The sequence below is a fragment of the Rhodococcus sp. ACS1 genome (assembly GCF_002300155.1).
Classification (GTDB): Bacteria; Actinomycetota; Actinomycetes; order Mycobacteriales; family Mycobacteriaceae; genus Rhodococcus_F; species Rhodococcus_F koreensis.
Genome location: NZ_NSDZ01000013.1, coordinates 230,686 through 288,356 on the forward strand (window position 1 = coordinate 230,686; position 57,671 = coordinate 288,356).

The 57,671-nt window shown below is 64.3% G+C and carries 51 protein-coding genes and 4 pseudogenes; 18 read left to right on the top strand and 37 right to left on the bottom strand.

The window, feature by feature from the left end; genetic code table 11:
* Nucleotides 1-241 precede the first annotated feature (241 nt).
* Nucleotides 242-751 (top strand): annotated as a pseudogene (locus CJ179_RS54330) (TetR/AcrR family transcriptional regulator); the annotation flags it as partial.
* 70 nt (nt 752-821) lie between these two features.
* Nucleotides 822-1,385, top strand: a complete 564-nt coding sequence (locus CJ179_RS53560) for a TetR/AcrR family transcriptional regulator (protein WP_257016272.1) — start codon at nt 822-824, stop codon at nt 1,383-1,385.
* A gap of 428 nt (nt 1,386-1,813) precedes the next feature.
* Here CJ179_RS53560 and CJ179_RS53565 read toward each other — a convergent pair whose 3' ends face one another.
* Entirely contained in the window at nt 1,814-2,161 is a 348-nt protein-coding gene (locus tag CJ179_RS53565) for a transposase (protein ID WP_257016296.1), read from the bottom strand.
* Between the two features lie 70 nt (nt 2,162-2,231).
* Nucleotides 2,232-2,948: pseudogene (locus tag CJ179_RS53570) on the bottom strand (IS630 family transposase); the annotation flags it as partial.
* A gap of 110 nt (nt 2,949-3,058) precedes the next feature.
* Here CJ179_RS53570 and CJ179_RS47355 point away from each other — a divergent pair.
* The 3 genes from CJ179_RS47355 to CJ179_RS51945 all read left to right on the top strand — a co-directional run bounded on the left by CJ179_RS47355 (nt 3,059) and on the right by CJ179_RS51945 (nt 7,973).
* Entirely contained in the window at nt 3,059-3,406 is a 348-nt protein-coding gene (locus CJ179_RS47355) for a hypothetical protein (protein WP_005265649.1), read from the top strand.
* 567 nt (nt 3,407-3,973) lie between these two features.
* Nucleotides 3,974-7,288, top strand: coding sequence for a protein kinase (locus CJ179_RS47365; protein WP_095866095.1), 3,315 nt, complete (start codon nt 3,974-3,976; stop codon nt 7,286-7,288).
* 541 nt (nt 7,289-7,829) lie between these two features.
* Complete coding sequence (locus CJ179_RS51945) at nt 7,830-7,973, top strand: hypothetical protein (protein WP_179377934.1); 144 nt, start codon at nt 7,830-7,832, stop codon at nt 7,971-7,973.
* Nucleotides 7,974-8,459: 486 nt separating this feature from the next.
* Here the strand turns inward: CJ179_RS51945 and CJ179_RS47370 are convergent, their stop codons facing one another.
* The 12 genes from CJ179_RS47370 to CJ179_RS47425 form a co-directional block, all read right to left on the bottom strand.
* Nucleotides 8,460-9,272, bottom strand: coding sequence for a mycofactocin-coupled SDR family oxidoreductase (locus CJ179_RS47370; RefSeq protein ID WP_095866096.1), 813 nt, complete (start codon nt 9,270-9,272; stop codon nt 8,460-8,462).
* Nucleotides 9,273-9,367: 95 nt separating this feature from the next.
* On the bottom strand, nt 9,368-10,846 hold the full coding sequence (locus CJ179_RS47375; protein ID WP_179377935.1) for an aldehyde dehydrogenase family protein: 1,479 nt from the start codon (nt 10,844-10,846) through the stop codon (nt 9,368-9,370).
* 278 nt (nt 10,847-11,124) lie between these two features.
* Nucleotides 11,125-12,312: an MFS transporter gene (locus CJ179_RS47380; RefSeq protein ID WP_095866097.1), complete on the bottom strand. Its 1,188-nt coding sequence runs from the start codon at nt 12,310-12,312 to the stop codon at nt 11,125-11,127.
* 98 nt (nt 12,313-12,410) lie between these two features.
* Nucleotides 12,411-13,172 (bottom strand): SDR family NAD(P)-dependent oxidoreductase, encoded by a 762-nt coding sequence (locus tag CJ179_RS47385; RefSeq protein ID WP_095866098.1) that lies wholly within the window; start codon nt 13,170-13,172, stop codon nt 12,411-12,413.
* Between the two features lie 43 nt (nt 13,173-13,215).
* Nucleotides 13,216-13,425 carry a ferredoxin gene (locus CJ179_RS47390; protein WP_095866099.1) on the bottom strand — a complete coding sequence of 70 codons (210 nt, stop codon included), beginning with the start codon at nt 13,423-13,425 and terminating at the stop codon, nt 13,216-13,218.
* A 22-nt stretch (nt 13,426-13,447) separates the two neighbouring features.
* Nucleotides 13,448-14,635, bottom strand: a complete 1,188-nt coding sequence (locus CJ179_RS47395; protein ID WP_179377937.1) for a cytochrome P450 — start codon at nt 14,633-14,635, stop codon at nt 13,448-13,450.
* Nucleotides 14,636-14,772: 137 nt separating this feature from the next.
* Nucleotides 14,773-16,119 (bottom strand): MFS transporter, encoded by a 1,347-nt coding sequence (locus tag CJ179_RS47400; RefSeq protein WP_095866101.1) that lies wholly within the window; start codon nt 16,117-16,119, stop codon nt 14,773-14,775.
* A 509-nt stretch (nt 16,120-16,628) separates the two neighbouring features.
* On the bottom strand, nt 16,629-17,420 hold the full coding sequence (locus tag CJ179_RS47405; protein WP_143549067.1) for a FadR/GntR family transcriptional regulator: 792 nt from the start codon (nt 17,418-17,420) through the stop codon (nt 16,629-16,631).
* Between the two features lie 92 nt (nt 17,421-17,512).
* Nucleotides 17,513-18,757 carry an NAD(P)/FAD-dependent oxidoreductase gene (locus CJ179_RS47410; protein ID WP_095866103.1) on the bottom strand — a complete coding sequence of 415 codons (1,245 nt, stop codon included), beginning with the start codon at nt 18,755-18,757 and terminating at the stop codon, nt 17,513-17,515.
* A gap of 39 nt (nt 18,758-18,796) precedes the next feature.
* The gene (locus CJ179_RS47415) at nt 18,797-20,182 is read right to left on the bottom strand and encodes an MmgE/PrpD family protein (protein WP_095866104.1); all 1,386 of its coding nucleotides are present in this window, start codon (nt 20,180-20,182) and stop codon (nt 18,797-18,799) included.
* Nucleotides 20,179-21,162, bottom strand: a complete 984-nt coding sequence (locus CJ179_RS47420) for a CoA ester lyase (RefSeq protein WP_179377938.1) — start codon at nt 21,160-21,162, stop codon at nt 20,179-20,181. The genes CJ179_RS47415 and CJ179_RS47420 overlap by 4 nt, the downstream gene beginning before the upstream one ends.
* Nucleotides 21,107-21,949 carry an alpha/beta fold hydrolase gene (locus CJ179_RS47425; RefSeq protein WP_095866106.1) on the bottom strand — a complete coding sequence of 281 codons (843 nt, stop codon included), beginning with the start codon at nt 21,947-21,949 and terminating at the stop codon, nt 21,107-21,109. The genes CJ179_RS47420 and CJ179_RS47425 overlap by 56 nt, the downstream gene beginning before the upstream one ends.
* 133 nt (nt 21,950-22,082) lie before the next feature.
* Between CJ179_RS47425 and CJ179_RS47430 the strand changes: the two genes are divergently transcribed.
* The gene (locus CJ179_RS47430; protein ID WP_179377939.1) at nt 22,083-22,853 is read left to right on the top strand and encodes an enoyl-CoA hydratase/isomerase family protein; all 771 of its coding nucleotides are present in this window, start codon (nt 22,083-22,085) and stop codon (nt 22,851-22,853) included.
* A 365-nt stretch (nt 22,854-23,218) separates the two neighbouring features.
* Here CJ179_RS47430 and CJ179_RS47435 read toward each other — a convergent pair whose 3' ends face one another.
* The 7 genes from CJ179_RS47435 to CJ179_RS47465 form a co-directional block, all read right to left on the bottom strand.
* Nucleotides 23,219-24,562 carry an MFS transporter gene (locus CJ179_RS47435; RefSeq protein WP_179377940.1) on the bottom strand — a complete coding sequence of 448 codons (1,344 nt, stop codon included), beginning with the start codon at nt 24,560-24,562 and terminating at the stop codon, nt 23,219-23,221.
* A gap of 291 nt (nt 24,563-24,853) precedes the next feature.
* On the bottom strand, nt 24,854-26,026 hold the full coding sequence (locus tag CJ179_RS47440; RefSeq protein WP_095866109.1) for an acyl-CoA dehydrogenase family protein: 1,173 nt from the start codon (nt 26,024-26,026) through the stop codon (nt 24,854-24,856).
* A gap of 13 nt (nt 26,027-26,039) precedes the next feature.
* Entirely contained in the window at nt 26,040-26,927 is an 888-nt protein-coding gene (locus CJ179_RS47445) for a CoA ester lyase (protein WP_095866110.1), read from the bottom strand.
* Nucleotides 26,927-27,172: a ferredoxin gene (locus CJ179_RS47450; protein WP_095866111.1), complete on the bottom strand. Its 246-nt coding sequence runs from the start codon at nt 27,170-27,172 to the stop codon at nt 26,927-26,929. Before CJ179_RS47450 ends, CJ179_RS47445 begins: the two co-directional genes overlap by 1 nt.
* The gene (locus CJ179_RS47455) at nt 27,169-27,609 is read right to left on the bottom strand and encodes a Rieske 2Fe-2S domain-containing protein (protein WP_179377941.1); all 441 of its coding nucleotides are present in this window, start codon (nt 27,607-27,609) and stop codon (nt 27,169-27,171) included. The genes CJ179_RS47450 and CJ179_RS47455 overlap by 4 nt, the downstream gene beginning before the upstream one ends.
* A gap of 1 nt (nt 27,610) precedes the next feature.
* Entirely contained in the window at nt 27,611-28,393 is a 783-nt protein-coding gene (locus CJ179_RS51950) for an amidohydrolase family protein (RefSeq protein ID WP_179377942.1), read from the bottom strand.
* 286 nt (nt 28,394-28,679) lie between these two features.
* A complete protein-coding gene (locus CJ179_RS47465; RefSeq protein ID WP_179377943.1) occupies nt 28,680-29,780 on the bottom strand; it encodes an amidohydrolase family protein in 1,101 nt (366 codons plus the stop codon).
* Between the two features lie 237 nt (nt 29,781-30,017).
* Between CJ179_RS47465 and CJ179_RS47470 the strand changes: the two genes are divergently transcribed.
* Nucleotides 30,018-31,187, top strand: coding sequence for an acetyl-CoA hydrolase/transferase C-terminal domain-containing protein (locus CJ179_RS47470; protein WP_179377944.1), 1,170 nt, complete (start codon nt 30,018-30,020; stop codon nt 31,185-31,187).
* A gap of 13 nt (nt 31,188-31,200) precedes the next feature.
* Here the strand turns inward: CJ179_RS47470 and CJ179_RS51150 are convergent, their stop codons facing one another.
* The 6 genes from CJ179_RS51150 to CJ179_RS47500 all read right to left on the bottom strand — a co-directional run bounded on the left by CJ179_RS51150 (nt 31,201) and on the right by CJ179_RS47500 (nt 36,498).
* The gene (locus CJ179_RS51150) at nt 31,201-31,488 is read right to left on the bottom strand and encodes a transposase (protein ID WP_143549070.1); all 288 of its coding nucleotides are present in this window, start codon (nt 31,486-31,488) and stop codon (nt 31,201-31,203) included.
* Nucleotides 31,489-31,873: 385 nt separating this feature from the next.
* Complete coding sequence (locus CJ179_RS47480; protein WP_257016281.1) at nt 31,874-32,320, bottom strand: helix-turn-helix domain-containing protein; 447 nt, start codon at nt 32,318-32,320, stop codon at nt 31,874-31,876.
* 207 nt (nt 32,321-32,527) lie between these two features.
* The gene (locus CJ179_RS47485; protein WP_095866116.1) at nt 32,528-33,403 is read right to left on the bottom strand and encodes an SDR family NAD(P)-dependent oxidoreductase; all 876 of its coding nucleotides are present in this window, start codon (nt 33,401-33,403) and stop codon (nt 32,528-32,530) included.
* Between the two features lie 34 nt (nt 33,404-33,437).
* Complete coding sequence (locus tag CJ179_RS47490) at nt 33,438-34,637, bottom strand: CaiB/BaiF CoA-transferase family protein (protein ID WP_218834940.1); 1,200 nt, start codon at nt 34,635-34,637, stop codon at nt 33,438-33,440.
* Between the two features lie 203 nt (nt 34,638-34,840).
* Nucleotides 34,841-35,362, bottom strand: a complete 522-nt coding sequence (locus CJ179_RS47495; RefSeq protein WP_095866118.1) for a MaoC family dehydratase — start codon at nt 35,360-35,362, stop codon at nt 34,841-34,843.
* Between the two features lie 521 nt (nt 35,363-35,883).
* On the bottom strand, nt 35,884-36,498 hold the full coding sequence (locus CJ179_RS47500) for a TetR family transcriptional regulator (RefSeq protein ID WP_095866119.1): 615 nt from the start codon (nt 36,496-36,498) through the stop codon (nt 35,884-35,886).
* Between the two features lie 160 nt (nt 36,499-36,658).
* Between CJ179_RS47500 and CJ179_RS47505 the strand changes: the two genes are divergently transcribed.
* From CJ179_RS47505 to CJ179_RS47530, 7 genes and pseudogenes are all read left to right on the top strand, one after another.
* Nucleotides 36,659-37,405, top strand: a complete 747-nt coding sequence (locus CJ179_RS47505) for an SDR family NAD(P)-dependent oxidoreductase (protein ID WP_095866120.1) — start codon at nt 36,659-36,661, stop codon at nt 37,403-37,405.
* 138 nt (nt 37,406-37,543) lie between these two features.
* A complete protein-coding gene (locus CJ179_RS51955; protein WP_179377945.1) occupies nt 37,544-37,684 on the top strand; it encodes a hypothetical protein in 141 nt (46 codons plus the stop codon).
* A 1,717-nt stretch (nt 37,685-39,401) separates the two neighbouring features.
* Nucleotides 39,402-40,643, top strand: a complete 1,242-nt coding sequence (locus CJ179_RS47515; RefSeq protein ID WP_095866121.1) for a hypothetical protein — start codon at nt 39,402-39,404, stop codon at nt 40,641-40,643.
* 104 nt (nt 40,644-40,747) lie between these two features.
* Nucleotides 40,748-40,981, top strand: coding sequence for a VOC family protein (locus tag CJ179_RS54335; protein WP_373560198.1), 234 nt, complete (start codon nt 40,748-40,750; stop codon nt 40,979-40,981).
* Between the two features lie 33 nt (nt 40,982-41,014).
* Nucleotides 41,015-41,164, top strand: coding sequence for a hypothetical protein (locus tag CJ179_RS53895; RefSeq protein ID WP_306454280.1), 150 nt, complete (start codon nt 41,015-41,017; stop codon nt 41,162-41,164).
* A gap of 266 nt (nt 41,165-41,430) precedes the next feature.
* Entirely contained in the window at nt 41,431-41,922 is a 492-nt protein-coding gene (locus tag CJ179_RS47525; RefSeq protein ID WP_095866154.1) for a helicase associated domain-containing protein, read from the top strand.
* A 497-nt stretch (nt 41,923-42,419) separates the two neighbouring features.
* Nucleotides 42,420-43,363, top strand: a pseudogene (locus tag CJ179_RS47530) (phospholipase D family protein).
* 134 nt (nt 43,364-43,497) lie between these two features.
* Here the strand turns inward: CJ179_RS47530 and CJ179_RS47535 are convergent.
* The 7 genes from CJ179_RS47535 to CJ179_RS47565 all read right to left on the bottom strand — a co-directional run bounded on the left by CJ179_RS47535 (nt 43,498) and on the right by CJ179_RS47565 (nt 49,957).
* Nucleotides 43,498-43,839, bottom strand: coding sequence for a hypothetical protein (locus tag CJ179_RS47535; RefSeq protein WP_257016283.1), 342 nt, complete (start codon nt 43,837-43,839; stop codon nt 43,498-43,500).
* A 5-nt stretch (nt 43,840-43,844) separates the two neighbouring features.
* Entirely contained in the window at nt 43,845-44,096 is a 252-nt protein-coding gene (locus CJ179_RS47540; RefSeq protein ID WP_095866123.1) for a hypothetical protein, read from the bottom strand.
* A 142-nt stretch (nt 44,097-44,238) separates the two neighbouring features.
* Nucleotides 44,239-46,251, bottom strand: coding sequence for a cutinase family protein (locus CJ179_RS47545; protein WP_095866124.1), 2,013 nt, complete (start codon nt 46,249-46,251; stop codon nt 44,239-44,241).
* Nucleotides 46,252-46,456: 205 nt separating this feature from the next.
* Nucleotides 46,457-47,254, bottom strand: coding sequence for a hypothetical protein (locus CJ179_RS47550; protein WP_095866125.1), 798 nt, complete (start codon nt 47,252-47,254; stop codon nt 46,457-46,459).
* Nucleotides 47,254-49,194: a hypothetical protein gene (locus CJ179_RS47555; RefSeq protein WP_095866126.1), complete on the bottom strand. Its 1,941-nt coding sequence runs from the start codon at nt 49,192-49,194 to the stop codon at nt 47,254-47,256. The genes CJ179_RS47550 and CJ179_RS47555 overlap by 1 nt, the downstream gene beginning before the upstream one ends.
* Nucleotides 49,191-49,583, bottom strand: coding sequence for a hypothetical protein (locus tag CJ179_RS47560; RefSeq protein ID WP_095866127.1), 393 nt, complete (start codon nt 49,581-49,583; stop codon nt 49,191-49,193). The genes CJ179_RS47555 and CJ179_RS47560 overlap by 4 nt, the downstream gene beginning before the upstream one ends.
* A gap of 188 nt (nt 49,584-49,771) precedes the next feature.
* Nucleotides 49,772-49,957: a hypothetical protein gene (locus tag CJ179_RS47565; protein WP_005572022.1), complete on the bottom strand. Its 186-nt coding sequence runs from the start codon at nt 49,955-49,957 to the stop codon at nt 49,772-49,774.
* A 296-nt stretch (nt 49,958-50,253) separates the two neighbouring features.
* Here CJ179_RS47565 and CJ179_RS47570 point away from each other — a divergent pair, with 296 nt between their 5' ends.
* Nucleotides 50,254-52,734, top strand: a complete 2,481-nt coding sequence (locus CJ179_RS47570) for an SEC-C domain-containing protein (RefSeq protein ID WP_095866128.1) — start codon at nt 50,254-50,256, stop codon at nt 52,732-52,734.
* Between the two features lie 333 nt (nt 52,735-53,067).
* Here the strand turns inward: CJ179_RS47570 and CJ179_RS47575 are convergent, their stop codons facing one another.
* Together CJ179_RS47575 and CJ179_RS47580 are read right to left on the bottom strand one after the other, a co-directional pair.
* Nucleotides 53,068-53,739 carry an RES family NAD+ phosphorylase gene (locus CJ179_RS47575; protein ID WP_095866129.1) on the bottom strand — a complete coding sequence of 224 codons (672 nt, stop codon included), beginning with the start codon at nt 53,737-53,739 and terminating at the stop codon, nt 53,068-53,070.
* A complete protein-coding gene (locus CJ179_RS47580; protein WP_061043290.1) occupies nt 53,736-54,329 on the bottom strand; it encodes a helix-turn-helix domain-containing protein in 594 nt (197 codons plus the stop codon). The genes CJ179_RS47575 and CJ179_RS47580 overlap by 4 nt, the downstream gene beginning before the upstream one ends.
* An 821-nt stretch (nt 54,330-55,150) precedes the next feature.
* Between CJ179_RS47580 and CJ179_RS47585 the strand changes: the two genes are divergently transcribed.
* The 3 genes from CJ179_RS47585 (at nt 55,151) to CJ179_RS47595 (ending at nt 57,472) form a co-directional block, all read left to right on the top strand.
* A complete protein-coding gene (locus tag CJ179_RS47585; protein ID WP_095866130.1) occupies nt 55,151-55,459 on the top strand; it encodes a calcium-binding protein in 309 nt (102 codons plus the stop codon).
* An 8-nt stretch (nt 55,460-55,467) separates the two neighbouring features.
* Nucleotides 55,468-56,814 (top strand): helicase-associated domain-containing protein, encoded by a 1,347-nt coding sequence (locus CJ179_RS47590; RefSeq protein WP_095866131.1) that lies wholly within the window; start codon nt 55,468-55,470, stop codon nt 56,812-56,814.
* 223 nt (nt 56,815-57,037) lie between these two features.
* Entirely contained in the window at nt 57,038-57,472 is a 435-nt protein-coding gene (locus CJ179_RS47595; RefSeq protein ID WP_143048827.1) for a hypothetical protein, read from the top strand.
* Nucleotides 57,473-57,540: 68 nt separating this feature from the next.
* On the opposite strand, the pseudogene CJ179_RS54340 reads toward CJ179_RS47595, so the two are convergent.
* Nucleotides 57,541-57,621, bottom strand: a pseudogene (locus CJ179_RS54340) (ParA family protein); the annotation flags it as partial.
* Between the last annotated feature and the right edge of the window lie 50 nt (nt 57,622-57,671).

A 57,671-nucleotide genomic window follows, 5' to 3' on the forward strand; every position in this document is an offset into this window, starting at 1 on the left:
GCTAAGCATGGGCTAAGCAGGCACTGCGGTCGAGCTGGCAGGTCGACCTGGCCACGTCGATGACCAACAGTTTCTGGGCGGTGTCAGCGCTCCATTACGGCCCCGATCTCCGGGAGGGTGTCAACGCCTTCTTGGAGAAGCGAGAGCCGCGGTTCAACCAGGCACCCGGCGACACCGGCCCGACCGCTACCGCAAAAGATGATGTCCTTCGAACCGCACATAATTCGATAAGGTAAAAGACATGGACAGGGTGGGGCGAACAGCAGATGCCGCGGCGACGAGGAACACCATCCTCGCGGCAGCGACCACGTTGTTCGGGGAACGGGACTATCCCGCCACCTCGGTACGGGACATCGCCAAGAGCGTCGGGATGTTACCCGGAAGCCTGTATGGCTTCGTCGACAGCAAAGAAGAGATCCTCTATGCGATCGTCCGGGCGGGCGTCGACCAGTTCGTCGCCGCTCTTGACGGCATCGACGACGGCCCCGCGGACGTTCGATTACGACAAGCCATTGCCACCCACATGCGGCTGGTTGCCGAAAACCCTGCGCGGGTGCGGATCGTCTTCCACCAATGGCGATACCTCAACTCGGACAATCGGCTCGAGGTGATCGCCTCCCGTCAACGGTACGAGCGCTTCTACCGTGACTGCCTCCACTCCGGAATGGCATCCGGGATATTCCGACGAGACCTCGACGTCCAGTACGCGGTGTTCTCCATTCTCGGGGCACTGAACTGGGCTCCGGAATGGCTCGGCCAGGACGCCCCGGACGCAACCGACCAAGCAACGCGGGCCGGCACGCGCGGCGAGAAGCGGCCCCGTGACGTTCGCCGAAATCTACGAGGCGGCGCTGACACTATTCAGCGAGCGCACCTTCCCCGTTATCGGGATGCGCGACATCAGCGAGGCAGTCGGGTTGCGTCCCGGCAGCCTCTATGCGCACATCAACAGCAAGGAAGAACTTCTCGAGAAGGTCGTGCACGACGGCATCACCAACTACCTCGACGAACTGCGCCCCATTGCCGAGTCGAATGATCCCGCACCCGAACGCATGCGTGCGGCAATTCGCGCACACGTGAAGGTTCTCGCCAAGACCCTCGCCCAAACCCGCGTCGCCTTCCACCAGTGGCAGTTCCTCGGCGGGGACGCACAGAAGGAGATCGTCGGCCTCCGGAAGCAGTACGAGAACATCTTCCGGCGAATCTATCGAGACGGCGTGCAGGAGGGTAGCTTCCGAGAGGCCCGAAGCGAGCGGATCGCTGCCCTGGCAGTCATCGGCATGCTTACCTCGGCTTCGGAATGGTACGACCCGGAAGGTGCGCTCGGTGCCGACGAGTTCGGTGACGCGTTGGCCGAAGCTGCGGTTGACGGCCTCCTTCCCTGAGTCGTTCAGCTGCTGTTTGCACACCGAGCGCGTGCATTCCTCCTCCGAGCGCGTCGACGTACCCGGCAAGATGACGTCTGGCCGGCGCCTGAGTCAGGGCTGCTCGCATCGGTCGGCACCGTGCTGACCCCACGACTCGATTTCCGCCCACGGAATCAGTCAACCGCGAGTCGAATCCCCCATGCCGAGGAATGCGTTCGGAAACAGTTTCGCGGACAGGCTCCCAAACGTCATCGATTGGTTTCGTAACCACCGCATTCGAAGTGAGGCATGACTAGATGTTCAGATTCGCCCGAATTCTCGTGCTGATGATCAATCCTGCAAACAATTCTCAGAACGAACTACTCGGCCGTCGTCGACGCTAGTTCGAAGCGAATCCTCTTTGAACGCTGCGCACTAAGTGGTCTGATTCGTTAATTCGTCGGGGGTCATGCCGCTTGCAGGGTTCGATCGTGGTGGTCGAGTCGTTCGAGATGCCGGTGCAGGTCGGTGATCGTGTAGCGCCACTTGAACGGCACGGCGGTGGCGTTGTACCGTTCCTCGAAGGTGAGCAGGCGCCGTTCGACAGCATCGAGGTCTTCGAAATCGTTGGGTGAGAGCACTTTGCGTTGGATTATAGAAAAGTAGATCTCGACCTGATTGAGCCACGACGCGTGCACCGGGGTGTGCACCATCACCGCGTTCGGATACCTCGCGGACAGCCGATCGATCGCGGCCCGGCCCCGGTGCGAGGATCCGTTGTCGACGACCGAAGAACACGCGTTGCGCCGACGCATAGGGCTCGCAGGTCATGACCTGATCGACCAGGGCGGTGAACGGCACTATGCCGGTGGACTGTTCGCATCGACCGAACACCCGGGCGTGGTGGACGTCGTAGGCCGCGAGATACGCCAACGCCCCACCGCGGCGGTAGTCGTGATTGACTCGCATCGGACGGCCTTTGCCGGCCGGCTGGGTGTCATGGCAACGGCGACGGGCCTGGATGGAGGGTTTTTCGTCCGCGGAGATCACGTACTCGTCCGCGCCCAGCTCGATGCCGTCGTACCTGCGGGCATACAGATCGAGGACGACAGCGGCTTTGGTCTCGAACTGTGGATCCCGGATGAAGATCCACGACTGGTACTGCCAGGGTTTGAGGGTGTCCTGCGTGAGCCAGCGGCGCACCGTCGACACCGAGGCGCTGATACCGTCGGTCAGCAACTGGCGGGCCAGTTCCGGGGCGCTCCACCGCGACAGGGGCAGCTGGTGCTCGGCCGGCAACTCGCACGCCCACGCCTTGACCCGGGCCACCTCTGCAGGGGTGTACACCGGTGGGCGCCCCGAACGGGGCGCGTCGGCCAATCCCTTGATGCCCTTGGCGCAGAACCGGGCCCGCCACTTGCGGGCGGTATCGACACAGATGTCGAGTTCGTCGGCGATGGCCGCGTTCGAGGCGTCGGCGGCGGCCAGCAACACGATCACCGCGCGCAGCACCACCTTCTGCGGGGTGTTGCCCGCCCGCACCCGCCGCTCGAGCTCGACGCGGTCGACGTCGTCCAACGCGACCTGGAACGGACTGACCATCACCACAGCAGCACCATCAGGTCACATTCACCACACATGCCCCAACCTTCGCGTGCGACACCCCCGAGGTTGGCGACCGACACGGGTGGTCATCGGGCACGATGAACACTGTGCCGACACCACCGGAATCGACGAAGAACTCGCTGCGCCTTCGGTTGTTCGACCATGCTCGCGCCCGCTGGCCGCAACTGCGTGACGTCGACGCCCGATTTCGAGGATCCTTCGCCTACGTCGATGCGACACTGCCGGACGGCACCGTCCTACCGCTGATGCGGCTGCGTTACGGAGGATCGGCCCGCTCGTGGGGATTCGCGATCCACCTCGCCAGCAGCGGCAAGTACCAGGACTCGATCCTGCCCAGCGGCGACTTCGCAGGCACCCCCGAGGACGCCCTCGACTGCGCCTGCGGGCTCTACCTCGCCGACCCGACCGCCTGGCAACAACCCCCGACGAATTAACGAATCAGACCACTAAGCTTGCACGACAGGATCTCCGCCAGGTCCGTTGAGACGATGACCCGACCGCCACGCGCGCGCCTGGCGACTTGCGTCCGTCGACGGCACCCGACGTGGTCCCGGGGGGTGCCGATTACGCACAAAGGCCACGGTCGGGTCACCTGCTAGAAGCGACGCCGATTCGCTCTGGCGTTTGTCTGGAATCGACTGGACGGTCCCCCTCCCCCGCGAGCAACGCGCCGCAGAGGCTGCGCACAGTGCACAGCGCCGAGCTGAGCGTGAGGCCGAACGCGAACGAGCCGCCCACGAGCCCAGCAAGCCCGGACCCGGGAGAGATCGTTCGACGCGACGCGCGGGCATGAACGCTCTGCGCGTTCACCGGTTGTCGCGACCAGACCGATCGGTCTGCGCCAACGTCGTTCATCTTTCGAGAAGTCCGGGGTAATCCACAGGGATCGTTATCCTGAAGGCACAACTTTCTGAGGTGAGTGGCATGGTGCATCCTCGAGGGTCGTACCAACGAGGTCCTCTTTCTCGACATCGTTGGGGAGACGGAGCGAGGACACGCTGATGGCCGCAGGTGATCCGTTCGAGACAGAGCGAGCCGAGGCTGCGTCGGTCACGGCGGAGCTGGGTGCGGCCGGGTTCGAGGATGCCCACGAAATTGGACGCGGTGGTTTCGGTGTTGCCTACCGCTGCACCCAGGCGGAGCTGGATCGCACGGTGGCGGTGAAGGTGCTCACCGTGGAACTCGACGAGGAGAACCGGGCCCGGTTCTTCCGGGAACAGCGGGCAATGGGCCGGCTCACCGGGCACCCGAACATCGTCAACATTCTGCAGGTCGGTGCCACCGACAGCGGCCTGCCATACATCGTGATGCCCTTTCACCCGCAGGATTCCCTCGATGCGCGGATCCGCCGCGACGGTCCGCTGCCGTTGAGCGAGGCGCTGCGGCTCGGAGTGAAGATGGCGGGTGCGGTGGAGTCGGCGCACCGGCTCGGCATCCTGCACCGGGACGTCAAACCGGCGAACATACTGCTCACCGACTACGGCGAGCCGGAGTTGACCGATTTCGGCATCGCCCACGTTGCCGGCGGCTTCCAGACCGCCACCGGCACCGTCACCGGATCACCGGCCTTCACCGCCCCCGAGGTGCTCAGCGGCGAGCCCCCCAGCCCCGCCTCGGACATCTACAGCCTCGGCGCCACCCTGTTCAGCGCCCTCACCGGGCATGCCGCCTTCGAACGCCGCAGCGGTGAACAGGTCGTCGCGCAATTCCTGCGGATCACCACCCAGCCGGTGCCCGACCTACGCGAGCAGGGGATCCCCGACGAGGTGAGCGGTGTCATCGAACGGGCCATGGCTGCAGACCCGCGGGAGCGTCCCTCCACCGCCGCCGAAGTCGGTGATGAACTGCGCCGGATCCAACACGACCAGGGCCTCCCGGTCGACGAGATGGCCCTGATCGGCGAACCGGGCGCAACACGGCGCGATCTGGATCCGGCGCGCGCCCGCCCGGACCCTGCCGAGACCACGGCGGCTCGGGCCACACCATCGACGGTGCCCGCCGTCCGGACCTCGGTCGGCGGCCTGCCCCTCGAGCTCACCAGTTTCGTCGGTCGCCGCCACGAGCTCACCGAGGCGAGGAACCTGCTGTCCATCTCGCGTCTGGTGACGTTGACCGGCATCGGCGGTGTCGGCAAGACACGCCTCGCCCTGCGGGTGGCCGCCGATGTCCGGCGGGGATTCGGTGACGGGGTGCGATGGGTCGAACTGGGCGAGTTGCAGGATGGGTCGTTGGTGGTGGACATGGTGGCCGCCGCCCTGGGGATGCGGGATCGGTCCGGGCGCCGGCTCGACGACGTGGTGGCGCAGTTCCTCGCCCCCCGGCACCTGCTGCTCGTGCTGGACAACTGCGAGCAGGTGGTGGATGCGGTCGCCGCACTGGCCGAGATGCTGCTGCGCAGCTGCCCGGAGCTGCGGGTCCTGACCACCAGCCGCGAACCCCTCACCCTCGGTGGGGAAGCGGTGCTGCGCGTGCCGCCGCTGACGGCCCCCGACCCGCACCGCGAGCCGACCCTGCACGGGGTCCCCCGGTACGACGCGGTGACGTTGTTCGCGCAGCGGGCCGCCGCCGCGGTGCCGGGATTCGAGGTCACCGAGGACAACCGGGTCACGGTGGCCCGGATCTGCCGACAACTCGACGGCCTGCCGCTGCCGATCGAGTTGGCGGCGGCCCGGTTGCGGGCGATGTCGCCCGAGCAGATCCTGCAGCGGCTCACCGACCGGTACGCGCTGCTCACCCTGGGCAGCCGCGGTGCGCCGACGCGGCAGCAGACGCTGCGACTGTCCATCGACTGGAGTCACGACCTGTGCACACCGCGGGAACAGCAGCTGTGGGCGCGGCTGTCGGTGTTCGCCGGCAGTTTCGAACTGGACGCGGCGGAAGTGATCTGCGGCGAGGGTGTGGCCCCGGAGGACCTGCTCGACGTAGTGACCTCGCTGGTCGACAAGTCGATCCTGATCCGGGAGGACGCGGGCCCGGTGGTGCGGTTCCGGATGCTCGAGACGCTGCGCGACTACGGCCGGGAGAAGTCCGAGCAGTCCGGGGAGCACCCGGGGCTGCGGCGGCGGCACCGGGACTGGTACCAGCAGTTGGTGTTACAGGCGGACGCCGAGTGGATCAGTCCCCGGCAGCGGGAGTGGATCGCACGCCTCGAGCGGGAACAACCGAACCTGCGCGAGGCGATGGAATTGTGTCTGTCCGGGCCCGGCGACGACGCCACCGCAGGGCTGCGGATCGCCGCCGCCCTGTTCCAGTTCTGGCTCTCCCGCGGCCTGCTCAGCGAGGGACGGCACTGGCTCGACCGCGCCCTCGCCCACGGGGCCGGGCGGGCGACCGCGGCACGAGTCGAAGCGCTGTACGCCGACAGCGTGCTGGCGGACGTGCAGGGCGACCTCACAGCGGCGGGCGACCTGGTCGCGCAGGCGCAGGCGCTGGCCGAACAGATGACCGATCCCGTGGTCCACGCGCGCGTCGCCCATGCCGACGGACTCCTGGCCCTCTACAGCGGCGATACTCCCCGCGCCTGCACCCGCCTGGAGGAAGCCCTCGAGGTGTTCGGCGCCCGCGCCAACCTGTCGGAGCGGGTATGGATTCTGATGATGCTCGGGCTGGCGTACGAATTGCAGGGAGATGCTACCCGGGCCATCACCTGCCATCAGCAGGTGCTCGACATCACCGAAGCCCACGGCGAATCGGTCTTTCGGTCATACTCGCTGTGGGCCATGGGGGTGGCGGTCCTGCAGCAGGGCGATCGCGATCGAGCGGTTCGGTTACTGGAAGAGTGCCTGCGGCTGACCCGACTGGTGGACGAACCGCTCACTGCCGCCGTGACCCTGGAGGCACGGGCATGGATCGCCGCCGACCAGGACAACGCACAACGCGCCGCCGTCCTGCTGGGCGCCGCCGAGGCGCTGGGCCGGTCCCTCGGGAGCTCCCCGGTGCTGTTCCACAACCTGCTCGCCCGCCACAAGGAGTGTGAGCGGCAGACCAGCCGGGTACTCGGTGAGCGAGCATTCGAGGCTGCCCGCCAGGAGGGTGCGACCCTGGGGTTCGAGGAAGCCGTCGCCTACGCCCTCGGCGAGCACACCCCGGGTGCGGCACCGCCCGCCGATCACACAACACACCTGACCAAGCGTGAGCGGCAGGTCGCCAACCTGGTCGCCCAGGGTCTGACCAACAAGGCCATCGCCACCCAACTCGCGATATCCCCACGCACCGCGCAGGGCCACGTGGAACACATCCTCACCAAACTCGGGTTCACCTCACGAGCCCAGATCGCGGCCTGGATCGTCGAGCACGCGCAGGATGAGCATGCCTGAGCATTGCTTGCATATTCGAGCGCACAACTCTGGCGATCTCCGCGGTCGTCAGTCCGAGGCGCGGGATGCCAGGAATGCTGTGGATCGGGCTCCTTCATGACGAAATTGCACGGGTCGTCGGCGCCTGATGTGATAGCAGTTCACTCGCCGACAAGGGCGACTCATCGACGACGCGGAAGACCGCGGCCATCGACGCCGAACCGGCCGCCCACACAGTACCGGCAAGGCACCGCTGCTGCCCGCGCAAAAAGCCGTCGGCTGCCCGGTCCAAACGAACCGAATGTTCAAGTTGTCCAAAGCGCGGAACATGAGTCGCGAAATGATCAACCGCGAGTTCAAGGTCACCAAGTCCGAGGTCATCGTCGGCTCGGCCGGAAAGTTCTCACGCGGAGGGGCATGCGGCCTATTCCGCTGATCGTCGGCTCCGCGTGCGGAGTTCCGGGCATTCTCCGTATAAGGCAACGATCACCGTCGTGAGTTCAGCTTCTGAGAGCGGTCGCCCCGGGGCTGATTCTACGTTACGCGGGGCATTGAGCCGAGAATGCTTGTGCTGTTGCGGTTCAGTCATTTTCGCGGACTTCCTAAATTCTTCAGTGACGCCAATCGAGACATGTTCGGTGCGGATGCGCCGTATTGCGAGGGCTTCGTCGCCGCGCAATCACTCTGGGCGACCATGGTGGAATGAGTCCATTCAGCGCACGCCATCAGCGGCAAGCCGTTGGCGGCCACGGCGTGCGAGATCATTTGTGACCCCGGGGTTCTTTGCCGGAACGAACATGTCTCGAGCCTTGAAGACGTCCCGGTAGGTGACGAGGAACCAGCTCACCTACCGGGCACGTTGCGCCACTGTTCGCTCAACAGGGACTACTTCTCCAAGAGAGACGCTTGCTAGTCGAAGTCAGTTTCACACCTGTGGGGAGATGGGCGCCGAAGCACCGGAATACCGCCCCGCTTTGCCGCGATCGTTGACGATTCGCTTCGCGATCCGGACACAGGCACGAAGCGCGCGCTAGCTTGTGGGATTCCTGTGCAACTTCAGGGTTCGCGGCGTCCATCCCTGCAGCCGCGGACTCCGTGCTCTACGTGGTCCCTTCCGGCGATCGACCTCGACCACCGCCGCGGGCGATCTTGGCGTTGGAATGCCCCGCAACCGGGTCGCAAACTCGCGCGATCAGATGTTGCAGTTGCCGGCATCCACTTTCAGCTGCGTCCCGGTCACGTACCGGGACTCGTCGGATGCGAGGAACAAAACAGCGTTGCTGATCTCACGAGGCTCGAGCAGTTCGATCGGCATGGGGTTGACGAAGATCGGTCCCATTTTCTGGTCTTCTTCGATGAACTTGTTGAGGACTTCGAATCCGTTCGTGGCCAGTGGTGTGTCGACCCCGGTCGGATGCACAGTATTCGCGCGAATGTTGTGGCGGGCGAGCTCGTTTGCCATCATCTTCACGATCCCGACCACACCGTGTTTCGCAGCGACGTAGGGCCCGAGCCACGGAGTGCCCTTGAGGCCGGACGTCGAACTGGTGCAAATGATGGAGCCGCCGCCAGCTTCGATGAGGTGCGGGACGCCGGCGGTGATCGTGTTCCAGACTCCGGTCAAGTTGATGTCGAGAGTGTCTTGCCAGACCTGGGGCGAGGTGTCATCCCATTTCTGCCAGGAGCAGATTGCCGCGTTGGCAACGATGACATCCAATCGTCCGAGTTGCGCAACGCCCTCTTCGACGGCCTTCGTCAGACCTGGAGCGTCTCGAACGTCGACTTTCGTCGCGATGATTCGACGGTCGAGGGCTTCAACTTCTTTGACGGTTTGTGCGAGATCCTCTTCCGAGGCCATGTCGTATCGCACGGTATCGAAGTTCGCACAGGCGTCGATTGCGATGATGTCTGCGCCCTCTTCGGCGAGGCGGATTGCATGTGCGCGACCTTGGCCGCGGCCTGCTCCGGTAATGAACGCGACCTTGCCGGCGAGTCGATCTGTCATGGGATGTCCTTTTCTCGAAGTTGATTCGATTGTCGATTGACTTCGCATCTGAGTTTGTGGGGTCCTGGGTGGATCAGGTTCGATGGTCGAATGCACTATTGATTGAGGAAGCTCGACCCACCGGCTACGAGCATCTGCTTCATATCGGTGAATTCGAGGATGCCTTCTGGTCCGCATTCACGTCCCCATCCGGACTGTTTCACACCGCCGAACGGTTGAGAGAGTGACATTCCGGCAACGTTCACGCCTACGGAGCCCGACCTGATTCGGCGTGCGATGTCGAGTGCTGTGGAGGTTTCCTTGGAGTACACCGCTGCAGCCAAGCCGTAGGGTGTGTCGTTTGCGATGTCGATTGCTTGCTCGATGTCGTCGTAGGCAATGAGGCACGCCACTGGGCCGAACACTTCCTCCTGTGCGACTGTCATCTGGTTGTCGACGTCGGCCAGGAGGGTGGGTTCGTAGTAGTAGCCGCGCGAGATCCCTTCCGGCCTCTTGCCGCCGCACGCGACCCTTGCGCCTTCGGATACTGCTCCCGCGACGAAGGCTTCGGTTCGGGTTCTTGCTCGTTCGACCGACAGTGGGCCTCGATCCGTCGCCGGATCGAACGGGTCGCCGATTGTGAGTGAGGTGTAGTAGTCGACGAGTGCGTTCTCGACTTCGGAGTACCGTGAGCGAGGAACAATGATGCGCGACAACAGCACACAGATCTGGCCCATGAAGCTGCTGGAGCCTTCGGCGAGTGTCGTCATCACCTCGTCGAGGTCGACGTCCTCGGTCAAGATGGCTGGTGACTTGCCTCCCAGTTCCAACGCCGTGCGGGCGAGCCGAGGAGTCGTGCGATTGAGGATGTCGCGAGCGATTGCCTGGCTTCCGGTAACGGTCACCATGTCGATTCCGGGATGGGAGACAAGGTACTGAGTCACTTCAGTGTCCGCCGGGAGAAAACTCAGGACTCCGGGGGGGAAGCCCCCCTGGAGTGAGGCTTCGGCGATGAGATGAGCGGTGAGCTGGGACTCAGGGGCATGTTTGACGACGACGGGGCATCCTGCGAGCAGTGCGGGTATGACCTTCATCGCCATGAGGGGGACCGGGCCGTTGTTTGTGAGAATAGCCAGTACTGTTCCGGTTGGCTCACGTCTGATCACAGCATCACCGCGGTCCTGTTCCCACGGTAGTTCGGGCGCGAGTTCGACTGCAGCGCGCCACGCCATTGTCGATGCCCCCTCGTGCATCATGACGCCATGTTTGAGTGGTGCGCCGGACTCGTGTGCCCATGCGCGATTCAGATCCCCAAACGCCGATTCCAGCGCGTCACAGAATCGGCTGACGATCTCTGTTCGCTCCGCGACCGGCATCCGTGGCCATGGACCGTTGTCGAAAGCGTCGCGTGCCGCCGCGACGGCGGCATCCGCGTCGGCGGGACTTGGTCGCGCGACCTGAATCAGAAGATTTTCAGTGGATGGTGAGATCACGTCGATCACACCGGCCGCAGCGGGCTTGCGCCACTCCCCCGCGATGAACACCGCGTCTGCGCCGGGAAGTTCAAGGTCGAGCTCTCGAACACTGGTGTGCACTCTGCTGCCCCTCTGGTTATATATGGCTATAAATCGGTCTATTTACATAGAGTGATCTGACGCACATCACATGTCAAGATGTCCGGCGCTCCGAAATCGACTTACGCTCATGATCGGGGCGCGCAACCTCGATAGCTCATGCTGCATCGGGAGTTGCTGAGACGCAGCCACATTGCCGGTTCCAGATCGACCCTGCCGAATGCCAGGACTCCGAGGTTCGATATCCCCATGGCTGAGACGGCATGACCCACACTGTGGGATCGATCCTGTCGGCCTCGTCAGCGCGGGCGCGTCGTGAGTGCTCGATACAGGAGAGGCGCAGCGCCGGCAACTGATAGTGCGCCGCATGCTGTGAAGGCGGTCTTGAAGTCGAAGGTGTCGATGGCCCACCCGCCGAAGATCGGTCCCAGGATCTGCCCGAGTCCCACAGGGAGGAAGACCGAGCCGAATAGTGCTGTGGCAACGGATGTCGAGTGCCGGTCGGTCAGGTCTGCGATCAGCGTTGCGGCGGTTCCTGTCATCGTTGCGCCGATGACGATGATGACCACGATCACGACGCCGCGTTCCGGTACGCGGAGGACGGCCGACAGCGAGAGTGCAAACAGCAGATATTGCAGGGACAACGTGATGGTCCGACCCCAGCGTTGTGACAGCCTTTCGAACAGGACACCTCCTGCAAGCATTCCGATTCCGATCGAGGCATACGCGAGGCGTGCATACAGTTGGCCCCCACCCATGCTGCGTTCGAGGCCTGCGACCAAGAATGTCAGACACATCGCAACTCCAAAGCTGAAAATCGCGAACGCAGCCGTCGACCGGGACCAGGCGGCGTCGATCCGCCAGGGAAGCCGGATCTTTTCGTGGGTGCTTCTGTCCACGTGCGGGGCGGTCAGCACCTTCATTGCAGATACCCAGACCACGGCAGCGACGGCGCACTCGATTGCCCACACGGACCGCCAATGTTGTTCAGGCACTGCGCTCGCGAGACCACTGGCCGCGATGAGCCCGATGCCCATGCTGCCGGCCACGAGACCTATGGCCACTCCGCGACGCGCCGGCCACAAAGACGCTGCGATGTTCGGCGCGAGGATCCACGTCATGGCAGCCCCGAAACCGGTCGCGATCAGGCCCACCGCCAAGGCCGACGTGGTGGGCGATACTGCAAGGACACCCAATCCCAGTGTAGTGAGGAAAATTCCAGCTCGAACGGATTGGATCGGTGCCCATCTGGAACCCAACCGAAGGACGAACACAGATCCGAAAAGGTATCCGGTCATATGGGCCATGGCGAGCGCCCCGGCTGTCGAAGCGGATCCTATTTCGCGGCCCAGCATCGCCGGGACAAGGGGGCCGTATGAGAATCGCGCCATGCCCTGTGTGATAGCCGTACACAGTGCAAGGAGTAGGACGGCCGGCAAAGCCGCTTTCGAACCATCGTGGTCGGGGCTATCCATCGAATTCTGCATGGCAGCGGATGGGGAACACTCGCTTGTTCACCCGAGTGATGTCGACTCCGGGTGGGACCCGTGGGTGTCCCACCCGGGTGCCGCCCGGAGTTGCTGGTCTAGTAACCTTTTCCGGCACTCCACCCACCGTCGACAAGTATTGTCGCGCCGTTGATGAAGTTCGCGCCGTCGCCACAAAGAAACGCGACCGCCTCGCCGATATCGTCTGGCTGGCCCCATGTAGCTGCCGGAGTGTTGTCGACAATTGTCTTGGCGAACGCTGCATCTCGGAAATAGTCCGAGTTCAGCGGAGTCTCGATGATTCCAGGAGCGACGGCGTTGCATCGTATGCCCTGCGCTCCCAGCTCGAGCGCTACTGATTTCGTCAACATCTCCAAAGCTGCCTTGGATACGTTGTAGGACGATCGATTCTTGAACCCGAGTTCCGCGGCCACGGAGGTGATGTTCACGATTCTCCCACCTCCCTGCGCGAGCATCTGTGGAACAGTTGCCTTGATCAGGTTGAATGGAGCGGTCAGATTCACGTCGAGTGTGGATTTCCAGCTGCTCAGCGAGTGCTCCATGATGGGCGAAATCGACCGTATACCGGCGTTGTTCACCAGAATTGAGACGTCGCCGAGGCGTTCGGCCACCGCCGCAGGTAACGCAATTGTTTGTGTCGAGTCCTGTAGATCCACACAGAACGCCTCGACCTGCTCGGGGGACGCGTCGAGATGTGAGATCGCCTCCTTCAGTGCAGCTTCGTTGATGTCGACCAACGCCACTCGTGCGCCGAGTGAATGAAGTTTCGATGCGATCGCCAAACCCAGTCCCTGCGCGGCTCCCGTCACCAACGCAGTCCGGCCCTCTAGCGCTGACATGGAGTGCAAGCCTTCCGATGAGCTCGTTCGACGTGGCCGGACATCAGCGACTGATACCCAGCGCTGCCACCGGGCAAATAGCAGCCGCCTCGGTGACCTTCGCTTCGTCGGCGATGTCGCCGGACTCCTTCAATACGATGACGGTCCCGTCCGTCTCGTTCTGATCGAAGTAATCTGGGGCGGCCTCGACGCAATTGCCCGCCCCCATGCACCGTTCGTGAATGACGTCGATGTGAAATGTTTTGTCAGACATTAGTATTCCACTCTCTTCCGTGCTACCAGGTGACCGGTAGTTCTTCTATTCCGTAGATCAGCGCGTTCTTGAAACGCAGTTCGTCGAAGTCGCAGGCGAGCGCAAGCTTCGGAAAGCGCTGCGGCAACTTGGTGAACACAGCCTGTAGTTCGACGCGGGCGAGGGCCTGGCCGAGGCACTGATGTACGCCGTATCCGAAGGCAAGGTGGCGGCGGGCGTCCCTCTTCACATCGAAACTGTGGGGGTTCTCGAACACCGCGGGATCGTGATTCGCGGCGATGATGGGCGCGATCACACCGTCGCCGGCGTGTATGCACGTGTCCCCGATGTCGACGTCTTCCTTCGCCAATCTGAATCCGACATGGTGTGCCACACTCAGATAACGGAGAAGTTCTTCCACCGCACCCGGGACCAATGCGGGATCCTCACGAATCCGATCCCACTGATCAGGGTTCTGCAGAAACACCAGCGTGCCCAGGGCAATCATGTTCGCGGTCGTGTCGAAGCCGCCCACGAGGAGCAGATGCAGCATGTGCTGCAGCTCGGATTCCGTCAGATCACCGGTTTCAAGGTGATCTCGAATCATTCGGCTGACGAGATCCTCCCCGGAACTGCCCTTCCTTTGGTTGATCAATGCGCCGAAGTAGTCCAAGACCTCTGCCCCGGCCGCATCCGACTCTTCGGGCGTACTGTCCAGGCTCATCCACCGGTTGACGCGGTCGAGGAAGAAGTCGCTTCGGTCCGGCGGCAGGTCGAGCATCTGCACGATGATGTTCGCGGGAACGGGTTGAGCAAGGGCTTTCACCAGATCGACCGGACCCGCGGCCCGCTCCATTTCGTCGAAGCAGTCGTCGAGCAGCTGGTCGAGATACGGGCGCAAGCTGCGGACGTGCTTGACCATGAAGTCGGCGGTCAACATCAACCGGTGTCGATCGTGCTCGGGGGGATCCAAACGGGCAAAGTTCTTCTGGCCCGAGCGCTGCGCAACCACCGTCTTGCTGGACTGCGGAAAGCCCTCCGCCGATGTGTCGGAGCTCAGTTGGGTGTTCCCGAGGAGGGTTCGTACGTCGTCGTACCTCGTCGCGAGCCAGGCTGCCGAGCCGTCCCAGAGTTCGACCTTCGTGATAGGGGTCTGTGCGCGGATCTCGTCCAGCGCCGGCGGGGGCTGCAGCGGGCAGGTTCGGGGAAACGGCCACTGGGGTTTGGCCATATCGACTAGCTCCTCAGTCATCGTGCACACACTTCCTCTTAGCCGTGAAGTACGTCATACATACGTACTATAGCGATAAATAGGTTGGGGTTGTCAACGGTCCGTGCAGACCTAATCGACCGGGCTATACCTGGAGATCAGGCGGGCAGAGGCTCGCGTCCGGTCTCACGCATTGCGACACACGCAATAAGCGAGATTGCTGCCGCGAACATGATCATGAAGGCGGGGACATACAGACTGTGGGTGATCGACCCGAGGAGCTGTGCGACGAACGGCGCGCTCCCGCCGAACAGGGCGGCAACCACTCCGACCGCGATTCCCTGACCTGTGTAGCGAAGCTTGGTGGGAAACATCTCGGCTTGGGTGATCAACATCGCGGACGCGGCAAATGATCCGGGTACCACGAGGAGCATCTGTCCGACAAGCGCCAACAGCAGGGACCCGCTGATCATCAACTGGAAGGCCGGAAGGGCAAGTCCGAGAAGTCCGAGAGCACTGACGAAGAAGCTGCGCCGGCGTCCGAATCGGTCCGAGAAGACACCAGTAACGGGTATCAGAACGAGATACGCAGCCGTTGCGACCCCCAACACGATGTACGAGTCCGAGCTGGACAGCCCGACGCCCTTGGTGAGGTAGGTCGGCATGTAGCTCAGAATGATGTAGAAGGCGAGGGTGTGGACGACGCCGATGCCGGCGGCAAGCGCGATCTGGCGATAGTTCTTCCGGACGCGAAGAGTGTTGCGAAGCGCATTCGCATCGCTCGGGTCTTGTGACTGCTGCGCCGCGACGAACATCGGGGTCTCATCCAGTTTGTTCCGAACGTAGAGCCCCACCAATCCCAGCGGAAGCGCGATCAGAAACGGAATACGCCACCCCCAGCTGTGCATCTGATCGTCCGACAGCAGGGCGTTCAAGGCGGATGCGGTGATCAACCCGGCGAGCAGGGCCGCGGTGGTCGATACCTGCAGCCAACTGGTGAGGAATCCGCGGCGCCCGTGCGGCGCGTGTTCGGCGATGAATGCCGCAGCACCCGTCACCTCGCCGCCCGCCGAGATGCCTTGGACGAGGCGAAGCAGAATCAGCAAGGCCGGGGCTGCGATTCCGACGGCGGAGTAGGTCGGTAAGAGACCGACCATGACGGTCGCTACCGTCATCAGATTGAGAATGATCACCAGCGTTCTCTTACGGCCGATGCGATCTCCTACCGCGCCCCAGATCAATCCGCCGGCGGGCCGCGCAAAGAATGCGACCGAGAAGACAGCAAATGTTGACAGCAGTGCGGTGGCGTCGTCTCCTGACGCGAAGAAGACCCCGGCGATCGTCGTGGCGAGAAAGGCGTAGATCGCGAGGTCGTAATACTCGACGAAGGTCCCCACCGAGGCAGCGGCGACCACGCGGACCATGGTTTGTCGATCAGGGGCGGATGTGGGGGTTTCGACACCCAGAATGCCGTGTGCGCTGTCCGTACGTTCTGCATTGCTCATGCTTCAACGGGCCTCTCATGCCGGAAGGAAGTGAGTGAATGACCAGATTCCGCCCGAGCCACGATGTGCGCGCGTTAATGGTCGCCGAATGGGACTCATGCCGAGCCGGGTCGCGAGAGCTGACGGTTTCGTGCTACCACCTGAGATCAGTGGATGTGACACTCACCATACGCGTTAAGTACCCGCATGAATACTATTCTTCGTATATATATTTGGCATCTGCGAAGACGGCCGGCGCAGGTCAACGACGTGCAGACCCTGCACGTTCGAGTGCAGGGTCGTGCGTCGACGGTGAGGTTGCGGGGCGTGCGGTGGTCGCGAGATGAGCTCTCACCCAGGTTGGTGGCACGTGTATCGTGCGCCCTATTCGTATGCTCCGTACGCCAATTTGGGAATGGGCCCCAAACGGGCGAATGGTTACCGGCCGAGGTGTCGGCACGTCGAGCCGCCCACGCAGACGCGATGCGTAGCCAGCGGAAACGGCGCTGGCGCGGACCTCGTGCAGCGTGTTATCCCCAGGTGATCCGGGAATTCAGAAATCCTGGAGCGACGCTTCGGACCCTCTCGACGTAGAAGTCCATGTGGGACCGCATCAGGCTTTCTGCTCGATCCGCGTCACCTGCGAGGATAGCGTCGCCGATCGTCTTGTGCTCCTGGCAGATGCCGGGGCCGGCTGCCGCCCGCGCCACTCCGTCGTTCACGATCCGACTGGTATATAGGTCCTTGAGGGCCGTAGCGACCAGATCGAGCACACGATTGCCGGTCATGGTAGCAAGGACATAGTGGAATTCGTTGGCTGCGTCGATATAGCCGGTCTCGTCCGAGTTACTGGCCTCTTCCGCAGCAAGGGCAGCTCGGAGCCGACGTTCGTCTTCGTCCGAGCGATTCTCGGCAGCCAGACGCGCCACCTTCGGCTCGAGGAACAGGCGGGTCTGTACGAGTTCCTCGATGGTCGCGCCGCGGAGTCCTAGATACAGCGATAGCGTGCGACCTACTTCTCTGGGATCGACGGCCGTGATCTGCGGGCCGCCGCGCGGCCCCAATTTCAGTTTGATCATGCCGTGGGTTTCGAGCAAGCGCAGCGCCTCGCGGACCGAACCACGGCCCACCTGGAATCGGTCGGCCATTGCTTGTTCGTTGGGCAGCCGATCCCCCGGTCCGAGCCGATCCCGGATGATGTCCTCGACCAGCGCATTGGCGATTCGCTCGGAGACTTTGGTTCCACGCGACAGTGGGGCCGCCGAGGGGGCTAGCTGCGCCAGGGGCTCGTCTAGCGCGGAGACTGTGCGATTATTAGCCATACTCCCCAACTTACAGGTAAAGCCGTGGACCACCGGTACACGCAGACAGTGTTGTGATGTCAGTGTTGGGAGGAACTAGCCTAGCGCCCGTTTCATCCGGTGGTAGTCGACACCTGGGCCTCGATGTCGGCGGGGTGCGCGCCCAGGCGATCGCCGCGAACGGTAGAAATATCCTCGCCCTCGAGTACCATTTTGCGGTAGCTCTGGACCTTCGTTCCAGCGTTGATCCCAGCCACGCAGGTCAGGCGTCCATCTGACGAGTAGGCAACGAGAAGTCGGTCGCCGTCCTCGTCGAGGACATCTACTCGGTCGTGGCCGATCGTCGTGCCGATGCTCTGCAGGCGCATCCCGTGTTGATCCGACCAGAAGTACGGAGCACTGGAGAATCCGTCCTCCTCGTGGTCGTCGAGAAGTCTTCGCGCCGCGAACGTTCCTTGCTCGATCGCGTTCGTCCAGTGCTCGACTCGCATTCGTCTGCGGTAGAGCGGATTCCACCAACTGGCCACATCTCCGGCGGCAACGACACCCGACGTGCCCTCTACCGCACACGTGGCATCGCAGCGGACTCCATCGGTGAGGTCCAGGCCGGACGAAGCCATCCACGCGACCGATGGGGCCGATCCGATCGCAACGAGTACGGTGTCCGCTTCGACGATTCGACCATCGCTCAATGCGACGCCGCGGACTTCACCACTTGCACCCTCGACGAGTGCGGACACCGACACCCCGCAGAGCAACTCGACGCCTCGGTCGCGGTGAATCCGGGAAAGGTGGTCGCTGAACGCGGTCCCCAGGACCCGCCCCAATGGGCGCGCGGACGCCTCGAGTACGGTCACTCGTTTGCCCATCGCCCGCGCCACCGCCGCGACCTCGAGTCCGATGAACCCACCGCCAACGATCGCCACGGATGTCGATCCTCGCAACTTTTCGCTCATGAGACGGGAGTCGCCCAGGCTGCGCAGGGTGTACACACCATGCAGAAGGGGGGTGAAGGGGTTCGGTCGGGCGTGTACGCCCGTCGCAATGATCAGGCCATCGAATGGAATGACCGTCGAGCCTGATTCCACGGTGGCAGTCAGCTCGCGGGACTGCAGGTCGAGTCCCTCCAGCCGAGCACCCGTGATCCGTGCTAACCCGAGTTCATCCGGCCATTTGACCTTGACGCTGTCGCTGTCAGCTTTGCCGTTGAGCAGGCCTTTGGATACCTCCGGTCGACGGTAGGGCCCGTGGGGATCTTCATCGACCAGCTGCACGGTTCCGGTAAAACCCGATTTGCGCAGCTGCCGAGCGGCGCTCAAGCCCGCGATCGATGCTCCTGCGATGACGATGTTGTCCACGAGACCCTCCGTTTTTGACAGTATTGAGACGAATGTCGTCTACGAGGCAGCGGTAGCTGTCGGTGCACAGAGCGCTGCTGTGAGATGAGAAACCGGTACGTCCTCGTCGATACTGTCGACAAGGTGTAGAAGTTCTTCGGCGGCGTCCGCGCCGATATGTGCTGCGACATCGCGATGGAATCGTGTGCGAATCTCCGCAGCCTCGGGGAATACGGTGTTCGATACATCGGAATCCAGGGTGATCACGCGATCGATGAGCTCGATTTCGACACGGACCGATCCATCTGTCGAGTTCTCCAGCTCGATCCTTCCGGCCAGCGCAGTGACACCGGAGTCGGCAAAGCAGTCTCGGAAGTAGGTGGCATCGTCGACCGGCGCCCCTGACAAGGCCGCGGCAGCTGTGAACCGCGCCGACATCTGGGCCTGCAGCATATTCGAATAGGGTGGGATCCTGGAGACTCCAGGACTTTCGAGCCCATTGGTCCCTGTGGCCGGTCTGCGAATCGTCACCCTCACGATGTCTCGAACATCGATATCGCCCGGTACCGTGTCGGTGATCAAGGCAATGGTTTCTTGATTCTGCAAGCAGGCGGCGAATCGCTTCGTTCCCACGCGTGTCACGCCGAAGTCGTCACGTGCTCCGACCAGCAGATCTTCGGATCCAGCTGCGCCACCGTATGTTTGGAAGAATCCGAAGTCTCCTTCCAGGCTGAGGTCCGAGGTGATCGCTCCTGCTCTGGCGAGCTGCGCCGCGAGCAGCCCGTTGCGAGCGCCGATGCCGGAGTGAAAATAGGGCTCCATCGTTCCGTCGAATATGCCTTGGTTGACACCGCCGGCCATGTTCGCTGCAATCGCCAGCGCCCGGGAGAGCGCTGTTCGATCGAGTCCCCATACCCCGCCGGCTGCGGCGGCCGCCCCGAACGCACCCATAATTCCGACCGGACGAAAACGTCGCTGCCCGATGCCAGGCGGACTAGCGGCACCGAGTCGACTCACTGCTTCGTATCCCATGATGATGCCGCGCAGCAGATCCGATCCCGATGCCCCGGACATCTCGGCTGCTGCCAGTGCGGCCGGAACGACGTAGGTGCCGGGATGGCTACCTTCGCGTAAACCTCCCGGACCGCAGTCCTCTTTGAGGCTGCTGTGGGCTGCCACCGCATTGACGAAGGCGGCATCCGGACCGCTCAAACGCTGCGTTCTACCGATTACGGCGCAGCTGCCGGAGTCCGCGCTGACGGCATTCCAGGCAAGGACCGCGGGCGGCAGATCTCGACTCGTCATCGACACGCGAATCGTGTGCAACAGTCGCAACTTTGCTGACGAAACGACGACTGACGGCAGCCCGCCCTGCAGCGCTCCGTGCAGCGTGTCTGCGAGCGCTGCACTCAGACCTTCGTCCGTGGGCACCTTAATCGCGGTCATACGCTGGCCACCAGATCGTGCCCGGCACGAACCAACACCAAACTCGCTACGCGATAATCCGGCAGGGTGATCACCCTGCCGGCGAGCACCGCAGCGGGATCGCCTTTCCGTACCGATTCCTCGTAGGCATCACAGATCTCTCTCGCGCGCGCTTGTTGTTCCGCACTCGGCGTCAGGGTTTCGTTGATGATGGGCAGGTGTTTCGGAGAAACAGCGATGCATGCGGTGTAACCGAGGTCCACCCACGATCGAACGAACCTCTGCACTTTCTCGTGATCCTGGTATTCAGGGATCAGAGTGCCGCCAGTGCAGAACAGTCCGTAGGCGGCGGCAGCAATGGCAATCTTCGCCCGCACGTAGTGAGTGGACGGAGCGTAGAGGTCGTCTCCCTCGTCGTTGAACGGGCGAGAGCCCACGTCTGCCGCGTAGTCGACGTACCCGAAATGCAGACCGGCGACGCCATCCTGGCTGGCGATGCTGTCCAGTTCGAGCACAGCACGTGCGGTCTCGATCATCACGTGCAACCCACGGAGCTCACCCGAGGATTCCATCACCGACCGAACCTCGCCGATTTCCTCTGCTGTCTCCACCTTCGGGTAGCTGATGAGAAAATCACCATCGGCGGCGGCGAGTGCGGACAGATCGTCTCGGCCCCACGGCGTCGACAGGTTGTTGACACGAACGATCACGTGTCGCCCGCCGAAGTACTCCGGTGCGCCGAGGGCTTCCACTATTCGATCACGGGCGAGTTCCTTGTTGGACGGCGTTGTGGAGTCTTCGAGGTCCAACATGATCGCGTCGGCGGAGACCGTCGGAACCTTCGACCAGAATTTCTCGTTCAGGATCGGTACCTCGAGGAGGCTCTTCATCTGCGCGTAACGGCGCCGGGCACTTGTCATTGCACATCCTCTGTCTTGGATCGAGTCAGCCGTTCGCGAGGAACTTTCCGAGCACCTCGATGAACTCTTCCGGAGCTTCACGCGGTACGTAGTGGCCGGTGTCGAACCACCGAACCGACGAGTTGGGCATAGCCGCCAGCATGCGACCCACGACCTCCTCATCCAGAACATTGCTCCGTTTCCCAACCATGAGCAGTGTGGGCATGGTCAGGAGCTCCGACATCTTCCACAGGTATTTGACGTCGGGCAGGCTGACGGAGCCGGTGATCCACTGGACGTCAGGGTCCGCCTTCGGCACCAATTTGCCCGCCCAGTTCCGTCGCAGCTGGTGCTCGACGTGGAGGTCGATGAAATCCTCCCGCCACTCCGGATGGAATCCCAGGTAGAACTCCTTCGCCTCTGATTCATTTCGGAATCCGCGCAGGTTGGTTGTCGACTGGATGAAGTCGCGCATCGCGACCGCACCCGACGCGGAGTTGGCTGGGCCCGCGTCGGAGAGCGCAAGTCGAAGCACTGTCTCGGGGCGTTCACCTGCAACCGCAATAGCAACCCGCACGCCTGCCGAATGGCCCACGAGATTGACCGGACCGAGGCCGAGTGCGCTGATGAGCTCGTGAACATCCCGTGCCATCGATTGAACGCGGTAGCCGGCTTTCGACCAGTCACTGTCGCCGTGTCCGCGCATGTCCATCGCGATGACGTGATAGTTGTCTGCGAGTTCGGCCGCAATGGGATCCCACGTGTGGCACTGCACGTTGAGCCCGTGGAGGAGCAGGACCGGCTCGGCAGTCGGGGATCCCCATTCCGTGTAGTGAATGCGAAGTCCATCGACCTCGAGCCAGCCATCCTGGAACCTGTGATGCGGCACGACTTACTCCTTGTCATAAGGCTGCGATTTATACCTATATTACGTACCCTCTGTGTGAGCCTTGTCAACCCCCAGGCATCGAATGCGGTGTCATCCAGGGGTGATACTTGGGCGAGAATCGAAAGGGTGTGTCATGACCGCATTACCGCAGTGGCCGAATGTCGCGGTGTCCCATCGAGGCGGCGTCACGGAGCTGAGGTTTCACACAGACGGTCAATCGCTGGTCTGGAGTGCGGACTCTCACCGCGACTTGACCGAGGCGTTCCGCTGGGTCGGCACGGACCGGGCAACGAAGGTCGTCCTGCTCACCGGAACGGGTGAGACGTTCTGCTCGGAGATCGACGTCCGGGGCTTCGCGGAAATGGACTGGGACGAACTGTGGTGGGAGGGGCGTCGGATGTTGACTGGTCTCGATGACATCGACGTGCCCGTCGTGTCAGCAGTCAACGGACCCGCCACAATCCACTCCGAAATTCCGGTGATGGGTGACATTGTGCTGGCAGCCGACCATGCTCTGTTCGCCGACCGCGCGCACTTCGCAGTCCGCAACACCGTCCCGGGGGACGGAGTGAACATCATCTGGGGCGAGCTCCTCGGTCCGACCAGGTCGAAATACTTCCTCCTCACCGGCGAAGCCATCACTGCGCCCGAAGCCCTCCGACTCGGAGTGGTCAACGAGATCCTTCCCCTCCCCGAGTTGCACGATCGCGCATGGGAGCTCTGCGACGGCTTGGCTGCCCGGAGCCTGCCGGTCCTGCGCTACACCAAGGCAGCGATCACGATCGGGTTCAGGCGCGGACTACAAGAGAACATCAGTCACGGGCTAGGTGTCCAAGGCTCCGGCCACTGGTCGCTTGGCGGCGTCCAGGGAACCCGATATTCCACCGATACACCAAACTCGTAAAGGGTACTCGCGATGGGCGGGAAAGCGGTCGCCTCGCGGGGCGCCCGCACGCCGCCTGTTCGGCCAACGCACATCCACACGCCGAAGTCTGCAGCGTGAAAACGCAGTTCAGCGCGTGGATGTGCGTCCGCCTGTGCCAGCCTTCACGCTCCCTCACTGGCACACACGAGTCACGGGCGGTGAGCCTGCCCGCAACCCAGTCCTCAACTGGCGTAGAACCCGAGGAGACGGCGGCCGAGGGCAGTAACCGTAACGGAAGCCATCTCCTGATCAAGGTCAAGCCGCGATCATCCGCATGGCCGCACCGGAACCTGCTGTGCCGTCGTCCGTCTCCTACGCCGGCTCGCCATCAGGAGGCACACGACTCAGCGCTGCCGCGCGGAGGGCCGGTCAGCGTCCACGGTGGGTGCGGTCACCTCCGCTCCTGTGTGTAGCCGATCATTTCGGATGATCGACACGGCGATGAGTGCGATTATCGCCGCTGCGCACAGATAGAGCGCGGGAGAGTGGTCGTTGCCCGTCGTGCTCACCAGGAAGGTCGAGATGAAAGGCGCGGTCCCACCGAACAGTGCAGCCGCGGCGTTGTATCCGACCGATGACCCTGTTGAACGGACTCGCGTCGGGAACAGTTCGGCCATCGTGGCCACCGAGGTCGACAAGAATATTCCCGCGCCCACCGCGAGGAGAGCCTGGCCGGCGAAGGCGCCCGCCGCCGGCTCACTCGACATCAGGAGGAAGGCGGGATAGGCGGCCACCACGCACCACAACGCCCCGATCATGAGAATTCTGCGGCGCCCCCACTTGTCGGAGGCCTTTCCTCCAAAGGGCAGAACGGCGAGCCCCACACAGCATGCCACCACCGTCGAGGCGAATGAGACGGAAGGTCCCTGTCCGGCAACGACAGCCACATAGGTGGTGGCGTAGGAGAATGCCATGTAGAAGGCGACGGAGTGGAGCGTTCCCACGCCGGCAGTCAGTAGGAGCTCTTTGCCGTACGAGAGTGTTTCCCTCAGTGGTGCGCGGGAGGTCTGGTGCTGGGCCGAGATCCTTGCGAACTCCGGCGACTCCTCGATTCGGAGCCGGATGAATATCGCTATTGATCCGAGCGGCGCGGCTATCAAAAAGGCAATACGCCATCCCCAACTCATCATCTCGTCGTCAGTGAGCAAGGCGGACAGCCCGGTGACCATCAGACTGCCGAGCAGAAACCCGCTGAGGCTCGAAAAGATGTACCAGCTGGTCCCGAAGCCTCGTTGCCCGCGCCGGGAGTATTCCGTCAGGAAGCTCGTGGCGGTGCCGTACTCGCCCCCCACCGCGAGACCTTGAAGCATTCGGCATACCACCAGAGCGACCGTTGCGGTGATACCGATACTGGAGTAGGTCGGAAGCAAACCGACGGCTGCTGTGGCCAGCGCCATGAGCGAGATCATCAGGACGAGAACCGGGGTCCGACCAATACGGTCCGCGAGTGGGCCAAAGATCAATGCTCCGAGTGGCCTCACGAAGAAGGTGAGGCCGAAGAGCGCAAGACTGCCCAAGGTCTGAGCGGTGTGATTGCTTCCGGGGAAGAACAATGCGCCCATCTGCACCGCGAGGAAACCGTAGATGGCGGTGTCATACGCTTCAAAGGCGTTCCCCGAAATGGCACCTATGAACGCTCGGCGGTTTGGACTGGACGTGCCACCATCCGGGTAAGTTTCCTCATTCATGTGCAGTCGCATCCCTTCCATGGGGGTTGTCGATGGACGGTTTCGGACCGGCGGCCGAGGAAGGCATGGGACCGTCCCGCACTCGAGCCTGAGAGGCCGCTGCCCTCACACCTGAACCAAGGCCGTACGGGCCGTGTCGGTCACGTTCGTTGCGCGGCCTTCATTTCGGGTGCATCCGCGATCGGGTGCCGCCGGCGGCCTCGAAACGAGGGTGCACGCCTGTCTGCGCCGACCAACACTCCTCACGCCGGCGCAGACGAGTCGCGAGGTGAGCCTGCCCGCAACCAGCGCCTAAATGGCGTATTGCTCGAGGAGGCGGCGGGCGATCAGGAGCTGCTGGATCTCGTTGGTTCCCTCGCCCAGAATCAGCAGTGGCGCATCGCGATAAAGTCGTTCGACGACGAACTCCTGCGAGTAGCCGTAGCCACCGTGAATGCGCATCGCCTCGACAACGCATTCCTGAGCGGTTTCCGTGGCGAACAGTTTGGCCATTCCGGCTTCGAGATCCGCCCGCTCTCCGCTCGCCTTGCGCTGGGCAGCATCGATTACCATCAGCTCGGCCGCCCTGATCTTGGTACCCATCTGAGCCAGCTTGAGTTGAATCGCCTGATGCTGGCTGATCCTCTTGCCGAACGTTTCACGTTGCTGTGAGTAGCGAATCGCCGCCTCGAACGCAGCTGTCGCCAACCCCACCGCCCGTGCCCCGACATTGACCCGTCCAAGCTCGACAGCGGCCATGAAGTATTTGAACCCCTGGTCCAACCCCGCCTCACCACCGAGTACGGCACCACGGCCGACACGGAAACCGTCGAAGACCAACTCCGTTGATTCGACGCCTTTGTACCCGAGCTTCTTGAGCTGGGGCGGCACGATCAGACCTGGCTGCTCGTGGGCTTCGGCGTCCTTCTCCACGATGAATGCCGTCATTCCGCGGTGCCGGGGCTCGGCGGTCGGATCGGTGACTGCGAGCAGCATGACCATGCCGGCGCGCAGACCGTTGGTCGCCCACATCTTCTGCCCGTCGATTCGGAATCCGTCCTCGGCCTCGGTCGCGCGGGTGCGAATGGCCTGCACATCGGACCCTGCGTGGGGTTCGGTCATGGAGTACGCAGACCGAAGCTCCCCCGTTGCCATCCGCGGAAGGTAGTGATCCCGTTGTTCCTGCGTGCCGAAATTCTCGATCATCCAGGCGGACATGAAGTGGGTATTGACCACGCCGGCCAGCGAAATCCATCCCCTGGAGAGTTCCTTGATCACAAGTGCGTAGGTGACGAGATCAAGACCGAGACCACCGTACTGCTCGGGAATGGTGATGCCGAACAACCCGAGCTCGCGGAGGGTGTCGACCATCGACTCGGGGAATTCGTCCGCGTGGTCGAAATCGGATGCTTTCGGCAGCACATCGCGGTCGACGAAATCTCGGATCACCTTGATGATGTCTTGCTGCTCTGTAGTCAATTCCATTTTCTTGCCCTTCTTAGTGCAATGCGCTGGTGACGGCTGCGTCGTGAGCCGGTTGGATGCCGTTCGGGGTGGGGTGCGCGAGAATCGAACGAGCTCGGCGCGCAACGGGCTCGTCCACCAGTTGGCCGCGAACGACCGCCGTGCCCGACCCTGCGGCGAGTGCCGAGTCGAAGGCCTGCACGACCTCGCGTGCGTACGTGAGCTCGGATTCCGAGGGGCTGAACGCGCGGTTCACCGGGGCGGTCTGACAGGGGTGGATGCATGCTTTGCCGCCGAAGCCGATCGTCCGGGCGAACTGTGATTCGGTGACGAGATCGTCGATTTGTCGCGGCGAGAGATGGACGACGTCGAATGGGGGCCGGATACCAGCAGCTGCGGAGTCCAGGACCAGTGTGGACCGTGCGTGAAGTAGTTCGAACCCATCCGGCCGGGGTTGCCAGCGGAGCTCTGCGCCGAGGTCTGCGCCGCCGAGCATCAGGGCAACCACTCGCGGGTGTTGTGCGATGTCGAACGCCTGCCGCAGCCCCATCGCCGTTTCGATCAGGGCAACGATCGGTACGCCGCTCGTGGAAAGACCACTCATGGTGTCGAGTGAGGCCTTCGGGACGACGACCGCGTCGAGTGTGATGTCTTCCAGGCTGGCGAGGTCTTCTCGTCCCCAGGGTGTATCGAGGCCATTGATTCGCACCAACCGCTTCGCAGCACTGTCATGTTTCGTGAGCACTGTCCGAACGGTGCGGCGGGCCCCGTCCTTCTTGTCGGGTGCGACCGCATCTTCGAGGTCCGCGATGACGCCGTCTGCCGAGCTGACGAGGGCACCTTCGAGCTTGTGTGCGTCGTCACCCGGGGCGAAGAGGAGCGATCTCACGCCGTCGAGTGACTTGTCGGCGCGGATGCTCACTAGTGCGGCTCTCTTGCGATCTCACGGATGCATGCACCGGGGCACACGTCTATGGCGTCGCGGACTTCACCGATCGACGCCTCCGGGACATCGGTGCCGACGCCCGCTCCGCCATCGAGCAAAGGTCTGCCCTCGTCGTCGACGACGGTGGCGAGGCCGGTATCGAGCACTGTGAAGAATCGAGGCGCGATTTGCTCGCACTGCCCAGATCCTGTGCATTCGATCTGATCGACGTAGATTTTCATCGTGCTCCACCTCCGAGTTGGGGACGGTTCAGTGAACAAAAGATTTCTCCGTCGCGGACGGTCGCTTCGAAGACCGGGACGCGACCACGCAGGCCACCGGCGACACTTTCGCCGGTGTCGACGTGAAATTCGTAGGCGTGCCACGGGCACTGCAGAACCAGCCCATCGTGCTCGTACACATACTCGTTCGGGTCGGAAGGAACCATCGTTCCGGTGACTTTCCCGAGACACATCGGTCCGCCCTGATGCGGGCATCGGTTACCGATCGCATACACCTTGTCCGGGGTCCGGATGATTCCCACGTCGCGTCCTTCGATCTGGACAGTGCGAATCGCGTGCATGGGGAAGTCCTCGAGTCGACCCACGAGATGCTCGGCCTTGCGAGCGCTACCCGTGACGACATGCTGTGAGACCGGGGATTGTTGATCGACGCTCATGTCAGACCTCCAACGGGACTGGTCGTGCGAGAGCAGCTGCACCGCTGCGTACGATTCTGTTGGTCCACTCGGCGCCCAGGTGGGTCTCGATGTCAGCCGGCGTATCGCCCTCATGAGGGCTGTGCGATCCGTACACCACGCGGTCGCGAAGCCGCTCGGTGAAGGCGGACTCCCACTCGTCGGTGTCTGCCGCCTCACCGACCGGCCAGGTGCTGAACCACATGTTGTTCAGCACCTGTTCGCTGGGCGGTTCGGTGACCCACGGGATGTCGTGCCGGAAGGTGCGCCATTCCCGATCGAGTCGCCACAGCAAGGACGGCAGCCAGGTGAAGCCGAAACCGGTAAAGATGATGCGAAGTTCGGGGAACCGGACCAATGCACCCTCGTAGGTCAGGCTTGCAATGTTCGACTCGGCCAGATGCGGCATCAGCGTCAACCGCGACAGTGCATTGGAATGCACGCCGCCGGCCAGAGCGGGAGCGCCCGCGTACCGTCCTTCCACTCCGGAGAAATGCACGACGAGAGGAAGATCAGTTTCCACGCAGGCTTCGAAGATCGGGTCCCAAACCTGGGAACCCAGCATCGTCGTCGTCAACGGAAGCGATACGGCGCCGGTGGTATTCGCCGCAGCGCGGCGTCGAATCTCCTGCGCCGACCATGCCGGGTCGGCGGGTGAGACCACCGTAACGGGAAGTGCGGTCGGCGATACCCAGTGCTCCGCGCCGTACGAGTTGATCGCCTCGAGGAACACCCGGGCAGCAACCTGATCAGCCCACCCGTTCACGGTCAAACCGTGGTGAGGAAGGAGGAGGCTGAACGAGTCGGCCTCGCTCTCCGCACCAGTGTGAGTCGGTGGTTCGTGGACGAACCTGTCCGAAACCCGCACATGGTCACCCGCAACGGTGACAGATTCGAGCCACTCGCCCCGCTCGAAATGTTTGCGCCAGGACATAGACATGTGAGGGAACAGATCTTCGTAAGATTCGACCGTCACATGCCGGTCGGTGTCGATAATCATGGTGTCAAGCTCCGTTTCATCCGGTGGCATCGGTGCCAACCCGTAGCTGCCGTCAAGGGGTGGACCGCAGTACCTTGTCGCCGAAGACGTCGACCGCGTTCTCGAAGCAGACACGCGTCCGCATCGCTTCGGGGATCCGCTTGATGACGAAGTCGGGATCATCGGTGTCGTAGTGCGGATAATCGGAGCTGAACAGGAGCATCTTCTCGATGTTCGGAATGCGGAAGAGCGACTGAAGCTCGTCACGTGTGTCGGGTTCGTCGAGTGGCTGCGTTGTGAACGTGAAGTGCTCTGCGACATACGCGCTGGGGAGCTTTTTCACCAGAGGTGCGGCGTCGGGGTCGTTTTCCCACAGGAAGTCCATCCGGGGCAGCAAGCTCGACAGCCAGCTGAACCCCCACTCCACCATGACGACTCGCAGCGTCGGGAATCGCTCGAAGGCACCGTTGGTGATCATGTCGACGACATTTGCGGCGCCGACCTGCGTCAGCACGACGTGTCGTTCACCGTAGGATCTCGGAACCCCGCCCGATGGACCCTGTGATGTGGTGTAGCAGCCTTCGTTCCCAGTCTGGTGCAGAACAATCGGCAGGTTCATCTCGCAGGCCGCTTGATAGACGGGGTCGAACCAACGGGAACCCATCATCTGTTCGTTGAGCAGCAGTTGCACTCCGATGACGCCGATTTCGCCGCCACGGCGACGAATCTCCTGTGCAGCGAGTTGCGGATCGTGGGGGGATACGCTGATCGCGAGATTGAAGCGGGAATCGTAGTCGACCCAGGTTTCCAGGAAGTAGTCGTTGACTCCCGAGCAGAAGGCACCCGCCGCCGACGGGTCACTCCACGTTGTCACTCCATACGGCTCTTGTGGGAGCAGCAGAGCGGAGGCGACGCCGAAGGGAGTCATGTGGTCTTCGAGTGTGAAGTCTCGATCCGACCCGGCCGGCCCTCCGGACTCCGGTACGGCATCCATCCGGTAAGTGCGGTTCGGATGGTTGTACCGATCTCGGGCACGTGCGTACATTCGAGCGCCGCGCGTCTCGAAGTGGCGGCGCCAGGACGACGAGACGTAGGGGTAGATGGATTCGACACTCTTGACCAGTGGGTGCACGTCGCAATCGACGAGTGGCGGTCGTTCTTGTTGGATGGTCACGCTTGATGGAACCTTCCCCTGCGGTGCCGCCTTGCGGTGCATTTCACCGAGACAGACATATAAACCGTTCTATACGTATAATAAGGGTATACGATTGATTCTGCCCTGAAAAGGCCCAATACCGGAGGATGCATGCCGCTCCATATCGATGCCGGCCATCTCGAGGCTGCTCGCACACTTCTTCGCAATCGCAGCCGAGCGCGAGTTCTCGTGGCGATGTCGCCTCAGCAACCCGACATGCTTGTTGCTGCCCTGATCAGCGCTGCCCGGCAATCGGGTGTCGACTTGGAGCTGATCGTGGCGGACCTGACCGGCACATTTCAGTTTCTCGACGAGGCCGGCGTTTCCGATCTCACCCATGGGCACTCGCGCGTGACATCGATCGCCGGGTCTGTTCCACGGACACTGAGTCCGTACGTTGATCACCTGCCGAACTCGCTGTGGGATACCGATCGTTTGATCGCGGGTGGCGAGCTGTCGATCGACATCGTTGTGGCACGGGTCGTGCAGGGGCCACGGCCGGATCGAGTGTCACTCGGACACATGATCGGCTACACGAGTTCCGCTCTGGCCTCATCCGCTGTTGCTGGATTCGAGGTTGTCCCGGAAAGCGCCGGTGCACTTGCACCCTTCGATGTTGCGACCGATCGCGCGAGCGTGCTCGTGTCGGCGTCCGCTCCCGAGCGCGCAGTCCCGAAGAGATCGTCCATCACCGATGAGCAGGCGCAGATTGCCCGTCACGTCGCATCGCTGGTGCCCGATGGGGCTACTGTTCAGATCGGACTCGGAGCTGTGCCGACTGCCGTGATCGATGCACTGCAGGGAAAGTCCGACCTCGGGGTGCACTCGGGGATAATTCCCGGTCCCCTTCATTCTCTGATGAAGTCCGGCGTTCTCACCGGGAGCCGGAAGTCGAAGGAGCGGGGACTTCATGTGGCGACTGGAGTGCTGTCCCAGGGGGTTCGGGACACCGAGTGGGACGATTCGCTGCACTTGGCGCCCATCTCTGAAACGCATTCTCCGGCCAAGCTCCTCGAACAGCAATGCCTGTGGGCGATCAACTCTGCCTTCGAGATCGATCTCACCGGTCAGGTCAACGCCGAGTACGCAGGGGAGGTTCGGATTGCATCGGGTGGTGGACAAACGGACTTCCTGCGCGCCGCGCACATCAGCGAAGGCGGAGGATCGGTGCTCGCCCTCCCCTCTCGCACACACACCGGGGCTTCTCGAATCGTTGCCTTCACCGATTCGCACAAACGGGTGACATCGTCCGGCAACGATGTCGACTTCGTCGTCACTGAGTTCGGCATCGCCGTCCTTCGAGGCAAGAGCGCCGATGAACGCCGCAAGAATCTGACAGACGTCGCCCACCCCGACGATCGCCGCCGCCTGCGGTGCGCCGACTAGTAGACAGTCGCGGCTAAGTGTTGGGATATAGGTGGCGGAGTTTGATGCGGGCGTCGTCGGTGGTGAAGTGCCACTGGACCTGGCGTTGATCGGCGTTGGTCTGTCGTTGCCAGGCGGCGAGTTCGGCGTTGAGTGTCTCGAGGTCCTCGATGCGCCGGTCCAGACACTGGCGGGTCAGCACGGAGAGTTCGATCTCGGCGATGTTGAGCCACGAGCCGTGTTTGGGGGTGTGGTGGATCTCGAGCCGCTGCGCGAGCGCGAACGCCTCGGCCGGCTCGAAGGCCTCGTAGAGCGATCCGATGCCGTGAGTGCCCGAGGTTGTCCATCACCAGCACCACCGTCTCTGCGTCGGGGTAGTCCACGCACAGAAGGTCTTTGACCTGTCCGGCCCAGTCGATCTTGGTGCGCCGGGGCCGGGCATCGGCACGCCGCCATCCGGCCAGGGGCTCGACCCAGCAGAAGATCGAGCAGGTCCCGTGCCGCACGTACTCGCCAGTCCTCCGTCAGATCGCGTCCCGGGCCTGCCGGGATCGGGTCACGCGCGTGAGCGAGGAGCTGGTAGGGCTTTTCGTCCATGCACACCACCGGCCGCATCGGGTCGTAGATCCGGGCGTAGACCGACAGGATGTCTTCCATGCGGGCCGCGAACTCTGCGTTGGCCTTTGGTGGGATGGTCCAGCACTTCTTCAGGTGAGGACGAAGTTTCGTTTTTTTAAGACCCGGCCGATGGTCGAGTGGTCCAGGTCGGGGATGTCGTCGACCAAGGCGACGTGTTTCTCCAGCAGTCGCAGCGACCACCGCGACCGACCCTCGGGCGGCTTCGAGCAGGCCAACGCAATCAACCTGGCCTCGATCTCCCCCGTGATCTGCGAGGGCACCGGTGGGAGGTCACGCTGCTTGCGACCGATCGTGGCCTCCACGTCCCGACCGGTCTCAGCGAACCGCTTGGCCACCAGCCGCAACGTCTCGCCTGAGACCCCCAACCGTGCTGCGATCACCTCCTTCTCATCAACCACCCCGACCGAGGTGTCCAGCGCCAGCAACACCCGGGCCCGCCGGATCATCGAGGCCGGATGCACCCCGGTCGTGGTCAACCGTTCCAAGAACTCACGATCAGCCGAGCTCAACGTCACCGGACGCTTCTTCTGCGAAGGCAGTGACAACAGTCCTGACCGGCAGAGGGGAAGGGGAAGTCTGCCGCCCCAACCTTGCAACGAAAACAGGCCAGAACTAAGCAGCGACACGCTACTAGCGTGACAGGCTCGTGAGCCAGACGGACTCGAACAGCACGTGGGGCCTCTGCTGATGATCAGCAAAGGCCCCACGGCGGTGTCGAATACTCAGCCGGACGTGCTGTAGCTGCCGACCGATCCAGCGAGGTAGGGGAGCATCACGATCGGCATCACCTCCGTGGTGCCGGCATCTACTGCCACTGTCGCTGCCGTGACATAGCGTGATTCGGGGCTGGCGAAGAACAGCGCTGTGTATGCGACATCCCACGCAGTGCCTTCGGTGCCGCTGAGGCCGGCCTGCGCGCGCATTTCCCGCGCATTGACCTCCCCGTCCCAACCTGCACCGCTGTAGCCCAGACCCATGGGAATTGCGACGTGTCCGGGAGCGACAACATTGATACGAATGCCTGCCCGACCATGGGTGAAGGCCATAGATTTCGCCATGCCGATCATCCCGGCCTTCGCCGCCGAGTACGCGACACCTGCACCACCGCGGAGACCCGCGATGGAACCGATCATCACGATCGACCCGCCCCCTGCCTGTCGCATGTGAGGGATAGCGGCATCGCACATCAATTGTGCGCCGCGAAGGTTGATGTCGACCACCCGCTGCCACAACTCGTCGGACGTAGTCGACTCGTCCGGAGCGATCGCCGCGTTGTTGACCAGAACATCGACAGATCCGAACCGCTCCACAGCAAAATCCGCTGCACTCCTACACATGTCGGGAACGGTGATGTCCGCAATCGCCACCTCGGCCGTTCCGCCCACGGCCCTCACGGCGCGCAGCGTGTGTTCTGCGCGCCCCCGGTCGACATCCACGACGAGAACCTGCGCACCCTCGAGAGCAAAGAGAATCGCCATCGCTGCGCCTGTACCGGCAAGCTCTCCGTGGGATCCGGCCCCGGTGACAATCGCGGTGCGGCCCTGGAGCCGGCCGTTCCGCGAGAGTTCCGGGAGGATCAGTTCCGATGCGTCCTGCATGATTTACCTCTCTGCAACTGGTGTTGCATCGTTCTCAGATGACGCCGGCCGCAGAGAGGCGCTCGATCTCGTCCGACCCGCGACCGAGGTAGTCACCGAAGACAGCCTTGTTGTCAGCGCCGAGGGCCGGCGCGGTGTGCCGCACTGCGCCGGGGTGGTTGGTCATTCTCGGGATTACACCCTGCATCTTGACGGTTCCCAGGTCGGCGTCGTCCACCTCGACGACATTTCCTCGCTCCCGGAAGGTCGGATCGTCGAGAATGTCCTTGACCGTGTAGATCGGTGACGCAACGACGCCCAGCTCGATCATGGTCTTGGTGCATTCAGCCAGGGGACGCTTCGAGATCCATTCGGCAACCAGACCATCGAGGCGCTCCCGCCGCTCCGCCTGCATTGCCGAGGTGGCGTAATCCTCGGCCGGTTCACCGACAAGCTCGGCGACGCTACGGACGGAGCGAGGGGTACCGGAGGTCACCGTCAGCCACTGGCCGTCCCCGGTCTTGAAGGTGTTGATCACGGCGGCGGGTGCCGCAGCCAGCCGGTTGCCGACACGTTCCGGAATCTCGCCCAGCTGATCGTAGAAGATCACCTGCCACTCGATGAGTCGGAAGAGACCGTCGTACAGTGCCAGGTCGATCCATTCGCCCGCGAAATCGGGGTCGTGGTCTCGTCGATACAACGCGGCTTGGATCGCGAACGCGCCCATCAATCCGGTCACCGAATCGCCATGCGAGAACCCGGTATGCACCGGAGGCCCATCGGGAAAGCCGGTGATGTTGACGACGCCGCTCATCGCTTCCCCGACCTTGCCGAACCCAGGCTGGTCGCGGCGAGATGAAGTTGCACCGTAGCCGGTTACCTGCAGAACGATGATCTTCGGGTTCACAACCTGCAGTGAGGTGTAGTCCAATCCCCACTTCTCGAGGGTCGACACTCGAAAATTCGTGATCACGACGTCGGCCCACTCGGTCAGCTCCCGAGCGATCGCGCGGCCTTCCTCCGTGCGGAGGTTCAGCGTCACCGACTTCTTGTTTCGCGCCGACACCTTCCACCACAGGTGCGTTCCCTCCTTATGCGGGCCCGCCGCGCGTTGAGGATCACCGATACCCGGGTCCTCGACGTGTACGACCTCCGCGCCCAGATCGGCCAGCAACGTTCCTGCCAACGGACCCGCAATGACATGCGCGAATTCGACGACCTTGAGACCAGCCAAGGCTCCTTCTGATCCAGCCACGAGCACCTCCATTAAACGTTGTGAACCCCGTAATCAGTCTTACTATATGTATAAATCGTATACATAGTCAATGGATCCTGCGGGTTCGTCGGGGCATGGGATCCACGCTCGGCGGACAAAAGCCGATTGGACTAATACATGCAACTGGTGCCCGCCTCTCGCCGCCGAATCGGACCCATTTGTTTGAATTGGAGAGGATGCGGTCAGACCAGAGGTCCCGACTTCGCCTCCGGAAAATAGTCCTGGCCGAGGCCCGTCTCACGAAAGGGGATCAACGCCGAGCGCTGCCAGGACATGATGGTGTCCCCGTCCTGATTCAGTCCACGTGTACGCATCTCGATGATTCCGAAACCGGGGCGCGACGAGCTGGGACGCGCACCCGTACATACGCTTTCCGCGTAGACGGTGTCTCCGACGTAGACGGGGTGCGTGAGCGCCAGATCCGTCAATCCCAGATTGGCAACCGCATTCTGACTCATGTCCAGCACGGACAACCCGAGCACCAACGCGATCGTCAGTCCGGAGTTGACCAAAATGCGTCCCTCCGACACGGGGTTTCGCGCCGCATAGTCGGCATTGAAGTGATTCTGGTTCAGATTGCACGTGAGCAAGGTGAACCATGTGCAGTCCGCCTCGCTAATCGTTCGACCGAGCGGGTGCTGGTAAACATCGCCAACCTCGAAGTCCTCGAAGAATCGGCCGATCTGTGCTTTGTGTAGGGCCATAGTTGTATGGCTACCATACGCATACTCCTGTGTCTATGATGATTGCGCGCGGTCTTCATGGGCCTTCAACGTCGCTCTCACTCGGGACGCGATGCGACGTTCGATGCTTCTAGCCCCGTGATCTGGTCCTATGCGAACGACGCGGGGTTGTGTCATCAATGCGATTTCGCCTGCCGCCCACTACCTTCTTCGCGGTCCGCGGGGCTACGTGTGTAGGTGCCGTGCAGGAGTGCCAGTCACCACACGCAGTCGCGCGCACTGGTCGTGCAGGTCTGGTCCACTTAGGCTTTGCCGGGGTCTCATTGCGGGTGTCGCAGCCGTGGGGCCGGCCCCGAGGGTGGCGTCTCGTCGGCCAACGAGGATCCGAACCTCGCCCACGCGCAACCGGCCGTTGCGCCCCGAGCGAGGCGGTTCCAGGTCAGCACCGACGATGGCAGAACACCCGGTCAGGCCATCGCGGTGAATACACCTAATGCGACGAACCGGCGCAGGGTCTCGGCCCAGTCGCTGAGTAGTCCACGTCAGTTCTCAGCCAACAGCCCGTTCAACGCAGTGAACACTGTTCGCAAGTTGTGGTCGAGTCGGTCGAGGATGTCTTCGCGGTCGTCGTCCGTATTGAGCCAATTCCGGAGTTCGGAGAGGAACATGCCCCGGGCCGCACCGGCGATTGCCATCGGGATGGCATCCTGCGGAGAAAGGCCCGTGCGAGTAGCCACGAAGGTCGCGATCGTGGAGGCCCATCGTTCCCAGTGGTCGTAGGCGTCGGCGCGGAGTTCGGCGCTGCTGTCGAGCAGCCTGAAACGCTCCAGCCACACGTCGCTGTTATATATCGCCGAGCGTGTGGAGAAGACGATACTTTCGCGAACGGCATCGAGGACGCCTGGATACTCCTGCTTTTCGGTGAGATTTTCAGCCAGCCATGAAATTGTGTCGTCGAACGCCGACCAGACGACGCCGGGCTTCGACTTGAAGTAGCGAAAGAACGTCGTCCGGCCGATCCCTGCCTCTCGTGCGATGTCATCGACGCTGACCTGTTCATAGCCCTCGCGCAGCATCAGAGTGAGAGCAGCGCGCTCAACCGCATCCCGAGTGGCCGCGAACGGTCTTCCTGGGCTCCGGCGTGGCGGCGTCTGCATCCCCACACTGTAGCCACCGTGGACAGGAAGCTCCGCCGGACCATTGCATTGTGGTACTCAATCCCACTAATGTGAGCGAGCCAACACTATGCCCTCCGAGACAGCCGCCGCCGGCGTGCCCGGGTGGCGACGAGCTTCCGCATCAAGGAGTACGACGATCATGGGAAAACTGGACGGCAAGGTTGCCATCATCACCGGAGCAGCACAGGGCATGGGTGCTGCGCACGCCAGAAAGTTCATCGAGGAGGGCGCGAAGGTCGCGCTGACCGATGTCAGCGAAGTTGAAGGCAAGAAGCTTGCCGACGAGCTCGGCGCCAACGCACTGTTCCTCGAGCACGACGTCGCGTCACTCAGCGCTTGGGCCGACGTCGTCCGCCAGACCGAGGAAGCCTTCGGGCCCGTCACAGTGCTGGTCAACAATGCGGGAATCCTCGGGCCGATTAAGGATGTCGTCGAGATCAGCGAGGATGAATACCTCAAAGTCATTGCTGTCAATCAGCATTCGCAGTTCTACGGCATGAAGACGGTCATCCCCTCGATGAAGAAGGCAGGAGGCGGCACCATCGTCAACATCTCGTCGACGGCAGGGATGGTGTCTGTCGTCGGTGCGCCAAGCCTTGCCTACGTGGGCAGCAAGTTCGCCTCCCGCGGTATGACGAAGCAGGTGGCCGTGCAATTCGGCCCCGACAATATCCGGGTCAACTCGGTCCACCCGGGGTACATCAAGACTCCGATGATGGAGGCTGCCACCGACGAGACGGGCGGCGGCATCGCGGACTCGGTCCCGATCCGCCGCCTGGCCGAACCCGACGAGGTGTCGAAACTGGTTCTGTTCCTCGCCTGCGACGACTCGTCATACATCTCCGGTATGGAGCATGTCATCGATGGCGGCCTGATCGCCTCCTGACCGCCAACTCTCGGTCCCGTCATAGGGGCGACATCACTACACCCCGTCATGGCTCGCAAGAACGATGCGAACCGTAGTGCCCGTTCTCGGGATCTGCAGTTCAGGTCGTCCAAACCGAAATTAAGGAGACGCAGCCCCATGCTCGACAAGCTTTATGCAGCAATGCTCACGCTGACTGGAATCGGCTTCGGGGGTTACGTGCTGCTCGATGAAGCCACAAACGCTGTTGCGGGTGAACAGCGGAATCACCGGCAGGTACCTCACGCGCCCCTCGGCTGAGAAGGTGCGAACTGGTACCTGTGGACGATGCCGAGACGACGGGTATCGCATTCTCATCAAGACTTCGGCGTCGGACTCACCCTGAGACCGCGCGCCTGGTTGAACAGGATCCGGTGGTCACCGAGCGTGGCCCGGTCATGCTGCGACGCTGCGGCGGAGCGGGCGACAGAGCGTGGACTGAGCCGCGGTTGCTGTCGGGTACACCTTGGAGTGTGGATGCGTCGGTTGATTCAAAGCTTCGATTGACGAGTGCAAGAAGCCACATTGTGCCTGGTTCTTGCGAACCCTTCACCAAACCTGATCGCGACCGCCCTGGTCCTGGGCACCCATCCAATGTCGTCCCTAGTGACACGAAACAACCTGGAGAGTGATACGGGAATGACATGAAATCTGGAAAGTGACTCCGCTTCGCGGAACCTACCTACAGTGACGAAGAACGACGACGACATAGTTCTTTGGACGCTGAAGGCCTCGTGTCCTGACTCAGTGAATCTGATGCCGCCGACCTGCAGGGCGTCAGATTGTCTGAGCCGCAATGTTCGACTTCGCCTCACTGAATCTGATGCGCGTGGAATTTGTTGGCGTGCCGCCCGACCGATTGCACGTGGCCTGAGTCTCGACGCACGAGGACGTCGACCGCGACCAGGGGACCCCGCATCAGATTCACCGAGTCAGGTGTCCGGTGACACGGGATTGTCCTCGGTGTGGAGCTGTGACCTGGGCCGAGGAATTTTAACTGGCGGGATTCGGGTGTGCCTGTCAGCGTTTCGGGGGTTGGTGACATGGCCGCCGGGCGCTGTGTGCCAGTGAATCTTGCTTGAACCGGCGTGTGTTGCCGTCTGCTCATGCACCGTCGGCAGGCTGCGGTGATTCGCATCGGCCCTGCGAACTGGCCTGCCGGCCAGGGTGGGGTGAAGTCGAACCGAGCAAACTACAGTGGCGAGACAGCCGGGATAAGCAAGATTCATTGGCAAAAAGGAAGATCTTCTGTCACAGGACATCAGGCATCAGATCGACCGTAGGCCGCATCAGATCTGCTTTTGTAGGTTCTCGCCGATCTTGTCAGTTGTACGCCCTGCTGACCTGCGGTTTCTCGGCATCATGCCAGTGGCGGATTCTCGCTGACTTGTCGAAGTCTTGCGGTGCTGCGCCCTGATCTAGTGCAAATGCCGAGGTCAAGACGGGGCGAGTGACACGAAATTTGGAAAGTGACACCACTCCGCGGAAGCTACAGCTTTAGTCGGCATCAGATGCACTGAGCCGGGACACCTCGGTCTCCGTGTCACTCACGATCTGTGGGCACTCGGGCACGATAATTTCAGTTATCGCAACGTCGCCGCCGAAACCCCACGTCCCTGCGGTTTGCTCTGCAGAGTGTCGGTTTGCGACGGGAGCCTCAGCGACGATGCCGGGGGACGACATTGACCAGCGGCGGGGATCGGACTCACGCCCCGCGTATCGCGATCACCACGTCGTGTCGTCCCGCGCCAGCATGCAGGACGGCCACCCTGCGCTGAGAATGATGCTGTAGGCCGCGAGTGCGCCGCGGCGCACCGGGAAGGCCACGACACTCGCGACAGCACACGACGTACACGCGCGTGTGCTCGCGGGGATGGGCGCCGCATGGGCGAAACCCCGTCACCACGGGTCCTGTGCCGCAGCCGCGGCCGCGGCCGGTGCACAGGCGGCGCCGCAGCCGGCATGCGATCCTCGGGGCATGGCACGAACGTGGTTGTCGGTGACGGTGGAGCTGCTCGGCGGGCGCGGCGAGGACCTGTGGCCCTGGCCCGGCCGTATCTTCGCGGTCGGGCCCTCGCACACCTTTATGGACCTCGCGAATGCGATCAACGACGCCTTCGCCCGGTGGGACCGGGCGCACCTATCGATGTTCACCCTCGCCGACGGCCGGGTGGTCACCGACACCGAGACCGGTGCCGAGATGGTCGAATCGATCGGTGGCCCGATCACGGAGGCGGTGGACATCGAGTCGGCCAAAGTCGCCCGGCTACTGCGGCCGGGGGCGGAGTTCCAGTTCACCTTCGACCTCGGTGACAGCTGGACCCACCGCTGTGTGATCGCCGCCGAGAAGGTCGACCCCATCCAGGTTTTGGGCATCACCCCGGACAAGCCCCTGCCGTACTGGGGGTGGGGCACCATCCCGGACCAGTACGGGCGCCGGTGGGACGGCGACGACGGGGACAGCCGAGCACGCAGCAGACCAGCCGCGACGCATCCGATGCTGCTGCACGCGTGGCCCGCACGGCGGCAGGTGCCCCCGCTCGAGGTGTCGGAGGTGCGCGCCGCTATCGCAACAGCAGACGCGGTCCGGTTCCTTGCCGCGGTCCGCGGCCGCGAGGTCGACGACGCGCTGCAGCAGGTGGCCGCCGGTCTGCCGATGGCGCTGACACGCAGGCGCCGGCAGGCCGAGCCGGTGGCGGTGTCGGTCATCAACCGGCTGACCTGGCGCGCCGGCCCGGGGGATGCGGTGCTGGCCGAGGACCTGCTCGCGCATCTGCGCCGTGTCCCGGTGACGGGGCGGGCGGTGCCGGTCGACCTCGAGATGCTCGGCACCGCATTGGAGGGGGACCCGGACATATCGTCCGGCGGCTACCTCGACCTGCACACCGGACAGGTGTACGACGAGAGCAGCACCGACCCGATGATGGTCGGGCAGGACGCCGCCATTGACGTGGAGGCGCAGTCCGACCGGTGGCTCCGGTTCGACCGCACCGGATCTCGGGACGGCTGGCACGACATGGCCGCCTTCGCGCAGCGACAGCAGGATGCGGGCCTGCGGGACCGGCTGCAGCGCGCGATCGAGGGCACGGGCGCGTTCGGCCGATTCCGCGACCTCGTCCACCGGGAGGGCCTCGCCGACCAGTGGTATGCCTTCGCCGCCGACCGCCGACTGGGTCGCGCCCGCGAGTTCCTCGCCGCCCAGGGCATCCGCGTCGGCTGACCGTCAGCCTGGCCCCACCGCGCTATCGCCTTCTTCGATGGTGTCCACCCCTCACCGTGGCTTGCCGACAGCAGGTACGAGAAAGGTGTCGGGTGATTGGGACCGTGTTGGTCTTCGGAACACTCGTCATATGGGCTCGCCGCGTCCGGCGTGCGACCGAATTCTGGGCCGCAGCGCTGGCTTTGTCTCCTGGGGACGCGCACGGCGACAACGACTTCACCGATCTGTGCCTGCCCGATGGTCCCCTATTGGCGATCCAGCGCAGCGATCACGCCGCCGAACCCGAGCCGCGGTTACATCTGGACCTGTACGCGCGACCACGACGATCAAAAGGCTGAATTCGACAGGCGATCGGTCTCGGTGCGCACCGAGTGCCCTGGGACAAGTACCCGGAGGATGCGGACTTAGTGGTAGTGGCTGATACCGAGGGCAACCTGTTCTGTGTGATCGACAATGCGGGCATCGCGAAAGACTTGCGGCTCGAGCTGTCCGAAGGCGGGCGAGGTGAAAACGCCGATTGACCACGGCATACGTCTCGGTGATATGCGGCCAGATGGCACAACCGCCCGACCGTGGGGCCCACCGCCACCGATCCATGGATTCGTAAAGGCAGTCCGTTGAACACGGTCGCAGCACGCGAAAAGGCCAGTCCCGCAGGAGCCGACTTACTGCGCACAATTTTCTATCCAACACGGCTCGACGTCCGTGATAGATCGTCAAACTGGTTGACATACTTGAGGTGATGACTACTGGGACGACGTGTGACTATCGCAAGGATGTGATCGCGATGCGCGATAACCATTCCTCGGCTTCCCCACTGCAGCTCTACGCCGCGTTTCGTCGCCGTCACCCTCGAACTACGATCCCCACCGAGTACGTCACCGAATGCGGTTTCCGACTGGGGCGCTGGCAGGACCGTCAGCGGGTTGCTCGCATGCTCGGCACCCTGCCGCCCCACCGCATTGCAGAACTCGACGCGATCGGATTCGTGTGGAGTGACGACGACCGTCCCCTTCCCGCCGTATCATTCGCCGACTGCAAGCGGCGACGAATGCTCTCCGAGATTGCCGCCTACCGCGAAGAGCACGGTGACGCACTCGTTCCCGCGAACTACGTCACCGCCGACGGTGAACATCTCGGCCAGTGGCTCTACCGGGCGGTGAAGAAATGGCGAGCCAACGCCCTGCCCGACGACGAGCGTCGTCCACTCGCCGCCCTGGGCGTCTCCCCCGGCCCACGCCCCCGGGGACCACGAACAGCAGCACAACCCGTCGGATAGCCACCCCTACCCCTGCCAGCTCGGACCGCTCTCCGGTGGACAGTGGTGGCGGACGCACATGTGGACCGCATTTCGGCCGAAACATGCAGGGCCATCAGACTTTCCCTGGGCCTCTTCGGCTGCGGCTCCCTCGAACGTCAGCTTCACCTCAGGCACGTCCCTCGCTGAGGCGAAAGCGGACAAACACCGTGCCGGGAGGACCACGTCCTTCACCACCGACCTTCTCCCAGCGCCTCGCTATGGCCGGCGATGCCCTCATCCGCATACAGGTACACCCGGGGCGCGCTAGCTACGCTAGCGATGCGTGCTATCAATGACCGCGAAGCGCCCGGACGTAAATCCCCAACGGAGGCCCGGCTGTGACACTGACCACCGTCCTCCATTACCTGTGCTGCCGAGCTGCCGCGCCCAGTGGTCGTCCACCAGATCCCGTGTCCTCGACCATCCGGTCCAAACTCCCGCGCTCCGGCGGGCCTGGCCCGTTACCGTCTGTCGGTATGGGGACCACCCTCCACGGGCCGAGCCCGTGGCCACACATCACCCGCACATCCGCGCCCGCAGCGCCCGCTATGCGGCGATCGCCTACCACGGCCAGGACGCGCCCGCCCTGCTTCCACTGCGCGCCGGGAACGTGCTGGTCGTCAACGCCTCCAAGGCCGCGGTCCGGGCGCACACGCCACGTCCCCCGCCGCACTCGTGTGCTACGTGAACAAGGGTGTTCGGGTTTTGTCGTCCCCGACCCTGCATGCGAAGGTGATCGCCACGAACCGGCGAGCGTTGATTGGCTCGGCGAATGCATCCGAGAACTCCGCCTTCGCCGACGAAGCCGTCAGCATCACCGACGACCCCGAGGTTGTTGTCTCGGTGCGGAAGTTCATCGACGGCATCGACGAGATCACTGAGGTCGACGAGGTATTCATCGACAACCGCCCGGGAGTGGGAGATCGGCCGGGCGGTGCCGATCCCCGGCGTCAGCGGCAGAATCCGCGACCCGGAAACGGAGTTTTTGCCCTGCCCGGTCACCCGGATGTTCGTCAAGCATGCCGTCGGATACGAACCCTCCCCCGCCGAACACCAGGTGCTCGAGCAGCGCCGGGCGCGGCAGCGGACCACGGCCGGGCCGGCGCAAAGTATCAACTCGAATCGCTCCGCCTCGACAAACCCGCGTCCGTGAAGCGCGGCGACGTGCTCGTCTTCGTCTCTGCCGACGACCAGTGGATTTACCCGCCTGCTGTTGTGGTGTCCGACCCCATCAAGATTCCGCGGTCCGGTGGTGCGGTGCTGTTCTCCTCCGTATCCGCGCCGACCTGTCCCCGCTTCCCCTCACCGATGCCGAGACGGCGCTCACCGACCTCGGGCGTGCCGGGTCACGGCTGCGCAGTGGTCACTTCGTCCGCTCCCCCATCCTCCGGATGCCCTGCTGGCGTTGTGGGACCTCTGAAAATCAGTGAGCACACCACAGGTTCCTGCCCGCGACGCATCGGACACACTCGCGGACAAGCTCGGTGGACTTCGCTACGGCGCCAGCGATGTAGAGCAGCAGCAGCGCGAGAGGGCTCTCGGGGATGTGCTCTGTCATGACTGGTCTCGGTCGAGGATGTCGAGTGGGACGCGGTTGCGGTGGTTGATTTCCCACCGGCCGGCTTCGAGGTCGTTGAGGAGGTCGTGGCATTGCTCGACGGTACTCACGTCCGCGCTTTGCCCGATCACGTTGATCGGGCCGCGGATTCCGTTCCGCCAGTCGATGACCGTGTAGACGAAGTCACCTTGGGTGGCGAAGTCGCGTTGGCGGGTGCAGATGACGAAGTGCTCCGAGATTGCGCGGACGGTGAAGGGGCGGCGGGGTTCGAGACCGAAGCGGATCCTGTCACCGGCATCGAGTGGGATCGGAATGGTAGGTGATCCCTTGGCGTTCATCAGCGTCACCGCGCACCCCCGTCCGCGGACGGTCCTTCGAGGAACGGGGTCCGCTGATTGTCGGCGAGGGTATCCCGGTCGATGTGGCCGCGGCCCAACCCCTCTGGCCGGTGCCCGACGTGGAAACCGACGTGACCGGCATGGTGTCGGTGGGCGCCGGCCGCGCGGGCGGCCCTGCGGGTGAAGTAGGTGCGTTTGCCGCCGCAGTGCGGGCAGGTCACCCAGCAGGATGTCGGGCGGTGCGTTCGAGGGGCCAATTTTCCGGTGCTCCTATTCGACTGGGAAATTGCAGGTTCTCGGGCGTAACGTCAACGCCAAGGCGGTGACTTGAACTGCGGCGACGTCGGCCGTGAGATGATGAAGCCCGGAAGGTTTTCCTCCCGGGACGCGCCCGGATTGTCAGGCGGCGCGGGTGATCTGCAGGTTCAGCCAATCCGAGACCCACTGGATGGCGTTGCGGCCGGCGTTGTCGACGACCAGGTTCTGGTAGCTCTGGTGCGCACCGGAGGCGAAGAAGCTGGCCGCGTTCAGGCCCTCGCCGACAACGTGGGCGAGATCCTCGGCCCCCTGCGACTGCGTCATCGTCGACACCGACCCAGCGAGTGCTGCGAGGTCGAGGGTCTGCGCCTGCGTGGTGATCGCGTTCCCGACGGGATTGGCCCGCTTGCCGAGCAGCGCGGGGTCGGTCTTACCGGCTGTGCCGGTGAGCATGTTCGCGGCCACCGAGGCGAGGTCGAGGCCGAGTGGGATCAACGCCGTGGTCTGCGCGGCAGCACCGACCGGGTCTGGTAGCACCCCGGGCGGGGGAAAGAGCTTGTCCGCGGCGGCCCACGCAATTTCCTGCGCCTGACCGGCGATATTGGCCAGCTTGATCACGTCGACGTTGCCGAGGATGCTGGTGACCAGCGCCGCGATCTGGGTGTAGCCGGACGGGTCCGGGATGATCGCGAGGATGTGGGAGATCCACTTCAAGTCGACACCGGCGGCCATCTTCACCATGGGCTCGAACTGCACGTTCAGCTCTCGGGCGGTATCGCGGGTGGCGCGGACATCGCCGGCGGCAATTCTTTGTGGGAGCACGATCAGGTTGTTCAGGATCGCTGGTATATCGAGGGCGGTGACGCCGGTGACGACGTTCAGTGCCTGGTCGACGACGACTGTCGGTTTGAGGACCGACAGCACGCTCGACGCGGCCTCGAGGGCATCTGCCGGGGTGGCGGCGACGGGTGCGATCTGGCTACCAAGCGTCGCGGCGGTGCCCGCGAGTTGAGAGATTTCGGGTGCGGTGGCGGGCAGGGTGGTGGCGCCATTATTGGTGAGTTTGGTTGCGGTGTTCGCGATCGTGGCCACCGAGTCGAGTGCACCGGACAGGTCCGCTCGGCTGGCTGTAGTGAGGACCTGTGCGGCCGCGTTTTCCGGTGCGCCCACCGGGGCTGCGGCCAGGCCCGCGGTGGCAGCGGTGTTCGCGGCCCCGGACTGCAACAAGTCGGCCAGTGGGGTGAGGGTCTTGGACAGTGAGGTCGCGGTGTCGGCAATCTGGTTCACATCAACGGAACCGCCGGTGTCGGTGCCGGACAGTTGCTGTCCGAGCGCGTCGACAGTCGATCCGAGACCGGGCAGGTCTGCGCCACTGAAATCGGAGGTCAGCGCGGTAGCGACCGCCGCGTTCCCTCCCCCGGCACCGGCACCGGAGCTGGCACCGGAGCTGGGGTTACTGGGGGTTTTCGACAGGATCGACCCGAGCGATCCGAGGAAGGGGTTGGCGCCCTTGCGGATCGAGCAGTACAGGTCGTTCGGATCGCAGATCGAGGCGACCCGCCCCGCCAGTGTGCCCATGCCCTGTGACCGGGGACCGGCGATCCCCTCTCCGGAGGTCTTCGGTCCGACCGTTGCGGCGCCCTTCGTGCCGGCACCGGGATCGGCGATCAGTGCCACCCCGAGGACCTGGTCCGCATCGACCGGTCCTTGATCGTTTCCGATCGCCGACGCGAGATCGCCTGCAGCGTCTGCACCCTGGGAGTATCCGGTGATCGTGATCTTCGCGCCCCGACACTTGTCGGCGTAGGACGTCAACACGGCGGTGGCCTTGTCGACCGCGTCGGTCTTGCTGTCGGCGTAGGTGTGGCCGTTGTCGAACGCGGACGCCATGTACGGCAGCGTGTACATCTGCGCGCGAGCACCATTCTGTGCCTCGATTGCCGCCGCGACCGGGGCGAGCATGCCCACCGGCCTGTTCGGGTCGGCGTTCTCGTCGGTCTCCCAGGTGCCGGGGATGAGCAGGTTGAATGTCGCCGCGCAGTTGGTCGGGGCGGCGTTGGCGATCGCGGGTGCGGTAAGAGCGACGCCGACGACGACGGTCGCAGTGGCGATCAGTGCGACCGTGCGACGGGTCCTCGAACGTCTGGCGGGCATTGGCACCTCGATTACCGGAAGGGACACTGCTGCCTACATTCACCCATTTCGGCGTTTCCCCTCAACGGGGTGTCGGGGTGCCCCCGCTCCTCTTTCGGGCGCTGACCGGCGAGAATGGGCCGGAGTCGGGTGTTTTCACCTGCGATGGAACAAGGGCCACCCGACCCGTGCCGCGGCGGGCCGGTGGGGGTGGTCCCCCAGCGTTTTAGATCCAGTCGATGTGGACGGAGTCGATGTGGTCGAAGTGGAATCCGAACTGGTCGCTGTACTTGTCGAAGCCCTTGTTCTCTGGGTAGTCGAGGGTGGCGTGCCGCTCCAGCAGTGCCACGACGCGGGCGTGATCGTCGTTGGCCAGTGCGGCGGCGAGTTCGCGGGACTCCTCACTGGTGAACGGTGTGTCCGAGTTCGCGAAGTCCAGGGTCCGGACCCGGTAGTCGTATCCCTCGTCGGCACCGTTGCGGACCATGACTCCGCCCTTGACGCGGATGACGGCCTTCTTCGGTGTTCCGTCCGGGCGCAGCACGCCGGCGCGTTTCATGATGTCCTGTGCCTTGACGTTTTTGAGTTTCTTGCTGGCGTCCGCTCGCAGCTCGTTGGTTTCCCCGGAGCGGTATCGGGAGACGGCGGAGCGGGAGCGGCCGATCTTGGCGGCGACGGCGTCGACGCCGCCGAGGCGTTCGATCGCGGCGCGGCGTTGGGCTCGCTTGAGGACGTCCGGGTGGGGGATGCGGCCTTGCTGCGCCCACCGGCGCAACGTGCGAGCAGATGGGGGTGTGCGGCCGGCATCGATGGCCGCCTGCCGCAGGCCCTCGTTGCCGAGCTCCTTGCGCAGCTGCTTGACCGAGACCTTGCTGGTCAGCCCCGCCAGTCCCCCGCTCTTGACCTGCTTGGATTTTTCGACACCGCTGGTCGCGGCGTTGGCGACGGAAACCTTGAGGCCGTCGAGACCGACCGCCTCCTGCGCGGGCTTCTTGGTGCGCGGCTTCGGAAGATGCAGGGCCATCAGACCTCTCCCTCCCCTTCGTCCTCGTCTTCGTCGGCGAAGGCCGCCTTGATCGCCAGATTCACCTCGTGCACGTCCTGGGCCGACGCGAGGTCCGACAGGAGCGTGTCGATGAGGAGTGTGTCCTTCTCCACCGACATCTTCCCCAGCGCCTCGCTCGGGTCGGCGATGTCCTCACCGCCTGAGAGGAGGTACACCCAGGAGTCGGTGACGGTGCGGACCGGCCAACGATGGTGTTCGCGGGCGATCCGCATCGCGACGCGGCGGCCGCGCCACCGGCAGTGCGCGATGATCGCCGCCCGCCACAAAGGCTGGTGGTGGTGTTGCATCTGCTTCGCAGTCCACATGTCCGGGTTGACCATCCGCCCGATGTAGCCCTTGTAGCAGGAGCCGACGAACCGTTTCGTCGCGTCGTCGTCGGTGTCCACCGCCGTCTTGCGGGCCTCGCGCAGGATTTTGGCCCACTTGTCCAGCGTCCGGCCCTGTTGTGGGTAGACCCAGGCCTCGGTGATGTCCAAGTCGTCGAGATCGGCGCCGATCCCCCCATCAGCGACCGGTTCCCGCAGGGCGTCGAGGCTGACCGAGGTGACCCACGTCTGCACCGGTTGGTCCGCGAGCATGTGCGGGTGCGGCAACGGGAGTTTCTCGGGCAGCGACAGTGTTTGCCCGGGCGGCAGGGTGATCCGCCACAGGCCGAACGGGGCACCCTTGTCCCTCACCGCCGCAGCGGCCGCCGCCCCGCCGGTCAAGTGCTGAGGTTGCCCGTAGCCGAATTCGAGCATGCCGGCCGAGGCCAGGTAGGCGGCCCGTTGGTCGATGGACACCAACCGGCTCGTGCCGTCGAGATCCTCCGTGTCGGGTACTCGGGTCCAGCCGACAGCGGGTTCGAGATCTCCCCGCGGCGCGCCGTCCAGCGGTGGGACCGAACCGGGGGTGGTGACGACGATGCCTTTGCCGCTGCGGGTGCGTTCCCGCTTGATTTTGTCGACGAGGGCGGCGCCGGTCCGCGCGGGCGTTGGTCCCGGGAGCACCCCGAGGTGCTTGGCGCACCAGGCCAACCGGCGACCGAGTTCCCGTGCTGCCGGGAGGTCGTCGTCCGGGAGATACGTTCCGGCCGTCGGTGAGCCGAGGATGCCCATGTCACCGACGCGGTTGTGCCAACCGAAGTCCTTGTTCCAGTAGGTCCACACGTACGGTTCGATCACCACATCGACCATCGAGGTGAAGTTCCCGATCGAGCGGGACAGGTGCACCACGTGCCCGGGGTCGCCGCGCAACTCCCAGCCCGCGTTCAGCATGGGGGTGAGGGTGGCGTGCAGGACGGCGGTCAGTTCCTGGGCGGCGCGGTTTCGGAGGGCTTCCATGTCGTCGACGTCGTCTTCGCTGCCTGGGTCGATGATCCACCCGAGCAGCTCGCACGCGGCCTGTCCGACGACCCAGATCTGGGCGGGGGCGCCCAATGGTGTCAGCGAGGCCCAGCGGATCAGTTTGTCCAGCTTCTCGACGGAGTCGACGGGACCGGTCAACTCCCGCCCGGACGGTGTGTAGGTCCCGGCGGCGGTCACGATCAACGCATGACCATCGGCTTCCTCACCCACTGGCAGCGCCTCCCACACCGGCGGATCGGCCGCGTCGTTGCCAGCCTCTTCGCTGCCAGCCGCGTCGTCGTCCACTTCGTCGCCGTCCACCGCAGCGCTGTCCGTCTCGGGAGTCGGCGGGGTCGGAGCGTCGTCGGCTTCGGCGACATCCGACCGCTCGGGCGATGCAGGGTATGCGGCAGCAGCTGGCTCAGAATCCGCCCGATCTTCGGCGACGCAGACACCAGCATCGACGCAGACAGCAACCTCATCGGGGATAACGTCATCGGTGGAAGCCGAGGACGCCGTCACGGTCGCCTCGGGCAGTGCGAACAGGGGTATCTGTTCCCACGGACTGCTCATGACTCCTGCTCGGTGATCCGGCCGTCGTGATCTGCCGGCGGGACGCTGTAGCGGTCGAAGAACTCCTGCAGGGCCACGTCCACGACGTTGGTCACCGTGGATTGGCGATTGTTCACCAGCCAGTTCAAGCGGGCCTCCGTCGAGGCCAGGACGCGGGTATTGAGCGGAACCTTCGCCGGTCCCTTCCGCGGTTCCAGCTTCGCCGTCAATTCCGGACTCGGCGTTCCCGGACCACCGAAGTCTCCCGCACCGGAAGCGCGCTTCGCCGAGCCCGCGGCGGCTCGTCCGGCTCCGGTCGGGCGGCGGCGGGCGCCGCCTCCGGAATTTCCTGTCTTCGCCATCCCCACCCACTCGTGTTCGGTGTGCCGCCCGTGTACGTGCGCGGACATCACCCTACCCACTACGTGCCTTGTTGCAGGTATTTTCGCTGGCATGTTTGCGCGCAGATTTGCGCCCAAGATCTGACCGGGGTGCTACCTCCCGCCGGGGATTGACGCCGCTGGTGGCGACCTCGCCGGAGACACGGCCCGGGCACGTCAGCGCAGGAAACCGTCACGACTCGACAACCGCGGAGTCGTCATTCCACCAGCGTGATCGGCACCCCGGGGGTGATGAACAGGTGGTGCCGGGCGCCGTCATGGGTGAGCGACATCGCCACACCCAGAGTGTGTCCCTCGGCGAACCGTGCGAGCAGCTCCCGGGTGGCCTCGAACCTGGTCTGGCTGATGCCGTAGGTGACGCCATTGAAAATGAGGCTGGGCACGCTAGCTCCTTTGCTGACGGTGGATCGTTGCCGAAAGTCTCGCGGACACCGCTCCTCTGCGAGGACGGACACACCGTCGCGACCCGACGGGGGTTGCCGGTTCGGGGGTTACCAGTGGTAGACGACGGTCGGGTTGGGCTCGTCGCTGCCGACAGGCAATCGGTTGACGGAATCGTGCGCGGCGCAGCGACGCCATTTGGTTGAACTGTTGCGCCGCAGCGCAGCCGAATCCCTCGCCTAGCGACGAGTACGGTCCTTTCGACGAGACGCGCGGACACATCGCATACCCTGGCCCGGTGACCGATCCGACAGATCCCACTGCCGAAGCCGCCATGGTCCTGCTCCGCGAGCACGGGCCCATGCATACCGACGAATGGGCGCGGCGGCTGGTCGCCGAGGGGCACGGCTATCTCGCCGACATGGAGGAACTCGCCGAGTACATCGGCCATCCGCGGCTCGGCTACCTGGCGGACGGTCGCAGCGTGGCCCTCGACGCCCTCCTCGCCGGACGCGTGCTCACCCACCGGCTCACCGACGTGGAAATCGCGTCCGGCATCCTCGACGCCCACCCGGACCTGACGCCCCTGCTGCCGTTCGACGACCACGACCCGGCCGCAGGCGGGCTGAGCACCCTCTTCCGTGACCTCGACGACGACGTGTTCGACGAGCGCGGCGTCGACGATCCCGACTGGCCGACGGACGCGGCGCTGCTGCTCGAACCGGACGCACTCGTCGAATTCCGGGCCGGTGACCTGGTCGCGCTCGCCTTCGTCGACGGCGAGCTGCGGCTCACCGCCGCGGCGGCCCCACCCGCACCCGCACCCGATCTTGCGGTCGCGCTGGCCGACCTGGTGCCGATGGACCGCCCCGAGCCCCTGGACACCATCATCTGGCAGCTGATGGCCGACGACCGGGCCCTGTTCGCGGCGCCGACCACACCGATCGGCGACCTGATCACCGACGCCGGATACGTGTGCAACGGCGACGACATCGCGGTCCGGGGATTCGACTTCACCGCCCATCGCGGGAAAGCGCACGCCGCGACGGTCACGGCGGCTCACCACCTCACCGACGACGAGACGGAAGCGGTCATGGCGTTCATCGCCCTGATCGGCGTGCTCGAGCGCACCCCCGACGACGAGCGCGAGCGCGCTGTCGACGCGGTCGTGACGAGCGCGAGGGACCGGTTCGCCGGGCTCGCCCGCCCGAACGCGGCCCGCGCCGCGTTCGGCGAGGCGTACGCCACCTGCCGCGCCGGCACCGAAACCCTGCGCCTGGCCGCCGCGGTGCTCCGCGACCGCGGTCCCCGCAAGATCGCCCCGACCGCGCATTGGCTGGCGGGCAAGGCGGCCGAACTCGACGGACGGACCGCGGACGCCGAGCGGCACTACGAGCGGGCCCTGGCCGTGGACCCGAACTGGGACGAGGCGCTCGAGGCTTTGGCCCGCTTCGCGTCCGATCGTGGTGACGCGGTGCGAGCGATCGGGCTGCTCGACCGGGTCGAGGGTGCGTATCGCGAACCCATGTACGACCTGCTCCAGATGTTTCTACCCGTCGACCGGCCGGACCTGGGACGCAACGATCGGTGCTGGTGCGGATCCGGGCGCAAATACAAGGCGTGCCACCTCGGCAAGGCCGAACACCCACTGGAACTGCGGGCTGGGTGGCTGTACCAGAAGGCGGGCTCGTTCGCGCAGGGCATCGAGTGGCGGCCGCTGCTGATCTCGCTTGCCCAGATTCGGTCCGCGCACGACGACGATCCGTTCGCGCTGTATCACGCGCTCGACGACCCGCTGGTCGCGGATGTGGTGATGTTCGAGTGCGGAGCGTTCGCGCGGTTCGTCGCCGAGCGCGGCGTTCTGCTGCCGGCGGACGAACTGCTCCTCGCGCAGCAGTGGTTGCTCGCCGAGCGGTCGGTGCACGAGGTGGAGGCGGTGCGTCCGGGCGAGGGGCTGACGCTTCGCGACGTGCGCACCGGCGACCGCCTGGAGGTCACCGAGCGGACCGCCAGCAGGCAGTTGCGGGTCGGCGACTTCTTCTGCGCCCGAGTGGTTCCCGCCGGTTCCACGATGCAGATCTTCGGCGGCATCGAACCGATCGAGCCCGGGCAGCGTGGTCGGCTGATCGAGTTGCTCGATTCGGTATCCACCGACCCCGAGGAGCTGGTCGAGTTCCTCAGCGCCCGGTTCGCGCCGCCGCAGCTGGTCACCACCGACGGGCATCCGATGGTGGCGTGCCGGGCCGTGTTCGACGTGGGCGACACCGCCGGGATCCGGCGCAGGCTCAGTCGCCGCTTCGGCGCCGCCGCCGGAGACCGGTGGACCTGGACCGAGCAGGGCAGTGTGCTCGGCGTGCTGAACCTGGCCCGGGACACCGAACCCTGGGTGCTCGAGGTCGAGGCGATGAACGAGCCGCGGTTCGAGTCGCTGGTCGACGCCGTGGGGGCCGCCGATCCCGGGGCGAGACTGCGCGAGCAGACCCGGACGCCGGCAGCGGAGCTGATGGCTCAGGCGCAGGAAAACGTTCGGCCGACACACCCCGTCGACCTCGACCCCGAGGATCCCGCGATCGCGGCGGCACTCGACGAGCACATCCGCAGATACGAGCAACAGTGGCTCGACGACTCGATCCCCGCCCTCGGTGATCACACACCGCGCCAGTGCGCCGCCGATCCCACCCGCCGCGACGACCTGATCCGGCTGCTCGACTCCTTCCCGCAGAAGGAGCGCCCGGGGGCGATGAGCGCGCACCGACTGCGGGAAGCATTGGGACTCTAGAGTTCCGGCTGCCGCCCACGCACCGAACCCGGCGAGTCGTCGCCCAAGGGCGACGACCGTGTCCCGCTCCCGGGGCGAGGGCGAGGGCGGCACGGTGGGCGTCGTTGAGCGGGTTTTCCGCCCGTGCCCGTGTGTCCACCGGGTTCGTAGCGCGGCGAGGTGTCGACCGGGTGCCTGCACGACCGCGGACGGTTGACCCAACCGGCTTCAGGCGGCGTCGAGAGCCTGCTCGACGGTCAGCGGTGTGCGGTATGCACTCGGGATGGCGGAGATCCGCACCAAACACGGCGACGACGATCCAGTCGAATCCGATCGGTGCGGGCCGGGACAGAGTTAGACCGTCGATGCGTATCCGATGGTGCGTGCGGCGGTGCGGATGATCGGCCGCACGCGCGGGTGATCGAGTGGTCGAGTGAACTCGGGGTCGGTGGGGAACGAGTCGGCGGCGGGGTTCCACAGGACGACGTTCGGACGGCCGGTCATGGTCGACGGTACGTACAGACCGTCGAGATGCGGCCATGTCAGGTGGATGGTGCGTGCCCAGGTGCGGCACACAGTGCGCGGTCCGTGCAGCAGTGCGTACGAGGCGCGGTGACGTATCAGCCACGTTTCGGTGAGGTTCAGCAGATTCAGGGGACGGGTCGGGCGCCACCCGGTCAGGGCAGGCGCCCCGATCGTGGTGTCGATCGTTCGTGTCGCCTGGTACACCTCGGCCAGCGCGGTGGCGACATCGCAGGCGGCGTAGAGGACCCCGGTCGTGGTCGCTGCCGTGGCGGGGCCGGGGTGCGGGTCGTAGCGCATGGACGCGATCGGCCCGTAGGTGCGCAGAGTCCGCCAGGACACCACGTGGGGACCGGTGGTGCGCAGAGTCCGCCAGGACACCACGTGGGGACCGGTGGTGCGGTGGATCCGCCACAGCACACCGTCGTATGCCAGGACGTCCTCCGGGGCAACGGTGAGCGGGGTCCGCGGTGCCCGCGGAATCTTCGGGTGCCGACCGCTCACCAGGTGTCGAGGGATTCCAGGAGCGCGGCCACAGGTGCCGGGTCCGCCGCCGCGGCCAGATGCTCGAGCGGGGTCCGGTCGCCGAGGTCGGGTTGTGAGGTGTGCATGAGCGCGGCGACCGACACGGGGCTGGCGGTCGAGGGGATGGCCGCCACGACAGTACTGAGTCCCGGCAAGACATCGTCGCTGACGAACTGCCATCGCGGGATGCGGCGGTGCCCGTGCAGATCGAACGCCCACAGCGTGCGCGCGGTGAGCCGCCGGGACACCACCGACCTGTCGATGCCGAGCAGCGCCGCCGCTTCCTTGACGTCCAACGAATCCGCGAGCACCGTCACGGTTTGCCGCGCGATCTCCACCGCGCGAGCGCGGATCTCGGCCACCGACGACCACTGGTCGAGGACTTCGCCGACGCCCTCGCCGGCGTGGGTGCGGAGGAACTCGATCTCTCCAGCCGACAATGTGTCCGACGCGGCGGGTACCGCGGTGAGTGCAGCGTCGAGTTCGCGAAGCATCTCGCGGGCGGTGAGGTCGACGTGATGCTTGGCCAGCAGCGCGTCGAGCGAATCCACCCTCTCCAACGACCTCATATGCACATCTTAGCGTGCTTGTGCACTCTTGTGCACATTAGTCGCCGGAGTTGGCGCCTGCGGGGTCGCGCGAGGCAGCACGAGATTGCATCGCAGCATTCTGATCTCACCGAGCTACATGTCGCCTGGACAGCTTCGGGAGCCCGAAGCCGAGCCGGGACAGCGGCGGGGTTACCCCGGTAATGAAACCCTGTTTCGATAAGGCACCCTCTGGTGGCGATTCGCCTGCTCGAATCCGTTGCCGAGCTACCAGCTCGCGAGCTGCTGACTCCCCGGCCGTTGCGCATCGGTGGCGACTCCCGTCGCCAGCGGCCGCGACGAAACACCGCCCTCAGGACGAAACACCGCCCTCAGAAGGGACCAGGACGCGACACCTCCGCCGAGTAACGCCTTCATCCCCACCAGAGGCATCACGTCATCAGAGGCATCACGTCGTCGGGGCCCTCACGACCCAATGCCCCACAATGTTCCCACTCCAAGGCGCGTCCCCCGCCCCACGCAACGAGGGGCTACCCACCACATCTCGGGAACTGCCCTCTCCACGGCGGCGCACCAGGCCCATCGAATAGCTGAGCCCACACTTGCCGGCGCCCCCACCAGCAGGTGCAACCAGGTGACGCGCATGAGCAGCGTCATCATCAGCTTCCCCAACACTGGTGGCGCATCGAGATGCTCCTCCACCTGGACGAGCGCTGTGTTGTGGAGAACGGGTCGAGGCCTGGGGCTGGCGTGAACCACCGCGCCGCTCTCAGCTGGCGGGGTGGCACCGTTGCTGCGGACCGGGCCGGACGCCTGGTCGGCGTCCGGCTATCCTCGGCGCGGTGAGGTCACCGAATCGTGCGGCGCTCGCGGCCCTGGTCGCCGAGGCCACCGTCGACTGCTACAACGACAGCGAATGCGTCACGGGTTTCTACACCATGCTCGACGACCATCTCGAACTGCCGTTCCAGACATCTGTGTTGGGTGCCCAGGTCACCGTGTCGGGCATCGACCTGGCCGACGAACACATCGTGGTGATCTGCGCGCGTGGCCGGTCGCGACAGCGCATCCCCAGCCTCGATCTGCCGTTGCCGACGCCTCCGCCCGCCGGTGCGCAGTGGATCGAGGCATACCGCCACTGGCTGAGGTAGGCGAGGACATGAGTGTGAACACCGGCAACACCGGACCCCTGAGCGCGATCGGCGAGCACCGGATACGAGCGACCGAGCAAGAAGCCTCGCTGAACCTGCACACGGTGCTGCAGCTGTGCGCGGCGGGTGAACTGCGGTGCAGCGAGAAGACCCGCCGCCCCTCCGCGGCGACGGTCGCTGCCGTGGGCTCTCAGCTCGCGCACGGCGACTTCTACCTGCACGACCCGATCGCGTCGTTCGCGTGGCCGCTGATCATCCAGGCCGGTGGGCTCGCCAAGATCGAGGGCGGGCGCCTCCACCTGACCCCCAAGGGCCGCACCGCCCTGCGTCGGCCGCCGGCAGAGGTCATCCGGCAACTGTGGCAGCGCTGGCTCACCCACGCGGTGATCGACGAGTTCAGCCGACTCGAGACAATCAAGGGCCAGCGCGCACGCAATGTCCTCACCTCGGCCAAGACTCGCCGACAGACGGTCGCGCAGGCATTGGCCAGCTGCCCACCCGGCGAGTGGATCAGCGTGGATTCCCTATTCACGACCATGCGACGGAAAGGGATGAGCCCCACCGTCGCCCGCAGCGAGATGGCGCTGTGGAAGCTCTATCTCGTCGACTCCCACTACGGCAGTTTGGGCTACGACGGCCACCACCGGTGGGAGATCCTCGAGGGCCGCTACACGGCCGCGGTGCTGTTCGAGTACGCCGGCACGCTGGGACTGCTCGACCTCGACTACCTCCACCCCACCGGCGCCCGATCGGACTTCCACGACAACTGGGGCGGCGACGATCTGGACGCGCTGAGCAGGTACGACGGACTGCAGTCGATCCGACTCACCGCCCTGGGCTGCTACGCCCTGGGCCTGACCGACACCTACCACCGGCCCACCGACGACGAGACCACCGCGGCGCTCAAGGTCCTGCCCAACCTCGACGTCGTCGCCACCGGAATCCTGTCCCCCGGTGATCAGCTTCTCCTGTCCGCCTATGCCGCGCACACCGCGGACCGGGTCTGGACCATCTCCGCCGCGAGTCTGCTGTCCGCGATCGATACCGGCCGCAACCTCGAGGACCTCGCCACCTTCCTCGCCCAGCGGACCACTCATGAGCTGCCCGGCTCGCTGACGACCCTCCTCACCGATGTCACCCGCCGCGCCACCCAGCTGACAGACCTCGGCCACGCCCGGGTGATCGAATGCACCGATGACGCACTGGCCGCGCTCATCACCCGCGACCGCGCACTCCGCAACCTGTGCCGCCCGATCGGCGACCGCCATCTCGCGGTCCCACTCGAACACGAACTGAAATTCCGCAGGGCCCTGTTGAAACTCGGCTACGTCCTGCCGAGACAGACCACCCCCTGAGCGACGTCGTCACACACCGCCGGCTCTGCACCCCGTTCTTCCGGAGGTGGGCCGTCGCGGTGGCCGAGTTCGTCTGGTACAGGCGAGCGTTGACGGTGAACGTCCCGGTCCGCCTCCGTTGATGACCATCGCATTCGACGTCACGACGGAATCCGGGTAGGTCGTCGTAGCCGCGACCATCGGCGTCGTCTGCGTCGCAGTCGCGGTGTTGCTCGGGGTGTACATGGATGAGACCAGAGCCTTCATCGATTTCATTTGCACAGCAGCCACGGTCGGCGTGCTCATCGCAGCCGTGGCCGTTGCCTTGGCTGCGGGGACTGTCGAGGACGCGGACCGACCCGGAGCGGCTGCCGCAGCGGACGCGGTCATCACCGGGGCGGTGACCTTCGAGCCGCCGGGACGACCGGTGCAGGGGAGCGTCGAGGACGCCGTTATCACCGGTGCAGCGACGGTCGCGGTTCCGGTCGCTGTCACGACGGCCGCAGGCATCGCCGCCGTTGCAGTCATCATGGGCGGCTGCCGGTTGGCATCTGCCGACACGGCGTGGTCGCCGATCGCCGCGGTCGCGGTCATCGCAACAGCCGAGTCGCGCACCCACGAAGGGACCACCTCTCCCCGCACCCGCGCATTATTGAACTGCTCGGGCACGTCGACCTGAGGAGACCGTCATGGCCCCGGCAACCCCGGATTCGGTGCCCCCTCGGTCGAATGCACTCGGTTGCTGCGGCCGTTCTGACGCGCTCGAAGGTAGCGAGCTGCGAGGAGCTCCACTCCCGACAAGCTTGCATCGTCGGTTCCGATGGGCAGCCGTCACGCGCGGTTCCATGACCACCGCAGCTTCCACGCGAAGCCGAAGG

Bases quoted from the DNA above. Each gene is read 5' to 3' on its own strand.
- CJ179_RS47495 (WP_095866118.1), bottom strand. From the start codon at position 35,362: ATGGCCCTACACAAAGCACAGATCGGCCGATTCTTCGAGGACTTCGAG.
- CJ179_RS47405 (WP_143549067.1), bottom strand. From the start codon at position 17,420: ATGGCTAATAATCGCACAGTCTCCGCGCTAGACGAGCCCCTGGCGCAG.
- CJ179_RS47435 (WP_179377940.1), bottom strand. From the start codon at position 24,562: ATGAATGAGGAAACTTACCCGGATGGTGGCACGTCCAGTCCAAACCGC.
- CJ179_RS47525 (WP_095866154.1), top strand. From the start codon at position 41,431: ATGCGCGATAACCATTCCTCGGCTTCCCCACTGCAGCTCTACGCCGCG.
- CJ179_RS47450 (WP_095866111.1), bottom strand. From the start codon at position 27,172: ATGAAAATCTACGTCGATCAGATCGAATGCACAGGATCTGGGCAGTGC.
- CJ179_RS47485 (WP_095866116.1), bottom strand. From the start codon at position 33,403: ATGCAGGACGCATCGGAACTGATCCTCCCGGAACTCTCGCGGAACGGC.
- CJ179_RS47505 (WP_095866120.1), top strand. From the start codon at position 36,659: ATGGGAAAACTGGACGGCAAGGTTGCCATCATCACCGGAGCAGCACAG.
- CJ179_RS47415 (WP_095866104.1), bottom strand. From the start codon at position 20,182: ATGACCGCGATTAAGGTGCCCACGGACGAAGGTCTGAGTGCAGCGCTC.
- CJ179_RS47395 (WP_179377937.1), bottom strand. From the start codon at position 14,635: ATGGCCAAACCCCAGTGGCCGTTTCCCCGAACCTGCCCGCTGCAGCCC.
- CJ179_RS47385 (WP_095866098.1), bottom strand. From the start codon at position 13,172: ATGTCAGCGCTAGAGGGCCGGACTGCGTTGGTGACGGGAGCCGCGCAG.
- CJ179_RS47550 (WP_095866125.1), bottom strand. From the start codon at position 47,254: ATGGCCCTGCATCTTCCGAAGCCGCGCACCAAGAAGCCCGCGCAGGAG.
- CJ179_RS47500 (WP_095866119.1), bottom strand. From the start codon at position 36,498: ATGCAGACGCCGCCACGCCGGAGCCCAGGAAGACCGTTCGCGGCCACT.
- CJ179_RS47440 (WP_095866109.1), bottom strand. From the start codon at position 26,026: ATGGAATTGACTACAGAGCAGCAAGACATCATCAAGGTGATCCGAGAT.
- CJ179_RS47545 (WP_095866124.1), bottom strand. From the start codon at position 46,251: ATGCCCGCCAGACGTTCGAGGACCCGTCGCACGGTCGCACTGATCGCC.
- CJ179_RS47515 (WP_095866121.1), top strand. From the start codon at position 39,402: ATGGCACGAACGTGGTTGTCGGTGACGGTGGAGCTGCTCGGCGGGCGC.
- CJ179_RS47590 (WP_095866131.1), top strand. From the start codon at position 55,468: ATGAGTGTGAACACCGGCAACACCGGACCCCTGAGCGCGATCGGCGAG.
- CJ179_RS47400 (WP_095866101.1), bottom strand. From the start codon at position 16,119: ATGAGCAATGCAGAACGTACGGACAGCGCACACGGCATTCTGGGTGTC.
- CJ179_RS47390 (WP_095866099.1), bottom strand. From the start codon at position 13,425: ATGTCTGACAAAACATTTCACATCGACGTCATTCACGAACGGTGCATG.
- CJ179_RS47365 (WP_095866095.1), top strand. From the start codon at position 3,974: ATGGCCGCAGGTGATCCGTTCGAGACAGAGCGAGCCGAGGCTGCGTCG.
- CJ179_RS47370 (WP_095866096.1), bottom strand. From the start codon at position 9,272: ATGACAGATCGACTCGCCGGCAAGGTCGCGTTCATTACCGGAGCAGGC.
- CJ179_RS47380 (WP_095866097.1), bottom strand. From the start codon at position 12,312: ATGCAGAATTCGATGGATAGCCCCGACCACGATGGTTCGAAAGCGGCT.
- CJ179_RS47580 (WP_061043290.1), bottom strand. From the start codon at position 54,329: ATGAGGTCGTTGGAGAGGGTGGATTCGCTCGACGCGCTGCTGGCCAAG.
- CJ179_RS47560 (WP_095866127.1), bottom strand. From the start codon at position 49,583: ATGTCCGCGCACGTACACGGGCGGCACACCGAACACGAGTGGGTGGGG.
- CJ179_RS47455 (WP_179377941.1), bottom strand. From the start codon at position 27,609: ATGAGCGTCGATCAACAATCCCCGGTCTCACAGCATGTCGTCACGGGT.
- CJ179_RS47430 (WP_179377939.1), top strand. From the start codon at position 22,083: ATGACCGCATTACCGCAGTGGCCGAATGTCGCGGTGTCCCATCGAGGC.
- CJ179_RS47595 (WP_143048827.1), top strand. From the start codon at position 57,038: ATGGATGAGACCAGAGCCTTCATCGATTTCATTTGCACAGCAGCCACG.
- CJ179_RS47535 (WP_257016283.1), bottom strand. From the start codon at position 43,839: ATGAACGCCAAGGGATCACCTACCATTCCGATCCCACTCGATGCCGGT.
- CJ179_RS51945 (WP_179377934.1), top strand. From the start codon at position 7,830: ATGCTTGTGCTGTTGCGGTTCAGTCATTTTCGCGGACTTCCTAAATTC.
- CJ179_RS47470 (WP_179377944.1), top strand. From the start codon at position 30,018: ATGCTTGTTGCTGCCCTGATCAGCGCTGCCCGGCAATCGGGTGTCGAC.
- CJ179_RS53565 (WP_257016296.1), bottom strand. From the start codon at position 2,161: ATGCGTCGGCGCAACGCGTGTTCTTCGGTCGTCGACAACGGATCCTCG.
- CJ179_RS51955 (WP_179377945.1), top strand. From the start codon at position 37,544: ATGCTCGACAAGCTTTATGCAGCAATGCTCACGCTGACTGGAATCGGC.
- CJ179_RS47555 (WP_095866126.1), bottom strand. From the start codon at position 49,194: ATGAGCAGTCCGTGGGAACAGATACCCCTGTTCGCACTGCCCGAGGCG.